At 64.7% G+C, this 57,671-nt stretch carries 51 protein-coding genes (2 of these 51 cut by a window edge); 32 read left to right on the top strand and 19 right to left on the bottom strand.

Features of this window, described 5'->3' with window-relative positions; genetic code table 11:
* The 3 genes from AC1DW2_RS19505 to AC1DW2_RS19495 all read right to left on the bottom strand — a co-directional run.
* Positions 1–901, bottom strand: partial view of an ABC transporter substrate-binding protein gene (locus AC1DW2_RS19505; protein WP_477006975.1) — the 5' portion only. The gene continues 326 nt to the left of window position 1, outside the view; only the first 901 of its 1,227 coding nucleotides appear in the window; its start codon is at positions 899–901; its stop codon lies beyond the left edge, outside the window.
* Between the two features lie 273 nt (positions 902–1,174).
* Positions 1,175–2,416, bottom strand: coding sequence for an ABC transporter substrate-binding protein (locus tag AC1DW2_RS19500; RefSeq protein WP_085404062.1), 1,242 nt, complete (start codon positions 2,414–2,416; stop codon positions 1,175–1,177).
* A gap of 147 nt (positions 2,417–2,563) precedes the next feature.
* A complete protein-coding gene (locus AC1DW2_RS19495; RefSeq protein WP_187388035.1) occupies positions 2,564–2,920 on the bottom strand; it encodes a DUF1304 domain-containing protein in 357 nt (118 codons plus the stop codon).
* A 97-nt stretch (positions 2,921–3,017) separates the two neighbouring features.
* Between AC1DW2_RS19495 and AC1DW2_RS19490 the strand changes: the two genes are divergently transcribed.
* Positions 3,018–3,548 (top strand): methylated-DNA--[protein]-cysteine S-methyltransferase, encoded by a 531-nt coding sequence (locus AC1DW2_RS19490; protein WP_085404061.1) that lies wholly within the window; start codon positions 3,018–3,020, stop codon positions 3,546–3,548.
* An 8-nt stretch (positions 3,549–3,556) separates the two neighbouring features.
* On the opposite strand, the gene AC1DW2_RS19485 is transcribed toward AC1DW2_RS19490, so the two are convergent.
* Complete coding sequence (locus tag AC1DW2_RS19485; RefSeq protein WP_071909009.1) at positions 3,557–6,346, bottom strand: [protein-PII] uridylyltransferase; 2,790 nt, start codon at positions 6,344–6,346, stop codon at positions 3,557–3,559.
* Positions 6,347–6,534: 188 nt separating this feature from the next.
* Here AC1DW2_RS19485 and AC1DW2_RS19480 point away from each other — a divergent pair, with 188 nt between their 5' ends.
* The 7 genes from AC1DW2_RS19480 to AC1DW2_RS19450 all read left to right on the top strand — a co-directional run bounded on the left by AC1DW2_RS19480 (position 6,535) and on the right by AC1DW2_RS19450 (position 13,842).
* Complete coding sequence (locus AC1DW2_RS19480; protein ID WP_477006974.1) at positions 6,535–7,506, top strand: aliphatic sulfonate ABC transporter substrate-binding protein; 972 nt, start codon at positions 6,535–6,537, stop codon at positions 7,504–7,506.
* 211 nt (positions 7,507–7,717) lie between these two features.
* Entirely contained in the window at positions 7,718–8,563 is an 846-nt protein-coding gene (locus tag AC1DW2_RS19475) for an ABC transporter permease (RefSeq protein ID WP_085404060.1), read from the top strand.
* 4 nt (positions 8,564–8,567) lie between these two features.
* A complete protein-coding gene (locus AC1DW2_RS19470) occupies positions 8,568–9,353 on the top strand; it encodes an ABC transporter ATP-binding protein (RefSeq protein ID WP_477006973.1) in 786 nt (261 codons plus the stop codon).
* Between the two features lie 54 nt (positions 9,354–9,407).
* Positions 9,408–9,917 carry an OsmC family protein gene (locus AC1DW2_RS19465; protein WP_027514578.1) on the top strand — a complete coding sequence of 170 codons (510 nt, stop codon included), beginning with the start codon at positions 9,408–9,410 and terminating at the stop codon, positions 9,915–9,917.
* Positions 9,918–10,094: 177 nt separating this feature from the next.
* Entirely contained in the window at positions 10,095–10,910 is an 816-nt protein-coding gene (locus AC1DW2_RS19460; protein ID WP_063980040.1) for a hypothetical protein, read from the top strand.
* 104 nt (positions 10,911–11,014) lie between these two features.
* On the top strand, positions 11,015–11,728 hold the full coding sequence (locus AC1DW2_RS19455) for a hypothetical protein (protein ID WP_063980039.1): 714 nt from the start codon (positions 11,015–11,017) through the stop codon (positions 11,726–11,728).
* A 437-nt stretch (positions 11,729–12,165) separates the two neighbouring features.
* Complete coding sequence (locus AC1DW2_RS19450) at positions 12,166–13,842, top strand: methyl-accepting chemotaxis protein (protein ID WP_477006972.1); 1,677 nt, start codon at positions 12,166–12,168, stop codon at positions 13,840–13,842.
* Positions 13,843–13,965: 123 nt separating this feature from the next.
* Here the strand turns inward: AC1DW2_RS19450 and mutS are convergent, their stop codons facing one another.
* Positions 13,966–16,704, bottom strand: a complete 2,739-nt coding sequence (gene mutS / locus AC1DW2_RS19445; RefSeq protein ID WP_477006971.1) for a DNA mismatch repair protein MutS — start codon at positions 16,702–16,704, stop codon at positions 13,966–13,968.
* A gap of 216 nt (positions 16,705–16,920) precedes the next feature.
* Between mutS and pcaF the strand changes: the two genes are divergently transcribed.
* The 6 genes from pcaF (at position 16,921) to AC1DW2_RS19415 (ending at position 23,626) form a co-directional block, all read left to right on the top strand.
* Positions 16,921–18,129 (top strand): 3-oxoadipyl-CoA thiolase, encoded by a 1,209-nt coding sequence (gene pcaF / locus AC1DW2_RS19440; protein WP_477006970.1) that lies wholly within the window; start codon positions 16,921–16,923, stop codon positions 18,127–18,129.
* Positions 18,130–18,228: 99 nt separating this feature from the next.
* A complete protein-coding gene (locus tag AC1DW2_RS19435) occupies positions 18,229–19,122 on the top strand; it encodes a dioxygenase family protein (RefSeq protein WP_477006969.1) in 894 nt (297 codons plus the stop codon).
* A 118-nt stretch (positions 19,123–19,240) separates the two neighbouring features.
* Positions 19,241–19,942, top strand: a complete 702-nt coding sequence (gene pcaH, locus AC1DW2_RS19430) for a protocatechuate 3,4-dioxygenase subunit beta (protein WP_208083641.1) — start codon at positions 19,241–19,243, stop codon at positions 19,940–19,942.
* On the top strand, positions 19,943–20,533 hold the full coding sequence (pcaG, locus tag AC1DW2_RS19425; protein WP_477006968.1) for a protocatechuate 3,4-dioxygenase subunit alpha: 591 nt from the start codon (positions 19,943–19,945) through the stop codon (positions 20,531–20,533).
* 264 nt (positions 20,534–20,797) lie between these two features.
* Positions 20,798–22,489: a methyl-accepting chemotaxis protein gene (locus AC1DW2_RS19420; RefSeq protein WP_477006967.1), complete on the top strand. Its 1,692-nt coding sequence runs from the start codon at positions 20,798–20,800 to the stop codon at positions 22,487–22,489.
* Between the two features lie 48 nt (positions 22,490–22,537).
* Positions 22,538–23,626, top strand: a complete 1,089-nt coding sequence (locus AC1DW2_RS19415) for a phosphotransferase (RefSeq protein ID WP_477006978.1) — start codon at positions 22,538–22,540, stop codon at positions 23,624–23,626.
* 132 nt (positions 23,627–23,758) lie between these two features.
* Here AC1DW2_RS19415 and AC1DW2_RS19410 read toward each other — a convergent pair whose 3' ends face one another.
* The 3 genes from AC1DW2_RS19410 to AC1DW2_RS19400 are packed head-to-tail and all read right to left on the bottom strand — an operon-like array spanning position 23,759 to position 26,970.
* Positions 23,759–25,315, bottom strand: coding sequence for an MDR family MFS transporter (locus AC1DW2_RS19410; RefSeq protein ID WP_477006966.1), 1,557 nt, complete (start codon positions 25,313–25,315; stop codon positions 23,759–23,761).
* Between the two features lie 4 nt (positions 25,316–25,319).
* Positions 25,320–26,495, bottom strand: coding sequence for an HlyD family secretion protein (locus AC1DW2_RS19405; protein ID WP_477006965.1), 1,176 nt, complete (start codon positions 26,493–26,495; stop codon positions 25,320–25,322).
* Positions 26,488–26,970: a MarR family winged helix-turn-helix transcriptional regulator gene (locus tag AC1DW2_RS19400; protein ID WP_014491125.1), complete on the bottom strand. Its 483-nt coding sequence runs from the start codon at positions 26,968–26,970 to the stop codon at positions 26,488–26,490. Before AC1DW2_RS19400 ends, AC1DW2_RS19405 begins: the two co-directional genes overlap by 8 nt.
* A gap of 155 nt (positions 26,971–27,125) precedes the next feature.
* On the opposite strand from AC1DW2_RS19400, the gene AC1DW2_RS19395 reads away from it, so the two are divergent.
* From AC1DW2_RS19395 to AC1DW2_RS19365, 7 genes are all read left to right on the top strand, one after another.
* Positions 27,126–27,620, top strand: coding sequence for a Fur family transcriptional regulator (locus tag AC1DW2_RS19395; protein ID WP_038943833.1), 495 nt, complete (start codon positions 27,126–27,128; stop codon positions 27,618–27,620).
* Between the two features lie 34 nt (positions 27,621–27,654).
* Positions 27,655–28,608, top strand: a complete 954-nt coding sequence (locus tag AC1DW2_RS19390; RefSeq protein WP_477006964.1) for a DMT family transporter — start codon at positions 27,655–27,657, stop codon at positions 28,606–28,608.
* Between the two features lie 12 nt (positions 28,609–28,620).
* Positions 28,621–29,904: a flavodoxin-dependent (E)-4-hydroxy-3-methylbut-2-enyl-diphosphate synthase gene (ispG, locus tag AC1DW2_RS19385; RefSeq protein WP_063980029.1), complete on the top strand. Its 1,284-nt coding sequence runs from the start codon at positions 28,621–28,623 to the stop codon at positions 29,902–29,904.
* A 193-nt stretch (positions 29,905–30,097) separates the two neighbouring features.
* Positions 30,098–30,994: a TauD/TfdA dioxygenase family protein gene (locus AC1DW2_RS19380; protein ID WP_477006963.1), complete on the top strand. Its 897-nt coding sequence runs from the start codon at positions 30,098–30,100 to the stop codon at positions 30,992–30,994.
* Between the two features lie 77 nt (positions 30,995–31,071).
* On the top strand, positions 31,072–33,762 hold the full coding sequence (locus AC1DW2_RS19375; protein WP_477006962.1) for an SUMF1/EgtB/PvdO family nonheme iron enzyme: 2,691 nt from the start codon (positions 31,072–31,074) through the stop codon (positions 33,760–33,762).
* Between the two features lie 81 nt (positions 33,763–33,843).
* Complete coding sequence (locus tag AC1DW2_RS19370) at positions 33,844–34,275, top strand: hypothetical protein (RefSeq protein WP_477006961.1); 432 nt, start codon at positions 33,844–33,846, stop codon at positions 34,273–34,275.
* Positions 34,276–34,578: 303 nt separating this feature from the next.
* The gene (locus tag AC1DW2_RS19365) at positions 34,579–35,394 is read left to right on the top strand and encodes an N-acetylmuramoyl-L-alanine amidase (RefSeq protein ID WP_477006960.1); all 816 of its coding nucleotides are present in this window, start codon (positions 34,579–34,581) and stop codon (positions 35,392–35,394) included.
* Positions 35,395–35,440: 46 nt separating this feature from the next.
* On the opposite strand, the gene AC1DW2_RS19360 is transcribed toward AC1DW2_RS19365, so the two are convergent.
* The 3 genes from AC1DW2_RS19360 to AC1DW2_RS19350 form a co-directional block, all read right to left on the bottom strand.
* Positions 35,441–37,051 (bottom strand): Na+/H+ antiporter, encoded by a 1,611-nt coding sequence (locus AC1DW2_RS19360; RefSeq protein WP_094184376.1) that lies wholly within the window; start codon positions 37,049–37,051, stop codon positions 35,441–35,443.
* Positions 37,052–37,097: 46 nt separating this feature from the next.
* Positions 37,098–37,967, bottom strand: a complete 870-nt coding sequence (gene bla / locus AC1DW2_RS19355) for a class A beta-lactamase (RefSeq protein WP_477006959.1) — start codon at positions 37,965–37,967, stop codon at positions 37,098–37,100.
* 145 nt (positions 37,968–38,112) lie between these two features.
* Positions 38,113–38,487 carry a nuclear transport factor 2 family protein gene (locus AC1DW2_RS19350; RefSeq protein ID WP_007598116.1) on the bottom strand — a complete coding sequence of 125 codons (375 nt, stop codon included), beginning with the start codon at positions 38,485–38,487 and terminating at the stop codon, positions 38,113–38,115.
* A 94-nt stretch (positions 38,488–38,581) separates the two neighbouring features.
* Between AC1DW2_RS19350 and AC1DW2_RS19345 the strand changes: the two genes are divergently transcribed.
* Positions 38,582–39,007, top strand: a complete 426-nt coding sequence (locus tag AC1DW2_RS19345) for a GFA family protein (RefSeq protein WP_477006958.1) — start codon at positions 38,582–38,584, stop codon at positions 39,005–39,007.
* A gap of 176 nt (positions 39,008–39,183) precedes the next feature.
* Positions 39,184–41,016: a caspase family protein gene (locus AC1DW2_RS19340; RefSeq protein ID WP_477006957.1), complete on the top strand. Its 1,833-nt coding sequence runs from the start codon at positions 39,184–39,186 to the stop codon at positions 41,014–41,016.
* Positions 41,017–41,061: 45 nt separating this feature from the next.
* Here AC1DW2_RS19340 and AC1DW2_RS19335 read toward each other — a convergent pair whose 3' ends face one another.
* Both AC1DW2_RS19335 and AC1DW2_RS19330 read right to left on the bottom strand, forming a co-directional pair.
* The gene (locus tag AC1DW2_RS19335; RefSeq protein ID WP_477006956.1) at positions 41,062–41,748 is read right to left on the bottom strand and encodes a DUF1345 domain-containing protein; all 687 of its coding nucleotides are present in this window, start codon (positions 41,746–41,748) and stop codon (positions 41,062–41,064) included.
* Between the two features lie 214 nt (positions 41,749–41,962).
* Positions 41,963–42,886 (bottom strand): polyprenyl synthetase family protein, encoded by a 924-nt coding sequence (locus tag AC1DW2_RS19330; protein WP_063980019.1) that lies wholly within the window; start codon positions 42,884–42,886, stop codon positions 41,963–41,965.
* 161 nt (positions 42,887–43,047) lie between these two features.
* Between AC1DW2_RS19330 and mtgA the strand changes: the two genes are divergently transcribed.
* The 3 genes from mtgA to AC1DW2_RS19315 all read left to right on the top strand — a co-directional run bounded on the left by mtgA (position 43,048) and on the right by AC1DW2_RS19315 (position 44,853).
* The gene (mtgA, locus tag AC1DW2_RS19325) at positions 43,048–43,722 is read left to right on the top strand and encodes a monofunctional biosynthetic peptidoglycan transglycosylase (protein WP_477006955.1); all 675 of its coding nucleotides are present in this window, start codon (positions 43,048–43,050) and stop codon (positions 43,720–43,722) included.
* Between the two features lie 169 nt (positions 43,723–43,891).
* A complete protein-coding gene (gene rpmF / locus AC1DW2_RS19320) occupies positions 43,892–44,074 on the top strand; it encodes a 50S ribosomal protein L32 (RefSeq protein ID WP_028149139.1) in 183 nt (60 codons plus the stop codon).
* 143 nt (positions 44,075–44,217) lie between these two features.
* Positions 44,218–44,853 (top strand): hypothetical protein, encoded by a 636-nt coding sequence (locus AC1DW2_RS19315; RefSeq protein WP_071917057.1) that lies wholly within the window; start codon positions 44,218–44,220, stop codon positions 44,851–44,853.
* Between the two features lie 92 nt (positions 44,854–44,945).
* On the opposite strand, the gene AC1DW2_RS19310 is transcribed toward AC1DW2_RS19315, so the two are convergent.
* A complete protein-coding gene (locus AC1DW2_RS19310) occupies positions 44,946–45,206 on the bottom strand; it encodes a hypothetical protein (RefSeq protein ID WP_071909032.1) in 261 nt (86 codons plus the stop codon).
* Positions 45,207–45,427: 221 nt separating this feature from the next.
* On the opposite strand from AC1DW2_RS19310, the gene AC1DW2_RS19305 reads away from it, so the two are divergent.
* Entirely contained in the window at positions 45,428–47,122 is a 1,695-nt protein-coding gene (locus AC1DW2_RS19305; RefSeq protein ID WP_477006954.1) for an EAL domain-containing protein, read from the top strand.
* A 185-nt stretch (positions 47,123–47,307) separates the two neighbouring features.
* On the opposite strand, the gene AC1DW2_RS19300 is transcribed toward AC1DW2_RS19305, so the two are convergent.
* A complete protein-coding gene (locus AC1DW2_RS19300; protein ID WP_477006953.1) occupies positions 47,308–47,676 on the bottom strand; it encodes an antibiotic biosynthesis monooxygenase family protein in 369 nt (122 codons plus the stop codon).
* Positions 47,677–47,773: 97 nt separating this feature from the next.
* On the opposite strand from AC1DW2_RS19300, the gene AC1DW2_RS19295 reads away from it, so the two are divergent.
* Positions 47,774–48,244: a MarR family winged helix-turn-helix transcriptional regulator gene (locus tag AC1DW2_RS19295; protein WP_063980015.1), complete on the top strand. Its 471-nt coding sequence runs from the start codon at positions 47,774–47,776 to the stop codon at positions 48,242–48,244.
* A 126-nt stretch (positions 48,245–48,370) separates the two neighbouring features.
* A complete protein-coding gene (locus AC1DW2_RS19290; RefSeq protein ID WP_063980014.1) occupies positions 48,371–48,670 on the top strand; it encodes a hypothetical protein in 300 nt (99 codons plus the stop codon).
* A 32-nt stretch (positions 48,671–48,702) separates the two neighbouring features.
* Here the strand turns inward: AC1DW2_RS19290 and AC1DW2_RS19285 are convergent, their stop codons facing one another.
* The 4 genes from AC1DW2_RS19285 to AC1DW2_RS19270 form a co-directional block, all read right to left on the bottom strand.
* Positions 48,703–51,570, bottom strand: coding sequence for a PAS-domain containing protein (locus tag AC1DW2_RS19285; RefSeq protein ID WP_477006952.1), 2,868 nt, complete (start codon positions 51,568–51,570; stop codon positions 48,703–48,705).
* A 361-nt stretch (positions 51,571–51,931) separates the two neighbouring features.
* Entirely contained in the window at positions 51,932–52,807 is an 876-nt protein-coding gene (locus tag AC1DW2_RS19280; RefSeq protein WP_063980012.1) for a hypothetical protein, read from the bottom strand.
* Positions 52,808–52,901: 94 nt separating this feature from the next.
* On the bottom strand, positions 52,902–53,882 hold the full coding sequence (locus tag AC1DW2_RS19275) for an amino acid--[acyl-carrier-protein] ligase (protein ID WP_063980011.1): 981 nt from the start codon (positions 53,880–53,882) through the stop codon (positions 52,902–52,904).
* Between the two features lie 65 nt (positions 53,883–53,947).
* Complete coding sequence (locus AC1DW2_RS19270; protein WP_231143714.1) at positions 53,948–55,165, bottom strand: acyl-CoA dehydrogenase family protein; 1,218 nt, start codon at positions 55,163–55,165, stop codon at positions 53,948–53,950.
* Between the two features lie 358 nt (positions 55,166–55,523).
* On the opposite strand from AC1DW2_RS19270, the gene AC1DW2_RS19265 reads away from it, so the two are divergent.
* The 3 genes from AC1DW2_RS19265 to mtnA all read left to right on the top strand — a co-directional run.
* Positions 55,524–55,796 carry a phosphopantetheine-binding protein gene (locus tag AC1DW2_RS19265; protein ID WP_063980009.1) on the top strand — a complete coding sequence of 91 codons (273 nt, stop codon included), beginning with the start codon at positions 55,524–55,526 and terminating at the stop codon, positions 55,794–55,796.
* A 279-nt stretch (positions 55,797–56,075) separates the two neighbouring features.
* The gene (locus AC1DW2_RS19260; protein ID WP_063980008.1) at positions 56,076–56,951 is read left to right on the top strand and encodes an S-methyl-5'-thioadenosine phosphorylase; all 876 of its coding nucleotides are present in this window, start codon (positions 56,076–56,078) and stop codon (positions 56,949–56,951) included.
* Positions 56,952–56,969: 18 nt separating this feature from the next.
* Positions 56,970–57,671: the 5' portion of an S-methyl-5-thioribose-1-phosphate isomerase gene (gene mtnA / locus AC1DW2_RS19255; protein WP_063980007.1), read on the top strand. 408 nt of this gene lie beyond the right edge of the window; the window shows 702 of its 1,110 coding nt (coding positions 1–702); it begins with the start codon at positions 56,970–56,972; its stop codon lies off the right edge, out of view.

Raw genomic sequence — 57,671 nt, 5'->3', positions numbered from 1 at the left:
CATCGTCCTTCCAGGTCGGATCGAGCGGTTCCTTGCCGTAGTTGACGCTGATCAAGCCCTTGGCGGCATCGAGGCCGGCCGGCTTCAGCACCGCGCCGACCGAGGTGGCGTTGATGTCGACGATCTGCACCGGATGCCAGCGCATCTCGGCGATCTTCTTGATCGCTTGTGCGGCSTGCTTCGGCGTGGTGGCGCTGAAGAACAGATCGGCGCCGGCGTCCTTGATCTTGAGGACCTGCGAATCGACGGTCGGATCGGAGACTTCATAGGAGGCTTCGGTCACGATCATCTTGGCGGCCTTGTCGCCGAGGCCGGCCTTGATGCCGTTCAGATAGTCCTTGCCGAGGTCGTCGTTCTGATAGAGCACGCCGATCTTGGCGTTGGGATGCTCCTTCAGAATGTACTGGCCGTAGATGCGGCCTTCGACGAAGTAGTTGGGATTGAAGCCCATGGTCCACGGAAAGTTCTTCGGATCGGTGAACCTTGAGGCGCCGGTCGCCGCGAACAGCTGCGGCACCTTCTTGGAATTGAGATATTTCTGGACGGCCGCGTTCACCGGCGTGCCGATGATCTGGAAGGTCAGCAGCACCTCGTCGCTCTCGACGAGCTTGCGGATCTGCTCCACGGCCTTCGGCGGCGAATAGGCGTCGTCATACTGGATCAGATTGATCTTGCGACCATTGATGCCGCCCTGGTCGTTGATCATCTTGAAATAGGCGGCCTGGGTCTTGCCGATCGACGAATAGGCCGACGCAGGTCCCGAGAACGGCATGGTCTGTCCGACCTTGATCTCGGTGTCGCTGGCGCCCGGATCATATTTTTTCTGGGCACTGGCCGTGGTGACCGACAGCGCCAGGGTCAGCGCCGTTGCCGCGGCCAGATGCAGCATTCCATTCCTCATTCGCAATTTCCTCAGTTTGTTATTGCCGATGATCTGCCCGGATGCTCTTGCGCACAGGACGTCACCGCTGAGGGTGATTGTGGATGAGGCGTTGCTGCAACGCAAGGTGGGTGGAGACGCGCAGTTCGTAGGGTGGGTTAGCCTTGTGGCTGCGCGAAGCGCAGTCCGCCAGGCGTAACCCACCACTTCTGCTGCCGCGGATGTCGAAGAGGTGGATTACGCCGAGCAGATGCGCTTTGCGCATCTGCAGGGCTAATCCACTCTACGCAGTTACTAACCCGCCGGGCCGTTGTCCTCGATGATCGGGCCGAACAGCTCCCAACGCTCGCCGTTGAACTTCATCATCTGCATCTGCTTGTTGACGCGATAGTCGTTCGGTCCGGTGTTGATCTTGATGCCGGGCAGCGCGAAGCTCGGGGTGAAGTCCTTGATGTTGGCGACCTGCTTCATCACGTTCTCACGCGAAAGGTCGTCGCCGCACTGTTTCAGCACCTGCGTCAGCAACTCGGCGACCGAATAAGCGTAGGTGTTGACCGTGTTGAGCTTGTCGCCTTCGGGGAAATACTTGTCCATGAAGGCGAAGAAGGCCTTCACGCCCGGATCGTCCTTCCACTGCGGATCACTCGGCTCCTTGCCGTATTGGGTCGAGATGATGCCCTTGGAGATGTCGAGGCCGGCCGGCTTCAGCGTCGCCGAGATCGGGCTCGCATTGATGTCGAGGATGTGCACCGGCGTCCAGCCGAGCTCGGCCACCTTCTTGATGGCCTGCGCCGCGAATTTCGGCGTCGAGGCATCGTAGAAAAGATCTGCGCCGAGCGACTTCAGCTTGACCACCTGCGAGTCGACGGTCGGGTCGGTGACCTCGTAGGACACCTCGCCGACGATCATCTTGGCTGCCTTGTCGCCGAGGCCGCTCTTGAGGCCGGCGAGATAGTCGCGGCCCATGTCGTCGTTCTGGTAGAGCACGCCGATCTTGGCATTGGGGTGATTGGCGAGAATGTACTTGGCGTAGATGCGTCCCTCGGACACGTAGTTGGGATTGTAGGCGATGGTCCAGGGATAGTTCTGCGGATCGTTGAAGCGTGCGGCGCCGGTGGAGGCCAGCAGCTGCGGGATCTTCTTGCCGTTGAGATATTTTTGCACGGCGGCGTTCGCGGCCGTGCCGATGATCTGGAAGGTGAACAGCACCTCGTCGCCTTCGACGAGCTTGCGCACCTGCTCGACCGTCTTCGGCGGCGAATAGGCATCGTCATACTGGATCAGATTGATCTTGCGGCCGTTGATGCCGCCCTGATCGTTGATCATCTTGAAGTAGGCGGCCTGGGTCTTGCCGATATTGGCGTAGACGGAATAGGCGCCGGAGAACGGCACGGTCTGGCCGATCTTGATCTCGGTGTCGCTCGCGCCGGTGTCATATTTCTTCTGGGCGAGGGCTTGATTGAAGGGGGCTTGGCTGGCGGAGAACGTGAAGGCGAGCGCCGCCGTGGCAGCTATGAAGGCTCTGCGATTGTTCATCTTGGTTGTTCCTCCTGACGGAATTTCCGGTCGACGGTCTTTTCCCGTTGATTGCAACGGTCGCCATCGCTGCCGGAGAGTGTGGAGGAAGGTCCGGCGCCGCGCAAGGATCGCGACGCTGCGCCGTAGCGTCTCAGGTCACGAGCATCAGGTCAGAAACAGCGCAACCAGCGCGATCGCCGCCGGCAGCGCCTGCACGAGCAGGATGCGGGTGCTGACGGTCGCCGCGCCGTAGGCGCCGGCCACGATCACGCAGAGCAGGAAGAATGCCTTGATCTGGAATGCGAAGGCCGGGTTGCCGTGGACGAGGCCCCAGATCAGGCCGGCGGCGAGGAAGCCGTTATAGAGCCCTTGGTTGGCCGCCAGCACCTTCGTGATCTCGGCCTTTTCAGGCGTATTGCGGAATGTCTTCAAGCCAAGCGGCTTGTCCCAGAGAAACATCTCCAGGATCAGGAAGTAGGCGTGCAGTGCGGCGACCAGCGCCACCAGGACATTGGTGATCAGAATCAAGTTGAGCCCCCCAAAGCGTCAGCTTTCGGGTGGACGTTAGCACGGCCGGCATGGCAAGTGCGATGGCGTGTTTCGATGGCCTGGTGTCGCAATGCCCGCTCGATCAACCAAACCGCCTGAACGATTCGGCCTCGATCGCCTGACGACGCCGATCGGGATCGCGCTGCTCGTCACCGATGCCGAGGGCGCCTTGCGTGCGCTCGACTGGGAAGACTACGAGCACCGCATGCGCGAGCTGTTGCGCCTGCAATACGGCGCCGTGGATCTGAGCGATCTGCCTGCGCCGACGGAGATGCGGACGGCGCTGTCGGGTTATTTCGAAGGCGATCTCGGCCAGCTCTCGGGCGTCGCATGGCGCATCGCCGGCACGCCTTTCCAGCAAAGGGTCTGGACCGCGCTCGCGCAAATTCCTGCCGGTACCACGATGAGCTATGGCGCGATGGCCGCAAGGATCGATATGCCCAAAGCCATTCGTGCCGTCGGCCATGCCAACGGCTCAAACCCGATCAGCGTGGTGCTGCCCTGTCACCGCCTGATCGGCGCGGATGGCTCGCTGGTGAAATATGGCGGCGGGCTCGAGCGGAAGCGCTGGCTGCTGCGGCATGAGGGGGTAGAGATTTAGCTCTCTCCTCACGCCGCCGGCTGCACCGCCTTGTCGCCGGCCATCACGTGGGTCAGCGCGCTCTTGATTGCGGACTGGCGCGTCGGCGCGTTGATCTGCGCGCCCAGGAGGTCGGTGACGTAGAACACGTCGCGGGCGCGCTCGCCGAAGGTCGCGACATGGGCCGAGGCGATGTTGAGGTTGAGCTTCGAGATCGCGGTGGTCAGCTCGTAGAGCAGGCCGGGGCGGTCGAGGCCGGACATCTCGATCACCGTGTAGCGGTCGGACCATTGGTTGTTGATGGTCACTTCCGGCTCGATCGTGAAAGGCCGCGCCTTGCTGCGCACGGTGCGCCGCGCCACCACTTCGGGCAGCCGCAGCTTGCCTTCCAGCACGTCCTCGATCATCTCGCCGATGCGCGTGGCGCGCCGGCCCTCGTCCTCGTCGCGGTCGTATTCCCTGGAGATCGAGATCGTGTCGAGCGCGCGGCCGTCGGTCGTGGTGTAGATCTGCGCGTCGACGATGTTGGCGCCGGCCGAGGCGCAGGCGCCGGCGATGATCGAGAGCAGCCAGGGATGGTCGGCGGCGAAGATCGTCAGCTCGGTGACGCCGCGCACCTCGTCGAAGCCGACATTGATCGCGAGCTTGTGGCCGGCCTGTTCGCTGGAGCGGACGAAGCGGGCATGGCGGATCTTTCGCGGCAGCTCGACCTTGAGCCAATAGGCGGGATAGTGCCGGCCGATATAGGCATCGAGCTCGTCCGCCGGCCATTCGGCGAAGGCCATGCGGAATTCGGCGTAGGCGGCCGTCAGGCGCTTGCCGCGGTCGACTTCCGAGAAGCCGCCGGTCAGCACCGGTTCGGTTTCATAGTAGAGCGAGCGCAGCAGCTGCGCCTTCCAGCCGTTCCACACGCCCGGGCCGACGCCGCGGATGTCGGCGGTGGTCAGGATCGTGAGCAGTTTCATCTGCTCGACCGATTGTACCACGGCAGCAAAGTTCTCGATGGTCTTGCGGTCGGAGAGATCGCGCGACTGCGCGACCGTGGACATCGTCAGATGCTCCTCGATCAGCCAGGCCACGAGCTCGGTGTCGGCCGCGCTGAAGCCGAGCCGCGGGCACAGCCGGCGCGCCACCTTGGCGCCCGCGATCGAGTGATCCTCCGGCCGTCCCTTGGCGATGTCGTGCAGCAGCGTCGTGATGTAGATCACCGCACGGTGCTCGGGCCGGATCTTGCGGAAGAGATCGCTGGCGAGCGTGAACTCCTCGATGCCGCCGCGCTCGATGTCCTGCAGGAAGCCGACGCACCGGATCAGATGCTCGTCGACGGTGTAGTGATGATACATGTTGAACTGCATCATCGAGACGATCTTGCCGAAGGCGCGGATGAAATGGCCGAGCACGCCGGTCTCGTTCATCCGACGCAGCACGATCTCGGCGTTGTCGGAGGTCAGGATCTCCATGAACAACCGGTTGGCTTCCGGGTTCTCGCGCAGCTGCGCGTTGATCAGTCCGAGCGAGCGCGTCACGTCGCGCATCGCGTCCGGATGGAATGCGAGGTTGTTCTTCTGCGCCAGGCGGAAGATCCGGATCAAATTGACCGGATCGTGCTTGAACACGTCGGGCGCGGCGACGTTGATGCGGTTGTTGTCGACGAGGAAGTCGTCGCTGTCGGGGACGCGGCGCTTCGCGGGGGCGGGGCGCAGCCGCGCCATCATCCGGCTCAGCACCGGCGCGGGCTTGGCCTGCTGGTCCTCGAGCTTGGCGCAGAGGATGGCGGTGAGGTTGCCCACTTCCTTGGCGACCAGGAAGTAGTGCTTCATGAAGCGCTCGACGTCCTGCATGCCGGGATGCGAGGTGTAGCCGAGCCGGACCGCGATCTCGCGCTGGAGATCGAAGGAGAGGCGCTCCTCCGCACGGCCGGAGTAGAAGTGCAGATTGCAGCGCACCGACCAGAGGAAGTCGGCGCAGCGGCGGAAGGTGCGGTATTCCTGCGCGTCGAACACGCCGCGCTCGACCAGCTCGTCGGTATCACGGACGCGGTAGACGTATTTGGCGATCCAGAACAGCGTGTGCAGGTCGCGCAAGGCGCCCTTGCCGTCCTTGACGTTGGGCTCGACCAGGTAGCGCGACTGGCCGCCGCGGCGGTGGCGCTCCTCGCGCTCGGCGAGCTTTGCGGTGACGAATTCGGACGCCGTGCCCTGCACCACGTCCTTGTCGAAGCGCGCGACCAGTTCGTCATAGAGCGGCTGGTCGCCGGTCAGAAAGCGCGTTTCCAGGATCGCGGTGCGGATGGTCATGTCGCCGCGCGCCTGCCGGATCGATTCGTCGACCGAGCGCGTGGCGTGCCCGACCTTCAGTCCCATGTCCCAGAGACAGTAGAGAATGGCCTCAGCCACCTGTTCACCCCAGGCGGTCTGCTTGTAGGGCAGGATGAACAGGAGATCGATGTCGGATTCCGGCGCCATCAGGCCGCGGCCATAGCCGCCGGTTGCGACCACCGCCATGCGCTCAGCGCCGCTCGGGATCGGCGAGCGGTAGAGATGCCGGGTCGCGGCCGAATACAGGATGCGGATGATTTCGTCCTGCACGTGGCACAGCCGCTCGGCGCAGCGCCTTCCGTGACGGTCCTTCAGCAGGATCGCCTGCGCCGCGGCGCGCGCCGCGATCAGCTCGGCCTTGAGCAATTGCGCCATGGCCGTGCGGAACGTGTCCTCACGTCCCTGATGCTTCTCGGCGAGCGCATCGACCGCGGCGGTGATCCGCGCGGTGTCGAAGCGATCGTCCACCTCGGCCTTGTGCTCAGTCGCGACGCTGTCCATGTCTCACCGGATATAAGAGGTGACAGGCGCTGTCACCCGCCATTCTCTGGCAATAGTCGTTCCATGCTGGAAAAGGCCGGCCTCGGGCAAAATCGTTCTCGGCCGAGGGGCTTTCGGGATAGCGATTTTCTCGTTGACCTCTAGAAATAACTCATTGAAAAACAATGAAGTTTTTGAGGAGGCTGGGCATGACCGGGATTACACGACGCATTCTGTTGGCGGGGGCTGTTGCGCTCGCCATGACCCCTGCGGCACGGGCGGCGGATCCGCTCAAGGAAATCCGCATCGACTGGGCGACCTACAATCCGGTGTCGATGGTCCTGAAGCAGAAGGGGCTGCTGGAAAAGGAATTCGCCAAGGACGGTGTCAGCATCATTTGGGTGCAGTCGGCCGGCTCCAACAAGGCGCTCGAATTCCTCAACGCCGGCTCGATCGATTTCGGCTCGACCGCGGGCTCGGCGGCGCTGGTGGCGAAGATCAACGGGAACCCCATCAAGTCGATCTACGTCTATTCGCGTCCCGAATGGACGGCGCTGGTGACATCAAAGGATTCCAAGATCGCGAGCGTTGCTGATCTCAAGGGCAAGCGCGTCGCGGTGACGCGCGGCACCGATCCGCACATCTTCCTGGTGCGCGCGCTGCTCGGTGCAGGCCTCACCGAAAAGGACATCACGCCGGTGCTGCTCCAGCACGCCGACGGCAAGACCGCGCTGATCCGCGGCGATGTCGATGCCTGGGCCAGCCTCGATCCGATGATGGCGCAGGCCGAGGTCGAGGAAGGTGCAAAACTGTTCTATCGCAAGGCGGATGCCAACACCTGGGGCATCCTCAATGTGCGCGAGCAGTTCTTGAAGGACTATCCTGACGCCGCCCGCCGCGTGCTCGCGGTGTATGAAGAGGCCCGCAAATATTCACTGGCGAATTACGACGACCTGAAGAAGACCTTCATCGCCGTGACCAAGCTGCCGGACGCCGTCGTCGACAAGCAGCTCAAGGAGCGCACCGAGCTCACCCACAGCCGCATCGGCGCACCCCAGCGCGAGTCGATCCTCGCCGCCGGCCTCGCGCTCCAGCAGGCCGGCGTCGTCGACGCCAAGGTCGATGTGAAGGCGACGCTGGATGCCCTGATCGACGACCAGGTCCCGCTGCCGACGAATTGATCGTCTTACCCTCCCCTGGAGGGGGAGGGTCGATCGCGCGAAGCGCGAGCGGGGTCGGGTGACGGTCTCTCCACGGAAGCGGTGTCCGTGTGGAGAGATCACCCCACCCCGCTGTGCATTTCGCTTCGCTGCATGCCCAGCGACCCTCCCCCTCCAGGGGAGGGTAAGAGGTGCCCTTGCAATATCGCACCAGACGCGCTTCCTACCGGCCATGATCTCCGACGCGCCAGTGCTGCAACAGACATCGGAACCCGCCGAGAGCGCCGCCGCGCCCTCGCGGCTGTCGCGTTATGCGCGGCCGTTGCTTGGAATCCTGCTGCCGCTCATCCTCGCACTCGGCTGGGAGCTGGTGGTGTGGTCCGGCTGGTCCAACGGCCGTCTGGTGCCGCCCCCCTCGCGCGTCTTTGCGACCATCACCGAGCTCGCCCGGTCCGGAGAGCTGGTCCGCCACATCGCCGCGACGCTGTGGCGGGTCGGCCTCGGCTTCGCTTTCGGCGTGATCGCGGGCACTGTGCTCGGCGCCATCTCCGGCTATTGGTCGCTGGCGCGGCGGCTGCTCGATCCGACCGTGCAGGCGCTGCGTGCGATCCCTTCACTCGCCTGGGTGCCGTTGTTCATTCTCTGGCTCGGCATCTTCGAGACCTCCAAGATCGCGCTGATCGCGGTCGGCGTGTTCTTCCCGGTCTATCTCGGCGTGATGGGCGCGATCCTTTCCGTCGATCGCAAGATCGTCGAGGTCGGTCGCACCTTCCGCCTCTCCGGGTTCGCCATGATCCGCCGCATCCTGCTGCCCGCGGTGCTGCCGGCCTATGTGGTGTCCTTGCGTGTCGGCCTTGGTCTGGGCTGGATGTTCGTGGTGGCGGCCGAGCTGATCGGCGCTTCCGAAGGCCTTGGCTATCTCCTGCTCGACGGCCAGCAGCTCGGCAAGCCCGCGCAGATTTTGGCCGCGATCGTCATCTTCGCCATTCTCGGCAAGCTCACCGACTGGCTGATCGAGGTCGGGGCCGCGCCGTTCCTGCGCTGGCAGGACGCCTTCGGGCGCGCGAAGGGAGCGTAACGCGATGCTGGCGCTCGACCGGGTCAGCAAGACCTATCCCAACGGCGTGCAGGCGCTGGCGCGTTTTTCCGCCGAGATCAAACAGGGCGAGATCGTCGCCATCATCGGCGGCTCCGGCTGCGGCAAGTCCACGCTGCTGCGCGCCATCGCCGGCCTCGATCGCGCGAGCGCAGGCACGGTGACGCTCGACAGCGAGGCGATCAGTTCGCCGCACGCCAAGATCGGCATCATCTTCCAGGAGCCGCGGCTTTTGCCCTGGCTCAGCGTCGCCGACAATATCGGCTTCGGCCTTGCCGACCTGCCCGCGACTGAGCGGCGCGAGAAGGTGGCGCGCGCGCTCGCCCGCGTCGGGCTCACTGATAAGGCGCAGGCCTGGCCGCGCGAGCTCTCGGGCGGGCAGGCGCAGCGCGTCGCGATCGCGCGTGCGCTGGTGCCGCAGCCGGAAGTGCTGCTGCTCGACGAGCCGTTCTCGGCGCTCGACGCCTTCACCCGCAGGGATCTCCAGGATCATCTGCTCGACCTCTGGGCCGACACCCGGCCGACCTTGATCCTCGTCACACATGACGTCGACGAGGCCGTGGTGCTGGCTGATCGCGTTTTGGTGATGCGGCCGCGGCCGGGCCGGCTGTTCGACCAGATCGAGATCAATCTGGGCCGTCCGCGCGACCGCAACTCGCCGCTGTTCGAGAATTTCAAGCGAAGTGTGCTGACGTCACTCGACCGTTCGCTTGACCGCAACGTGCCCGACCGTGACGCAACCCAGGGTCCCGGTCAGGCCATGTGGTGGTGACATTTTCTCTCTGAGCCGGTACATCGAGGGACGATTTTTCCGGGAGAGAACAAGATGGACGCCGCAGCACTGCGCCAGATGCAGGCCCCGATCAAGGAACGCTACAAGACCGATCCCAAGACCGCGATGATCACGCTGAAGGCCAAGGGCTCGACCGACAGCGAAGGCATCGCCTGCAAGGTCGAGACCGGCCGCGCCATCGCGATGGCGGGCCTGCATCCCGCCACCGGCGGCTCCGGCCTCGAGCTTTGCTCCGGCGACATGCTGCTGGAAGCCTTGGTCGCATGTGCCGGCGTCACGCTGAAATCGGTCGCGACCGCCATCGAGGTCCCGCTGAAGACCGGCAACGTCTATGCCGAGGGCGATCTCGATTTCCGCGGCACGCTTGGCGTCGACAAGGAGACCCCGGTCGGCTTCGCCGAGATCCGCCTGCGCTTCGAGGTCGACACCGACGCGCCGCAGGACAAGCTCGATCTGCTGCTCAAACTCACCGAGCGCTATTGCGTGGTCTACCAGACCATCAAGAACGGCCCGAAGGTTTCGGTGTCGATGCAGCGGATGTGACTTCCTGACCCTCCCCTTGAGGGGGAGGGTCGATCGCGCGTAGCGCGAGCGGGGTGGGGTGATCTCTCCACTCGGGCACCGTATCCGTCGAGAGACTGTCACCCCACCCCGTCTCTGATTTCGCTACGCTCCGTACGAGCCGACCCTCCCCCGCTAGGGCAGGGTAAGAAGCAAAAAATGCCCCCCGAGCTCCACTTCATCATCTTCCTCGTCCTGCGCATGGCGATCGCCGCGGCGTTCGTCGTGTCCGCGTCGTTCATTGCCGAGCGCACCGGTCCGGTGATCGGCGGACTGGTGGCGACCTTGCCGATCTCGGCCGGTCCTTCCTACGTCTTCCTCGCGCTCGACCATGACGCCGCCTTCATCGCGCAAGGCGCGCTATCGAGCCTTCCGGTCAACGCCGCGACGATCGTCCTTGGGCTCACCTATGTCGTGCTGGCGCAGCGGAACAATCTGCTGGTGAGCGCCGGCAGCGCGGTCGCGGTGTGGATCGTGCTGGCCTCCATCATCCGCCTGTTCGACTGGACCCTGACCGCCGGGCTCGCCGTCAACCTGGTCGCCTTCGGCATCTGCATTCCGCTGCTCGCACGATACCGCCATGTGAAGATGCCGCTGGTGACGCGTCGCTGGTACGACATTCCATTCCGCGCCTCGCTGGTCGCGACGCTGGTTGCGATCGTGGTCTCGACCTCGGGCTGGGTCGGCCCGCGGGTGAGCGGCGTCATCGCGCTCTACCCGATTGTGTTCACCAGCATGATGGTGATCCTGCATCCGCGCATCGGCGGCCCGCCGACCGCCGCCGTGCTCGCCAACTCCGCCTGGGGCCTGCTCGGTTTCGGTCTGGCTATTGCGGTGCTGCACGTCGCCGTCACGCAGTTCGGCTCGGCGATCGGCTTGAGTTGCGCACTCGCCACCTGCATCGGCTGGAACCTGACGCTGTGGTGGATGGGACGACGGAAGAGGCCGATGCATCAGCCGCGCCGCGCTTCGTAAGGCGAGATACGCTACGCTTGGGACCTCAACCCTGCGTCAGGATAGTTAGTTACCCGGGCTGGCAGACCCGCTAAACTGGCAACAGAGCAAGATCGGGGCGTGCGGTGGAGGGATTGTACAAGGTCGAATACGATATCAACGACGGCTCCGGCCGCAGCGTGCTGTACGCCCATGCCGGGAAAATGCTTGGCGGCAACACGGCCTTCGCGCACTTCGGCACCTACGAGATTGTGGACGGCGAAATCGTCGCCAGGCTCCGGACGAAGCGCCACAGCCGGTCGCCGCAGCACAGGTCGCTGGTCAGTTCCGACGCCGTCACAATCAGCATTCGCGGTCGACCGCAGGGCAAGCTCTACCGCTTCGAGGGAGAAGTGGTCGAGGACGCCTCGGTGTTTCGCGCCGTGATGACGCCGCTCGGCGACGATGACGTTCCCCCGCCCGGTGCGGTCGGCGAGGGCGGCATCGTCAGCGGACTCTATTCGATCGACATCCGGATGCTGGATGGAATTACCGGTGGCCATACCGGCGTGATGTTGCTGCGCGACGGCCGCATCCTCGGCGGCGATGCTTTCTTCTATTATCTCGGCGCCTATTCTTCGGCGAACGGTCGCTGGAAAGGTGAATTCGTCAATCAGGAACACACGCTGGCAAAGAGCGAGCATCCCTTGTTCGGTGGCTATGAGGTGGGCATCGGCTTCTCCGGCCACTGCGATGACAAGGGCGCCGACATGGAAGCGATCGCGCTCGCCGGCAAGCGCAGCATCCGCCTCGCCGCCACCTTGAAGCTGATCGAGCCGTTTGCCAGGGTGGGCCGCTGACGGCCGCCGGAAGGCGTTGCGTTAATGGGTCAGCATCCTGGACGGTACGCGCGGAAAAGCGCGCGCGGGGCCGCGATCCGTTCATGTCGCGACGTCGCTAAGTATCGATTCGATCGTTGCTAATTCGCGTTTCGGCCGTTTCTTCCGCCGGCCATTTTCGGTTCCATCACTCCGTATTTCTTCGGAGATGGGCTGCCCGATTCCGATAGGTGCATTAATCTAAATTTGGTGCATTCCCCGTAAAGCTACTCGTCGGTTGTCGTTTCCGCGTTTGGGCGGACATGGGCATCAAGGCGGGTTCTCTGTACGCGTGAACGGACCCACATAGTTCACAGCTAGTCATATTCCAACGCTCGGTCTGTCCGAGGGCGTCCGCTCGCCTGTCTTCGAGGCGCGTTGCGCTGCGGCACCATGCGATCCATTCTGGAGATGTTTTGATGTTTGGTCGTAATCCCCATGGAAATGCCCAGGCACAGCTCGACGCCATCGGCCGTTCGCAGGCGACGATCGAATTTGCACTGGATGGCACCATCCTCACCGCGAACGAGAATTTCCTGAAGGCCCTGGGCTATGGGCTGGAGGAGATCAAGGGAAAGCATCACTCCATGTTCGTGCCCGCCGATCAGCGAGGCGGCGCGGCGTACAAGGCGTTCTGGTCCGCGTTGAAGAGCGGCGAGTTCCAGGCCGCGGAGTTCAAGCGGATTGCAAAGGGCGGTCGCGAGATCTGGATCGAGGCGTCGTATAATCCCGTGCTTGACGGCGACGGCAAGCCAGTCAAGGTCGTGAAGATCGCGACCGATATCACCGCGAAGAAGATCAATGCCATGACGGAAGCCTCCAAGGTGTCCGCCATCGGCCGCGCCCAGGCCGTCATCGAGTTCAAGCTCGACGGCACTATCGTGACTGCGAACCAGAATTTCTGCCAGGCGCTCGGCTATTCGCTGGCCGAGATCGAGGGCAAGCATCACAGCCTGTTCGTAGCCCCCGCTGAGCGCGACAGCGCGGCCTATCGCGAATTCTGGGCCAGGCTCAACCGCGGTGAATACCAGGCGGGCGAATACAAGCGTATCGGCAAGGGCGGCCGCGAGGTCTGGATCCTCGCCTCTTATAACCCGCTGCTCGACGAGAACGGCAAGCCGTTCGGCGTTGCCAAATTTGCGACCGACGTCACCGCGGAGAAGCTGAAGAACGCCGACCTCGCTGGTCAGATATCGGCGATCGACAAGGCGCAGGCCGTGATCGAATTCAACATGGACGGCACGATCATCACCGCCAATGCCAATTTTCTCGGCACGCTCGGCTATTCGCTGGCCGAGATCAAGGGCAAGCATCACAGCATGTTCGTCGAGCCGTCGGAGCGCGACGGCGCTGTCTATCGCGAGTTCTGGGCAACGCTCAATCGCGGCCAGTACCAGGCGGCTGAATACAAGCGCATCGGCAAGGGCGGCAAGGAGGTCTACATCCAGGCCTCCTACAACCCGATCCTCGATCTCAACGGCAAGCCGTTCAAGGTCGTGAAATACGCCACTGACACCACGCGGCAGGTGCTGGTCCGCATGGGCAATGAGCGCGTCCGCGGCATGATGGAATCGGTCGCCGCAGGCTCGGAGGAGCTGAACGCGTCGGTGCGCGAGATCTCCGAAGCGATGACCAAGTCCCGCGAGACCGCGATGAGCGCGGTGGAGCAGGTTGCCTCTGCCGACGCGCAGGCGCAGCGGCTGACCGAAGCGGCGAAGGCGATGAGCGGCATCATCGAGATGATCAACAGCATTACCAGCCAGATCAACCTGCTCGCGCTCAACGCCACGATCGAATCGGCGCGCGCCGGCGAGGCTGGCCGCGGCTTCGCGGTGGTCGCTTCCGAGGTGAAGAGCCTCGCCAATCAGGCGAGACAGGCGACCGACAAGATCGGCCAGGAGATCGGCAGCCTCAACGGCATCTCCGGGGACGTCGTCAGCGCGCTCGGCTCGATCAAGCAGGCCATCAACAACGTCAGCGAATACGTCACCTCGACAGCCGCCGCCGTCGAGGAGCAGAGCACGGTCACGAACGAGATGTCGACCAGCATGCAGCGCGCCGCCGCGGAAGCTGCTGCGATGGCGGCAAGGGCGTAAGCCAAGCGCGCAGAAGTCGTAGGGTGGGCAAAGGCGCGCTCTTCGCGCGCCGTGCCCACCATCTTTCCGCGAATTGGTCGTTGAATGGTGGGCACGCTGCGCTTTGCCCACCCTACGGCACCGTCACTGCTTCGGCAGCTTGGCCTTCAACGCATAGAGCGCATCCAGCGCCTCGCGCGGGGACATCTCGTCCGGGTGGAGGGCCTTCACGGCGTCCATCAATAGCTCGGCCTCGGTCGGCGGTGCGGCTTCGGCGGCGGCGCGCGAGGGCACCGCGAACAGCGGCAGATCGTCGGCGAGGGCGCGGGCGGTCTGGCCGCGGTCTTGGGCCTCGAGTTTTGCCAGCACCGATTTGGCGCGCGTGATCACCGCCGGCGGCAGGCCGGCGAGCTTGGCGACCTGGATGCCGTAGGAGCGGTCGGCCGAGCCCGGCAGCACCTCGTGCAGGAACACGACATTGCCCTGCCATTCCTTCACCCGCACCGTCGCGTTGAACATCCGCGGCAGTTTTGCCGAGAGCGCCGTCAGCTCGTGATAATGCGTCGCGAACAGCGTGCGGCAGCGGTTGCTCTCGTGCAGATGCTCGATCGCGGCCCAGGCGATGGAGAGGCCGTCGAACGTCGCGGTGCCGCGGCCGATCTCGTCGAGGATCACGAGCGCGCGCTCGCCGGCCTGGTTCAGGATCGCTGCGGTCTCGACCATCTCCACCATGAAGGTGGAGCGGCCGCGCGCGAGGTCGTCGGCGGCGCCGACGCGCGAGAACAGGCGGTCGATGATGCCGATCCGCGCGCGCGTGGCCGGCACGAAGCTGCCGATCTGCGCCAGCAGCGCGATCAGCGCGTTCTGGCGCAGGAAAGTCGATTTACCGGCCATGTTGGGACCAGTGAGCAGCCAGAGCTGGCCGGATTTTTGCGCCGGTGTTGGCGAGAGATCGCAGGCATTGGCAATGAACGGCTCGCCATTGCGCTTGAGCGCCTGTTCCACGACGGGATGGCGGCCGGCTTCGATCGCGAAGCCGAGGGAGCCATCCACGTCCGGCCGCACATAATTGTCGTCGACCGCGAGCTTGGCCAGCGAGGTCGCGACGTCGAGCAGCGCGAAGGCGTGGGCGGCGGCGCGCAGATCGTCGCTGATATCAAGCGCCTTTGCGGACAGCCGCTCGAAGATCTCGAGCTCGAGCCCGAGCGCGCGGTCGCCGGCATTGGCGATCTTGGCCTCGATCTCGCCGAGCTCCGAGGTGGTGAAGCGCACCTGTCCGGCCAGCGTCTGGCGATGGATGAAGGTCGCATTCAGCGGCGCCGACATCAGCTTGTCGCCGTGCTGCGCGGTGACCTCGACGAAATAGCCGAGCACGTTGTTGTGCCGGATCTTGAGGCCCTTCACGCCGGTATGATCGGCGTAGCGCGCCTGCATCGAGGCCACCACCAGGCGCGAGGCGTCGCGCAGGCTTCGCGTTTCGTCGAGCGCGGGCTCGTAGCCTTGGCGTACGAAGCCGCCGTCGCGCTTGATCAGCGGCAGCTGCTCGTCGAGGGCGCGGGCAAACTCGGATGCGAGCTCGCGCGACGGACGCTGCAAGGCCGCCATCACCACGGCGATCTCCTGCGGCGGCTGGTCGAGCTCGGAAAGCCGCATCAGCACCTGGTCGGCGGCGATGATGCCGTCGCGCAGGCCGGCGAGGTCGCGCGGTCCGCCGCGGCCGACCGAGAGGCGGGCCAGCGCCCGCGACATGTCGGGCGCGCCGCGCAGGATGCTGCGGATGTCTTCACGCGCAGCGGAGTCCGCAACGAAGGCGCTCACGGCATCGAGCCGCCGCGCGATTGCGGGCGCGTCCGTCAGCGGCGCGGCCAGCCGCTGCGCCAGCAGGCGCGAGCCGGCCGAGGTCACCGTGCAGTCTATGGCGTCGAGCAGCGAGCCGCGGCGTTCGCCCGCGAGCGTTCGCGTCAGTTCGAGATTGGCGCGGGTGGCCGGATCGATCGCCATGGTCGCGCCCGAGGCCTCGCGCGCGGGTGGCGACAACGGCGGATGCTTGCCGACCTGGGTGCGGTCGACATAGGTGACGGCGGCGGCTGCGGCGGTCGCTTCGAGCCGCGTGAGCTGCGCGAGCCCGTCCATGGTCGCGACGGCGAAATAATCGCACAGCCGCTTCTCGGCGGTGGCGCCATCGAAGACGTCGCGGGTCAGCGGCGTCACCGCCGGCAGCTCGCGCAAGGTCTGTCCAAGCTCGCTGTCATTGTAGAGCGCGTCGGTGACGATCGCCTCGTTCGGATTGATGCGTGCCAGCGTCGCGGCGAGCTCGCCGCTAGAGCATTCCATCACCGTGAATTCGGCGGTCGAGATGTCGATCCAGGCGAGCCCAAAGCGGTCGCCGCCACCGGAGGCGCGGGCGCGCGCGATCGCCAGCAGATAATTGTTGGCGCGCGCGTCTAACAGCGTGTCCTCGGTCAGCGTGCCCGGCGTGACCAACCGCACCACGCCACGGCGCACCACGCTCTTGTTGCCGCGCGCTTTGGCGGCGGCGGGATCCTCGGTCTGCTCGCACACGGCGACCCGGTGGCCGGCGCTGATCAGGCGATGCAGATAGTCCTCGGAACGCTCGACCGGCACGCCGCACATCGGGATGTCGGCGCCCTGATGCTTGCCGCGCTTGGTCAAGACGATGCCGAGCGTCTTCGAGGCGATCTCGGCGTCCTCGAAGAACAGCTCGTAGAAGTCGCCCATCCGGTAGAACAGCAGCAGGCCCTGATGAGCCGCCTTGATTTCAAGGTACTGTTCCATCATCGGCGTGACGCGCGCGATGGCTTCCGCCGGCGGCGTGGGCGCTTCGTCAGGGGGCGGCACAGGTATCGGCTGTTGCATTGTCATGGGCGGCGCAACCTACAAAATTTCGCCTCCTGCTCCTACCGGTTTGGCCGGCGAGGGGAGGTTTTCCACGTTGTCCGCACCACGGCATGCGTTGGCAGAGTGCGCCCCCCTCGGAACAAGCAAGAAACCGTCAATTGACCTGCCGCGGGCGCCCTCCTAAAACTCCGCGGACATTGAAGAATTTGGGCCGGACCGCGGCATTCAGGGAGAACAACGATGCGTGATGTCTTTATCTGCGATGCCGTGCGGACCCCGATCGGCCGTTTCGGCGGCTCGCTCGCCAAGGTGCGCGCCGACGACCTCGCGGCGGCCCCGATCAAGGCGCTGATGGCCAAGCATCCCAATCTCGATTGGGCACAGGTCGATGAAGTCTTCTTCGGCTGCGCCAACCAGGCCGGCGAGGACAACCGCAACGTCGCGCGCATGGCGCTGCTGCTTGCGGGCCTGCCGGATTCGGTTCCCGGCCAGACCCTGAACCGGCTCTGTGCCTCCGGACTGGACGCGGTCGGCGCGGCCGGCCGCGCTATCCGTTCCGGCGAGATCGAGCTTGCGATCGCGGGCGGCGTCGAATCCATGACCCGCGCACCATTCGTGATGGGCAAGGCGCAGGAAGCCTTCTCGCGCTCCGCCGAAATCTTCGACACCACCATCGGCTGGCGTTTCATCAATCCGCTGTTGAAGGCGCAGTATGGCGTCGACGCCATGCCGCAGACCGGCGAGAACGTCGCCGAGGAATTCCAGGTCTCGCGCGCCGACCAGGATGCCTTCGCCATCCGCTCGCAGCAGCGCGCGGGCGCGGCGATCGCGGCGGGCTATTTCGCCGAGGAAATCACGCCGATCACCATCCCCGGCGGCAAGGCCGGCCCGATTACGGTCGACAAGGACGAGCATCCGCGCCCCGAGACGACGCTGGAAGGCTTGGCAAAATTGAAGCCGATCGTGCGCAATCCCGGCACCGTGACCGCCGGCAACGCCTCCGGCGTCAATGACGGCGCGGCCGCGATGATCCTGGCCTCTGAAGCCGCCGTGAAGAAGCATGGCCTCACGCCGCGCGCCCGCATCCTCGGCCTCGCCTCGGCCGGCGTGCCGCCGCGCATCATGGGCATCGGCCCGGTGCCGGCGACCCGCAAGCTGATGGAGCGCCTCGGCAAGAAGATCAGCGATTTCGACCTGATCGAGCTCAACGAGGCCTTCGCCTCGCAAGGCATCGCCTGCATGCGCCAGCTCGGCGTTGCCGACGATGCCGATTTCGTCAATCCGCACGGCGGCGCCATCGCGCTCGGCCATCCCCTCGGCATGAGCGGCGCGCGCCTCGCGCTCACCGCCGTCCACGGCATGGAAAAGCGCGGCGGCAAGCTGGCGCTGGCCACGATGTGCGTCGGCGTCGGCCAGGGTGTTGCCGTCGCGATCGAGAAGCTGAACTGAGCTTTCTCCTCTCCCTCTCCCCGCTTGCGGGGAGAGGCGAAGATTCCGGGCTCGTTCGTTTCACTCGCGCCCGGAATGACGGGTAATCCGGAGACGAGCATGATCATCGAGCGCGAGCAGGACGTCACGGCCGCTGCACTGGCGGTGATGGAGCGGACGTCCGATCCGCGGCTGCGCCAGATCATGGTCTCCCTGGTCAAGCATCTGCACGCCTTCGTCCGCGATGTCCGCCTGACCGAGAAGGAATTCCGGGACGCGACCGCGATCGTGGCCGAGCTCGGCAAGCTCACGACCGACACGCACAACGAAGTCGTGCTGATGGCGGGCTCGCTCGGCGTCTCGCCGCTGGTGTGCCTGCTCAACAACGGCGATCAGGGCAATACCGAAACCGATCAGTCGCTGCTCGGCCCGTTCTGGCGGCTGAACTCGCCGCGGGTCGAGAATGGCGGCTCGATCGTCCGCTCGGAGACGCCCGGCGCGCCGCTGTTCGTCAGCGGCCGCGTCGTCGACAAAGACGGCCGTCCCGTCACGGGTGCGGAGGTCGATGTCTGGCACGCCTCGCCGGTCGGTCTCTACGAGAACCAGGACCCTGATCAGGCCGACATGAACCTGCGCGGCAAGTTCACGACCGACCAGGACGGACGCTTCGCCTTCCGCTCGGTGATGATGGTCGGCTACCCCATTCCAACCGACGGCGTGGTCGGCCGCCTCCTGGAGGCGCAGAGCCGGCATCCCTATCGGCCCGCGCATCTGCACGCCCTGATCTTCAAGCCCGGATTCAAGGTGCTGATCTCGCAGGTCTACGACCCCGCCGACCCGCATATCGACAGCGACGTGCAGTTCGGGGTGACGCAGGCACTGATCGGCAAGTTCCAGCGCCACGACACGCCGCATCCGACCGCACGAGACGTCCCGACCCCCTGGTATTCGCTCGACCACACCTACCGGCTGGAGGCCGGTGAGGCCGTGCTGCCGCGTCCGCCGATCAAATAGCGTGGTCCTGGCGGCGCAGGACACCTGCCAAACCCGCTTCCCTAGATTAGTTATGTTCTATAATGATCGGGGGAAGCGTTGACCGGCCGGAGCAAAATGGCCGGGGAGGAGTTCGCCAATGACATTCATCTATCCCGTCGACAGCAACAAGGCGCATCCGCTGCCGCTGTCGCCCGAATACAAGAGCTCGATCAAGCGCGCGCCGAACAAGCCCTTGATCCCGATGCGGCACACGCTGTCGGAATTGACCGGCCCGGTCTACGGCCACGAGACCGTGCGCGAGGGCGATGCCGATCTCACCACCCAGCATACCGGCGAGCCGATCGGTGAGCGCATCATCGTGCATGGCCATGTGCGCGACGAGGACGGCCGCGGCGTGCCGAACTCGCTGGTCGAGATCTGGCAGGCCAATTCCTGCGGCCGCTACGTCCACGTCCGCGACCAGCACCCGGCGCCGCTCGATCCGAACTTCACCGGCGCGGGCCGCACCGTGAGCGATGCCGATGGCTACTACCGTTTCGTGACCATCAAGCCTGGCGCCTATCCCTGGGGCAATCACCACAACGCCTGGCGTCCCGCGCATATCCATCTGTCGGTGTTCGGCCATTCGTTCGTCACGCGCCTCGTGACGCAGATGTATTTCCCTGCTGACCCGCTGTTCCCGTTCGACCCGATCTTCAACTCGGTGCCGGACGAGAAGGCGCGGGCGCGGATGGTGTCGTCATTCGACCTCGAGAACACGCAGCCCGAATGGGCGCTGTGCTACCGCTTTGACATCGTGCTGCGCGGCAAGAACGCCACGCCAATGGAGAACACTTAAGTGCAGGACAACGGTATTACCCCATCGCAGACCGTCGGTCCGTTCTTCAAATACGGCCTGACGCCGACCGGCGAATACGCCTGGAACGACGCGTTCACCAACTCGACGCTGACGCCCGACGTCACCGGCGATCGCCTCCGCATCGAAGGCCGCGTGTTCGACGGCGACGGCGTCGTGGTGCCCGACGTCATGCTGGAGATCTGGCAGGCGGATGCGCAGGGCCGCTTCGCCGACCCCCAGGACAAGCGCGCGTTGCCCAATGCCAGCTTCCGCGGCTTTGCCCGCTGCGGCACCGACAAGGACGGCAATTACTCCTTCGACACCATCAAGCCGGGCGCGGTGCCCGATCCCGACGGCAAGCCACAGGCGCCGCACATCGTGCTTGCGGTGTTCGGCCGCGGCATGCTGCGGCATCTCTACACCCGTATCTATTTCAGCGACGAGGCCGGCAATGCCGCCGATCCCGTGCTGGGACTGGTGCCGGCCGATCGCCGCGCGACGCTGATCGCGACGCGCGAGGCGGGGAAGGCGGTCTATCGGCTCGACCTGCGGCTTCAGGGCGACGACGAGACGGTCTTCTTCGACATGTGAGGCAGCAACGCGTGGCGGCGATATCGACAGCCGCCGCGCGTTTCTCATCCAGCGCAACTGAGCTGGTTGCTGCGTTTCATCGGGCCTGAGACGTTTCTGTTCGTGCCCCGAGTCGGTCTCGCTGACTCAAAAACGACCGACTGACGTCCTCTTTTCGTAATTTTCCGGTGCCCGCGGGATACAATTTCCGCGCGAAGCAATCCCGTGTTTACCGCAGTTGTTTAGGGTCCGTTCGGATTTCGACCTGCGCCATTGGATTGTTCCATGAAAATTCGTCTCTCGCTTTCTTCTGCGGTCATTGCATTCGGGATCGTGCTCGCCATCGGCTTTACTGCCGTCGTCTCGACCAGCCTTTACGCCCTGCGCGAGCTCAAGGTCGGCGGTCCGCTTTATTCCGACATCAAGCTCGGCAACGACCTCATCGCGGACATCCTGCCGCCGCCCGAATATGTGATCGAAGCCTATCTCGAGGCCACGCTCGCTATGCGCGAGCCGGACCAGCTGTCGGCCCATGGCGAACGCCTGGTCCAGCTCCGCAAGGATTACGATGAGCGCAAGGCATTCTGGACCACCTCCAGCCTCTCCACCGATCTGAAGACGGCGCTGGTGTCGAAATCCGACGCCGAGGTGCAGAAGTTCTGGAAGCTTTTGTCCGACCAGCTCCTGCCGGCCCTCAAAGCCAAGGACGTGGCCGGCGCCGAACGCGCCTATGCGCAGCTCAAGGACGCCTATACCGCGCACCGCGCCGTCATCGACAGCATCGTCGAGAGCGCCAACAAGCAGAATGCCGACATGGAGAAGCTGGCGGCCGAGCGCGACAGCTCGATCCTCTACATTCTCCTCGGCGTCTCCGCAGCCGTCCTGGCCTTCATTGCCGCCGGCCTGCTCGGCGTCGCGTTTGGCGTGGTGCGCCCGATCGTGCGCATGACGGACACGATGCAGAAGCTCGCGACCGGCGACCTCGCCGCCGACATCCCCTTCGCGCACCGCCAGGACGAGGTCGGCTCGATGGCGGGGGCGCTCCAGGTGTTCAAGCAGGGGGCGATCGAGAATTCGCGGCTGCGCGAGGAGCAGTTGCGGAAGGAGCAGGAGGCCGCGACGGCCAAGCGCGGTGCCCTGCACCAGATGGCCGAGACCGTCGAGCGCGAGACCGGCCGCTCGGTCGATTCCGCGAGCGTGGCGAGCCAGGGTGTCGAACGGGCCGCCTCCAGCCTGTCCGAGATCGCCCGGTCGCTGTCTGCGGAGTCGCAGGCGGTGGCCTCGGCGTCCACCCAGGCGCTGGGCAGCTCGCAGACCGTCTCGGCCGCGGCCGAAGAACTGAGCGCCTCGATCCGGGACATCGCAACGCAGGTGGCGCGGACCAGCACTGTCACGAAATCGGCGGTCGCGGGCCGCGAGCAGGCGCGTTCGACCATCCAGGCGCTGGCGGGCGCGGTGAAGAAGATTGCGGAGGTCTCCGACCTCATTGGCGGCATCGCCGGCCAGACCAACCTCCTGGCGCTCAATGCCACGATCGAGGCCGCGCGGGCCGGCGAAGCCGGCCGCGGCTTTGCGGTGGTTGCGGCCGAAGTGAAATCGCTGTCCGACCAGACCGCCAAATCCACCGAAGAGATCGGGCGCCTGATCGCCGAGGTGCAGGCCTCGACGCAGGCCGCAGTCGATGCCGTCGAGACGATGGGAGGCCACATCGTCGAGATCGACGGCGTGGCGACGTCGGTCGCGGCGGCGATGGAAGAGCAGGACTCCGCGACGCGGGAGATCGCGCGGTCGATTTCCGAATCGGCATCCGCTGCGAAGGAGGTCTCGGCCAAGATCGCCAATGTCAGCCGCGACGCCGCCTCGGTGGACGAGCGCGCCACGGAGGTGAGGCAGGCGATCGCGGGCATGGCGGCCAACCTGGAATCGCTGCGGTCGGTCGTCGTCCGGACCGTGCGCGACTCGACCGCAGCGGCTTGAGCCGGGCGCCGGGTCTGCGGCTGGTGCGTGGGGTTGTGATCGTGCAGTATTGCGCGGGACAGGGGCATCGTGGTCATGACACCTCCACAACTGCCGGCGGTCGTTGAGCCCGCCCAACTGACGGCTGCGCTGCGCAGGGGTGGCGTGCTGGACGCTGGCGCCGTGCGCGAGGTGAAGGTGCTGCATCAGCGTGACACCGTCGTGTCACACATCGTCCGCCTCGGCCTGCGCTATGTCGGGGAATCCGCCGGTGCGCCGCAATCGCTGATCCTGAAGACCGCCAATTCCGCGTTTGCGCAGACGCTCGCCAATGCCGGCCGGCACGAGGTGGCGTACTACACGCAGCCTGCGCCGAAGATGCCGCTGGGATTGGTGCCGCGCTGCTTCGACGCGCATTTCGACGAAGAAAGCCTCGCCTGGCACCTGCTGCTCGAGGATCTCACCGACAGCCACGAGGTCGCAACGCAATGGCCGCTGCCGCCGTCACGCGAGCAGGCGATCGCGATCGTCACGACGCTGGCGCGCTGGCATGCGGCCTGGTGGGACCATCCCGATCTCGGCGAGACCGTCGGCAGCTGGGCGAGCACCGCAGACAGCACGCAGCACATGGAGGCGTTCGCGGGTCATTACGACCGCTTTGCCGATTTGCTCGGTGACCGTCTCAGCGAGGAGCGACGCCTCATCTACCGTCGCCTCATCGATCAGTCGGCCCGGCTATCCGAGCGCTATCATTCGCGCCGTCATCTCAGCATCACCCATGGTGATGCCCATAGCTGGAATTTCCTGCTGCCCCGCACCGGTGTCGCCGATACCGCGCGCATCTTCGACTTCGACCTATGGGGCATCGACGTCCCGACCAACGATCTCGCCTACATGATGGCGATGCAATGGTACCCGGAGCGACGGCAGGCGCTCGAACGCTCGCTGCTCAATTTCTATCATGACACGCTGATCGAAAGCGGCATCACGGGCTACACGCGAGGTGCGCTCGATCGCGACTACCGTTGGTCCGTGCTCTGGCACATCACCAAGCCGGTCTGGCAGTGGAGCATCAACATCCCGCCGTTGATCTGGTGGAATAATCTGGAGCGGGTGATGATGGCGGTGGACGATTTGGGCTGCGAGGAGTTGTTGTAGAAGCTCGTGCCACCTGTTCGCTGTCGTTGCCCGGCTTGACCGGGCGACCCAGTATTCCAGAGACGGTTGTGGGATTCGGAGAAGCTGCGGCGTACTGAATGCCCCGGTCAAGCCGGGGCATGACACCTGTGGTTACTCCATCACCGCATGTTCCGGCCCCGCGGCCTGCTTGCGCAGCGTGGCCTTGGTCGAGCCGATCAGCAAGGCGAGCGGGATGGTGCAGAGGATGAAGATCATCACCAGCATATAGTCGTGTGCGAACGCGATGATCTGCGCCTGCACGCTGACCATCCTGTCGGCCATGGCGCGGCCGGCGTCGGTGGAGAGATTGATCATGCCGCTGACGCTGGGCATCTGGAGCGCGTGGTTGAACGGGTTGACGTACTCGGACAGGATCGCGTAGGTCCGCCGCGTTCCCTGCGTCAGCTCGGCGATGACGACGGAGATGCCGACCGAGCTCGCGACGTTGCGCATCAGGGTCAGCATCGCGGTGCCGTCGGTCCGCAGCTCGTTCGACAGGGTCAGGAACGCCACCGTCGAGAGCGGCACGAAGACGAGGCCGAAGCCGAAGCCCTGGATGACGCTGACGGTAACGATCTCCGGCACCTGGGTCAGGTCGGTCCACCCGGTCATCTGGAACAGCGAGCCCGCGGTCAGCGTCAGGCCGGTGATGATCAGCGTGCGTGCCTCGAAATAACGCATCATGCGGCCAACCAGCATCATCGCGAAGAAGGTACCGAAGCCGCGGCTCGCCAGCAGCAGGCCGGCGGTGATGATGGGATAGCCGATCACGTTCTGCATGTAGGGCGAGGCCAGCGCCATGGTCGAGAACAGCACGAGCCCCATCACGACCATGAACATGCAGCCGGTGACGAAGTTGCGATCCTTGAACAGCGCGAAGCGGATGAACGGCGTCGACGTCGTGAAGGAGTGCGCGAGGAAGAAGTAGAAGGCGACGGCCGACACAATGAATTCTGCGATGATCTCGCCGGATTCGAGCCAGCCCAATTGCTCGCCGCGGTCAAGCGCGAGCTGAAGCGAGCCGATCGCGATCGCCAGCGCGGCAAAGCCGAACCAGTCGAATTTGAGGCTGATATCCTTCCGGGTCTCGTCCATGAAGACGATCAGGCCGAGCACGGTGATGGCGCCGAACGGCAAATTGACGAAGAACACCCAGTGCCAGGAATAGGTCTCGGTCAGCCAGGCGCCGAGCGAGGGGCCCATGATCGGGCCCATCATCACGCCCATGCCCCAGATCGACATCGCCTTGGCGCGTTCCTGGAGCGTGTAATAATCGAGCATGACCGATTGCGACAGCGGCACCAGGGCCGCGCCGAACACGCCTTGCAGCAGACGGAACAGCACCATCTGGTTGATGTCCTGCGCCAGCCCGCACAGCACGGATGCGAAGGTGAAGCCGGCGGCGCAGATGATGAAGATGCGCTTGCGGCCGAAGCGGTTGGCGATCCAGCCCACCGGCGCCGTCATGATCGCGGCGGCGACGATGTAGGAGGTCAAGACCCAGTTGATCTGGTCCTGCGAGGCCGACAGTGAGCCCTGCATGTAGGGCAAGGCGACGTTGGCGATGGTGGTGTCCAGCGCCTGCATGATGGTCGCGGTCATGGCGCAGATCGTCACCATGTTCCTGCGCAGGCCGGGGACCATCAGGCTGGCATTGGGGCCGGACATCGGATCAGTCCTTGTCCTGGTCTTTGTCCTGGTTCGCCGTCGCCGACAATCCGAACAGGCCGGCGAGCGAGCGCTTGTGGCCGGTGTCGATGGTGGCATAGACGCTCATGCCGGCCTTCAGCTTTCGCACGTATTTGTCGGTCTCGTCGAAATAGATCCTGACAGGCACGCGCTGCACCACCTTGACGAAATTGCCCGTGGCGTTCTGCGGCGGCAGGATCGCGAATTGCGCGCCGGTGCCGGGCGAAAGCGAGCCGATCTTGCCCTTGAAGACGTGGTTCGTGAACGCGTCGACCTCGAGCGTCACAGGCTGTCCCTCGGTGACGTGGGTGAGGTCGCTCTCCTTCGGATTGGCGTCGACCCAGGGGTGAGCGACGTCGATGATGGAGAACACTGGCGTGCCGGCGGTGACGTAGCGGCCGAGCTGAATCTGCTCGACCTGCGTCGCAACGCCGCCCATCGATGCCCGCACCACGGCGTGGTCGAGATTGCGCTCGGCATTGTCGAGCTTGGACTTGGCCTGCGCGTAAGGCGGGAATTTCTCCAGCGGCAGGTCGGTGTCGCCGAGCAGCTGCGTCTTGGCCGTCGAGATCTGCTGCTTGACGTATTGCGCGATCGAACCTGATGTGACCAGCGCGTTCGCGGAGTTGTCGAGGTCGAGTTGCGAGCCGTAGCTGTTCTTTACCAGCGCCTGCTTGCGCTCGACGTCGCGCTGCTTCAGGTCGACGCCCTGTTGCGCAAGGTTGAGCATGTCGCCGTAGATCTTGATGTTGGCGCGGAGGTTGTCATAAGTCGACTGCGCCTGCATCAGCTGCGCCCTGGCCTCGTCCACCGCGAGGCGGAACGGCACGGGATCGATCTCGAACAGCTCGTCGCCTTGCTTGACGATCTGGCCTTCCCTCACGACGACCTTCTGGATCTTGCCGGAGATGTCGGGCGTCACCAGGACCTTCTGCGCGCCGACATAGGCATCGTCAGTGCCGACGTAGCGGCCGCCGTTCAGATAGAAGGTGAGGCCGCCGACGGCGACGACGAGCGGCAGCACGACCAGGAGCAGGAAGCGGCGATAGCGGCGCAGGCCCGCCACCAGGCGGCGGCGCGGATCGGTGCCGGCTTTCTTGGTGGGCTTGCCGCTGTCGCTCTTCTGCTCGGGCTGGAACTTGAGGACTTGATCAGCCATAGCGCTGCTCCTTACGCGCTTGTTCCGCGCCGGATGTCTGGATCGCGTTACGCACGTTTTCCTTGATGGATTCGAGTTGGGTGAGGAGACGGTGGGCGTCCGCCGGGCTGATGCCGTCGAGTGCGTTCGCCGTGAGTTCCGATTTCAGGCCGCTCATCTTGCCGAGCAGCGCACGGCCGGCCTTCTTGAGATAGAGGCGCTTGACGCGGCGGTCCGAGGCATCGCTGCGGCGCTCGATCCAGTCGCTGTCGCAGAGCTTGTCGATCAGGCGCGTCAGCGTGATCGGCTGCATCTCCAGCAACTCGGCGAGTTCCGACTGCTTCATGCCCTCGCTGCGCTCGACCTTGGCCAGGACCGCCCATTGCGCGCGGGTGATGCCGAAGCGCGATGCCTCCTTGTCGGCATAGACCCGCAAGAGGCGGTAGAGTTCACCGAGCGTGAACAGGAAGTTCTGGTCGACGGACCCGCGGGTCATAACGTTATCTCCAATGAGCTTGACTATAATAAGCAAGCTTATGATTATTTCGTGGCGGATTAGCGGGACGCTGTCCCGCAGCAAGAGCATGGCTGACAGGCGCATTCCCGGTCGCGCTTTGGGTTCCACGGCCGAAATGCTAGAAGGCAGGCCACATGACCCTCGCAAAGCCGGCATTTCCGACGCCTGACCACGATCACGGCCGCTGCACCGCGGACGCGCTGGCGCACGCCGAGACGGTTTGCGAGGCTCGCGCGCAGAAATTCACGCCGATCCGCCGCCAGGTGCTGGGGGCGCTGCTCTCCAGCCACCGGCCGCTCGGCGCCTATGAGATCATCGACGAGCTCGCCAAGTCGATGCCGCGGCCGGCGCCGATCACGGTTTACCGTGCGCTCGATTTCCTGATGGCCAACGGCCTCGTGCACCGCATCGAAAGCCGCAACGCCTATCTCGCCTGCGCCGCCCACGACCACGACGCGACCTCGGCGGTGGCGTTCCTGATCTGCGAGCGCTGCGGCCTGGTCGGCGAGATCCCGTCGGCGTCCTTCGCCAAGGACCTCAATGCCGCGGCGCGCAGCTCAGGCTTCGCACCAAAACTGTCCGTGGTGGAGATCACGGGCGTCTGCGCCCATTGTCAGAAAGCTGCATAAAGCAACAACGGCGCAAGCCGGTATTCGGGAAGAAATGTCCGCACCACAAGCCATACCGTCCGCCGGTCGCCCCCTCAGTGCCGGCGCCATCGCCCTGATGCTCATGCTGTGCCTGACCTGGGGTTTCAATCAGATCGCAGTGAAGCTGGTGCTGCCGGAGGTGCCGCCGATGCTCCAGGCGATGATCCGCTCGATGGGTGCGTTGCCCGTGCTGTTCATTATCGGCAGCTTGCGCGGCGTCAAATTCTTCGAGCGCGACGGCACGTGGAAGGCCGGCCTGATCGCCGGGCTGATGTTCGGCGTCGAGTTCGTGCTGATCTTCCAGGGCCTGCGCCTGACCTCGGCCTCGCGCGCGGTGGTGTTCCTCTACACGGCGCCGTTCTTCGTCGCGCTCGGGTCCTACCAGGTGCTCGGCGAGCGGCTCGGCGGCACCCAATGGCTGGGGCCGGCTGTGAGCTTTGCCGGAGTTGCGCTCGCGATCGGCGTGCCGCAGCCCAATGTGGATTCGCACATCCTGCTCGGCGACCTCCTGATCGTGGCCGGCGCAGGGCTTTGGGCGGCGACCACACTGGTCGCCAAGGGCACCCGGCTGCGCTTCGCGGCGCCGGAAAAGGCACTCGGCTATCAGGTCGCGACCTCGATCCCGATCCTGGGCACCGCCGCCTGGCTGTTTGGGGAGACCATAACCCAGACCCCGTCGCCGCTGTCGCTCGGCCTGATGGCCTTCCAGGCGATCTGGGTGGTCGGAACCACGTTCACGCTTTGGTTCGCGCTGGTGAAGACCTATTCGGCCAGCAAATTGTCGGCTTTTACCTTCATCACCCCTTTGTTTGGCGTGGTGGGTAGCTATTTCATCATGCACGACACCTTGAGCCTGACATTCGGGGCCGCTGCGATCCTTGTAATTGCTGGGCTTTTTCTGGTTAACCGTCCCAGCTCAACGGCTGCGGCGCCGCGCGATGCATTGCTCAACGTCACCAAAACCTGATATTTGGACCCCATGAACAAGCTCGAAAACCCCATTGATTCCGACATCGCGGGCCCGGCGCCCCGGCACCGGACCACCCAGGTCAAGGTCGGCGACGTCGCCGTCGGCGGCGGTGCGCCGATCGTCGTGCAGTCGATGACCAACACCGACACCGCCGACATCGACGGCACCATCGCCCAGGTCGCAGCGCTTGCGCGCGCCGGCTCCGAAATGGTCCGCATCACCGTGGACCGCGAGGAGGCCGCTGCTGCCGTTCCGCATATCCGCGACGGCCTGGCCAAGCGTGGCATCACCACGCCGCTGATCGGCGACTTCCACTATATCGGCCACAAGCTGCTCGCGGCCTATCCGGCCTGCGCCGAGGCGCTCGCGAAATATCGCATCAATCCCGGCAATGTCGGCTTCAAGGACAAGCGCGACACCCAGTTCGCCGACATCATCGAGATCGCGAACAAGAACGGCAAGCCGGTCCGCATCGGCGCCAATTGGGGTTCGCTCGACCAGGAGCTGCTGACCAAGCTGATGGACGAGAACGCCGCGTCCGCCAATCCGCGCGATGTGCGCGCGGTGACGCGCGAGGCGATGGTGCAGTCGGCGCTGCTCTCGGCCGCACGCGCCGAAGAGCTCGGCATGCCCAAGGATCGCATCATCCTGTCCGCAAAGGTCTCGGCGGTGCAGGATCTCATCGCGGTCTATCAGGATCTCGCGGCGCGTTCCGATTACGCCATCCATCTCGGTCTCACCGAGGCCGGCATGGGCACCAAGGGCATCGTGGCCTCGTCGGCCGCGCTCGGCATCCTGCTTCAGCAGGGCATCGGCGACACCATCCGCATCTCGCTGACGCCGGAGCCCGGCGGCGACCGCACCCGCGAAGTGCAGGTCGGCCAGGAATTGCTGCAGACCATGGGCTTCCGCACCTTCGTGCCGCTGGTCGCGGCATGCCCCGGCTGCGGCCGCACCACATCGACCACGTTCCAGGAGCTGGCGAGCTCGATCCAGGCGTTCATCCGCGACGAGATGCCGGGCTGGAAGACGAAATATCCGGGCGTCGAAGAGCTCAACGTCGCGGTGATGGGCTGCATCGTCAACGGCCCCGGCGAATCCAAGCACGCCAATATCGGCATCTCGCTGCCGGGCACCGGCGAAGCGCCGGCCGCGCCCGTCTTCGTCGACGGCAAGAAATTCCGCACGCTGCGCGGCCCGACCATCTCCGCCGACTTCAAGGCGCTGGTGATCGACTATATCGACCAGCGCTACGGCCAGGGCGCCAAGGTGCCGGTGACCGCGGCGGAGTAAGCGTCTCCCAAACATTGGAATCGTAAGGCGGGTTTGCCAAAAGCAACCCGCCTTATTTTTTGCGCGACCGTAGCCTGGATGGAGCGCAGCGAAATCCGGGGCATTGCCCACCGTGGAACGACCCGTTCCCGGATTGCGCTTCGCTCCATCCGGGCTACGATGTCTTCCAATCAAAATGATCGGGAGACATGCCATGAGCTCACTCGCCGGCAAGCAAGGTCCGCGCTACCGCCACACGGCCGAAGACGGCGCGGCCTACGAGACCATCGCGGTCGAAAAGCTCACCCCCATCATCGGCGCGGAAATATCCGGCGTCGATATCGGCAGCCTCGTCGATGGCGATGCCCGCTCCAACCGGCAGATGGACGAGATCCACCGCGCGCTTGCCGAAAACCTCGTCATCTTCTTCCGCGATCAAGACATCACGCCAAAACAGCATCTCGCGTTCGGCCGCAAGTTCGGCGAGCTGCATTTCCACCCCGCCGCGCCGCACGAGGACGAAGATCCGGCGCTGATGAAGATCTACGCCGACAAGAACTCGCCGCGAGCGAACGGCGAGGGCTGGCATTCGGACGTGTCCTGCGATCTCGAGCCGCCGATGGGCTCGATCCTCTACATCAAGCAGTGCCCGCCGCGCGGCGGCGACACGCTGTTCGCCAACATGTACGCCGCATATGAGGCGCTGTCGGACCGGATGAAGGCGTATCTCGACGGGCTGACCGCGCTGCATGACGGCGAGCCGATCTATCGCGGGCTTTACGCCAATTACGGCGTCGCCGATCGTCCGTCCTATCCGAGCGCCGAGCATCCGGTGGTGCGCACGCACCCGGTGACGGGGAGGAAGGCGCTCTACGTCAACCGCGGCTTCACCCGCCACATCAACGGCATCCCGCGCGACGAGAGCGATGCGATGCTCGCCTATCTCTACCAGCACGCCGAGAACCCGCTGTTCCAGTGCCGCTTCCGCTGGACCGAGAATGCCATCGCCTTCTGGGACAACCGCTGCACCCAGCACCGCGCGATGTGGGACTACTGGCCGCACACGCGCTCGGGCACGCGCGTGACGGTGAAGGGGGAAAGGCCGATTTAAACGGCCACCGTCGCCAATCGCTCAGTGACCTGAATCACGGACTTGGGATCGCCCCCGTCGAATGATGTGGGCTCGCGGTGCTGCTTGCAGGGGCTACAACCAGCGATATACTCGCAAAGGGCGATTTGGGGGGAATTATGCGCTGGGTGGCGGCTACCATTCTTGCGCTCGTTTTTTACGGGTTCGCGGGTCAGGCGCTGGCCGAGAAGCGCGTCGCTCTGGTGATTGGCAATTCGTCGTACCGGAATGTCCCGAGCCTTCCGAATCCCCGGAATGACGCCGCCGAGATTGCCTCCCTGTTCAGATCTGCAGGATTCTCCGCGGTCGATGCTCGCCGTGATCTTGGTATTTCAGACATGCGGCGCGCGATCAGCGATTTCGCCGAGATGGCAAGCGATGCCGACGTGGCCGTCGTCTATTTCGCCGGCCATGGCATCGAGGTCGATGGTGCAAACTACGTCATCCCCGTCGACGCGAAGTTGTCCCGCGATTTCGACATTGAGGATGAAGCCATTTCCCTCGATCGCATTCTGAAATCAATCGAGCCCACCAGGCGGCTTCGCCTCGTCATCCTGGATGCGTGCCGGGACAACCCGTTCTTGAAGACAATGAAGCGAACCATAGCGTCCCGATCGATCGGTCGCGGGTTGGCCAAGGTCGAGCCCGCGATATCCGATACGCTGATTGCATTCGCGGCCAAGGCCGGATCGGTTGCGCTGGACGGCGATGCCAAAAACAGTCCTTTCACGGCCGCGCTGCTGCACAACATCGCCGCTCCCGGCTTGGACTTGAGGATTGCATTCGGCCGAGTTCGCGACGAAGTGCTGAAGGTCACCAATCGTCACCAGGAGCCGTTCGTCTACGGATCATTGGGCGGCTCTGTCATCTCGATCGTCGATGCACCGAAACTGCCGCCACCGCCAACGACGGATGACATCGTCTGGAACGCCGTGAAGGATTCGACCTATCCGGCCGTGTTCGAGGAGTTCATCGCAAAGTTTCCGACGACGCCACATCTGAAGGCGGCGGAATCACGGCGTGATGAGCTCAAGCAGGCGCAAGCTGCGGCTGCCGCGCGCATACCCCCGCCGCCGACCGCCGACGAAATCGTCTGGGCGGCGATCAGGGATTCGAACTATCCCGCGATCTTCGATGATTTCCTCAGCAAGTTTCCAGCCAGCAAGCATCGAGGCGAGGCGCAATCGCGCGCCGACGAGCTGCAAAAGCAGATTGCCGCCGCTGCCGCCCGCGTTCCACCGCCTCCGACCGCCGACGAGGTCGTCTGGGATGCCATCAAAGGCTCGACGTATCCGGCAATCTTCGATGATTTCGCCAGCAAATTTCCGGCAAGCCCGCATCTGGCGGACGCCAAGGCGCGCAGGGACGAACTGAAAAAGCAGATTGCCGCCACGCAAGCTCCGCCACCTCCCGCCGCCGAGGACATCGTCTGGGCCGCGATCAAGGGATCGCGCGATCCCGCGATCTTCGATGAGTTCGTGAGTAAATATGCGGCGAGCCCGCACATCGCGGCCGCACGACAGCGCGGGGATGACTTGAGGAAGGAGATCGCTGCTGCTCAAGCGCCGCCACCTCCGCCTGCAGATGAGATCGTCTGGAACGCGATCAAGGAGTCGCACGACCCCGCGATCTTCGAGGAATATTCCGCCAAATATTCGAACAGTTCGCACGTCTCCGCCGCACTGTCGCGTCGTGACGAGCTGAAGAAGGAACGCGCGGCGGCAGCGGCACCTCCTCCGCCCCCGCTCGCAACCGATGAGATCGTCTGGAACGCGATAAAGGACGGCCGGTCGCCGGCCATGTTCGAAGAATTTCTGAGCAAATTTCCCGAAAGCTCGCGGTCGGCAGAGGTTCGCGAGCGGCTCAAGGCGTTACAGGCGGTGCAGGTGGCCTCCACCAACGCCACGCTTCCGGCTCCTGACACGACCCAGCAGCGCGAAGGATTGACGGCGCTCGGCATCAAGGTGTTGTCCGATTCGGAAGAGGCGACTCTGAAGCAGAGGGCCAGCTTCAAGGAATGTGAAAAGTGTCCGGAGATGGTCGTGGTCCCGCCGGGCGTCTTCATGATGGGGGCGTCGGAGAGTGCATCGAAGCGCACCACGGAATCGTCTCGCCACAAGGTGACGTTCGCCCATTCATTCGCGGTTGGCCGTTACGCTGTCACGTTTGCGGAATGGGACGCCTGCGTCGCCGATGGGGGATGCAATGGGTACAAGCCCTGGGACAACGGTTGGGGCCGCGGGAGACGACCGGCGATCAACATTTCCTGGTCGGATGCCAAGAGCTATGCAGCCTGGTTGTCGGCCCGCACCGGCAAGACGTACCGCCTCCTGAGCGAAGCCGAGCGGGAATATGTGACGCGCGCGGGAACGACGTCATCGTTCTGGTGGGGAGTCTCCGTGTCTCGGGGCCAGGCCAACTACGATGACAGGGCCAGCCAGGACAAGAATGCAAAGGGTGCCTCCGGGCAAAAGACGGCTCCTGTCGATTCCTTCCTGCCGAATCCGTGGGGCCTCTATCAGGTGCACGGCAATATCTGGGAATGGGCCGAGGATTGCGTCAACGACACTTATGAGGACGCGCCTGTGGACGGGAGTCCTTGGCTGAAAGGCCGATGCGAGCAGCGTGTCCTCAGGGGAGGCTCCTGGGTCAGCAAGGCGGATGCAGTCGAAGCGGGGAGCCGATATGGCGTGCAGTCCGAAGGACGCGTGAGCAACGTTGGATTTCGAGTCGCGAGAACCTTGAGATAGCCGGGCACGAGTGCATCGGCCTCGCCAGCCGGAACAATCCCATACAATAACTCTAAGATTTTTTCATTGGAGACTTATGAAATGACAACCTACCCGGTACGCCTACCGTCGGCCCTCTTGATCAAAATCACCGCGGGGCTCGTCCTGTTCTTCGGAATCCTCTGTGGCGCACATGCGGGCGGGGGGAACACGTCGCTCGTCGTGAAATCGGGCGAGGCAAAGGAAATCTGCAAATGCGGCGGACACTGGCGCGTCGACAGCAGTGGCAAGGTCTGGCCCGTCAGCATTGAAGTCGTGACTCCGCCGAGGAGCGGTGCCGTGACGACGCGAGCGAGCACCGGGCAACGCAAATTGAGAAGCGGAGAGGCCAAGACCGTGCGGCTGACCAGCGTGGTGTACCAATCCAAGAAGGGTTATGTCGGTGAAGACTCCTTCACGTATCGGCGCGTGACGGCGGACCCTACCGACCCGGATAATGGCAAGGTATACACAGTCGCCGTCACCGTCAGGTAATTGCGATGGGGGCGGATAGGAGCCCTAAGATCTGCCCCCTTCGGCCTGCGATAAAGGCGGCGATTACGCTGCGCCAACCCACTTCACGAAGCCGTGCTTGCGTTGACGTCTTCCCGCGTCCGCGCCAATCTTCCCGAAAATCAAATCGGGAGGATCCGCCATGCTCCGCGCCGAGGACAACAAGTTCCTGACCGGGTCCGGCTCGGGGACGGGAATGGGCGAGTTGTTGCGATCGTCGTGCAGCGCTTCGGCGACGTCGCCGACTTCGTCGGCAGGCCGAGGATCGCGGCAGCGGAGTAGGACTTGTCGTTAGGGCGGGGCATCGTCGCAATTCTCCTCGTGTCGCTGGTCGCACTGTTGCTTCCGTCGATCGACGCGGGCCGTGCTGCCCCGGCCCGGAAGGTTGCGAAAGCCAGACCTAAGCCTGCGCCCGCACCAGCCAAATGTGAGATGCCGAAATTCCGGATCGTCGTCGACGTCGGGCACACCCCGGACTCCTACGGCGCGTTGAGCGCGCGCAATGATCCGGAGTTCGGCTTCAACTTCCGGCTCGCAAGGCTGGTCACGGCAAAACTCAAATCCGAAGGCTTTACCGCAACCCGGCTGCTCGTCACGGACGGCAAGGCGCGGCCGAGCCTGTTCAAGCGCGTCAGTGCCGCGAATGACGGCCGGGCCGATCTCGTGCTGTCGATCCATCACGATTCGGTGCCGGATAAGCTGCTCGAGACCTGGGAATTCGACGGCGCAAAGAGCTATTTCAGCGACCGCTTCTCGGGTCACTCGCTGTTCGTGTCCGAGCGCAATCCGCACTTCACCAGCAGCCTGAAGCTGGCCCGGATGATCGGCAGGCAGTTGAAGGAGCAGGGGCTGCACTATGCCAGCCAATACACCCTGCCGGTGATGGGCCGCTACCGGCGCCAGCTGCTCGACAAGGATGTCGGCGTCTACCGCTATGACGGGCTCGTCGTGCTGTCGCGAACGAGAGGCGCGGCAGTGCTGCTCGAAGCCGGCTCGATCATCAACCGCGACGAGGAGATGGAGATGAACTCGTCGGAGCGGCAGGAGATGATTGCGGGCGCCGTTGCGGCGGGGGTCGGGGAATTTTGCAAGATGCGATAGTCGGCGCTGCCGTCATTGCTTCGCTTCGCTCGCAATGACTAGAAAGCTACAACGGCACCCCCCGATACTCCCTGTTCGCCAGGCTTGCCTCTTCCAGGTCCAGGTCGCGCTCGATCCGGCGCCGCGTCTCGTCGGTGATCTGGCCGTCGCGCAGGAGGTCGTGGATGAACTTTCGCTCGGCGACGATCAGGTCGCGAGTCAGGGCGGTGCCGGCGGCGGAGACGTCGTGATGGTTGGGGTCGAGTGAATCCGGAAGCTGGTTGACACGAATCTCGTGACGCGCGCGCAGGAGCCGCATCACCTCGTCCGACACATCCTTTTCCTCGGTCATTGCGTCGAGCGACTTCAGCGCCGCCTCGAGCGCCTGGCGGCGTGCCGCGATCTCGGCCTCGTGCTCGGCGACATGCTCGTTGCGGCCGGCCTCGGCTACACCGAGCCAGCGCACCACCGGCGGAAGCGTCAGGCCGACGCCGATCAGCGTCACGAAGATGACTCCGAAGGCGACGAACAGGATCAGGTCGCGATACGGGAAGGCCTCGCCGCCCGGCAACGTGAACGGCAGCGCCAGCGCGGCCGCCAGCGACACCGCGCCGCGCACGCCGGTGAAGGCGAGCACGAACGGCCATTGCCATGGCGGCGATGGGTCGCGCTTGCGCAGGCTCTTGCTCAATATCCGCGGCAGATAGATCGCAGGATACAGCCAGACGAAGCGTGCGATGACGATGACCGCCAGGACCACCGCGGTCGCGATCATGATATCGTCGAGCGGAAACGCCTTCGACTTCTCGTAGAGTGCCCGCATCTGGAAGCCGGTGAGCAGGAACAGCAGGCCCTCGATCAGGTAGATGATGAGATCCCAGAAGAAGATGCCTTGCAGGCGGGTCGACGCCGAGATCAGCAGCGGCCCGTTCCAGCTCACATAGAGGCCGCAGGCCACGGTCGCGATCACGCCGGAGCCGCCGAGATGCTCGGGCAGCCAGTAGGACACGTAGGGCGTGATCAGCGACAGCGTCAGCTCGACCTGCGGATCCCTGGACCATTTGCGGAAGCGAAGGGAGAGCCAGCCAATGCCGATGCCAAAGGCGATCTCGCTGGCGACGATGAGGACAAACTCGCCGGCCGCCAGCGGCAGTGAGAAATGGCCGACCATGATGGCCGCAAGCGCGAAGCGGTAGAGGATCAGGGCGGTCGCGTCGTTGGCGAGCCCTTCGCCCTCGAGGATGACCAGGAGCCGGCGCGGTATGTTCAGGCGGCGCGCAATCGCGAGCGGCGCCACCACGTCGGGCGGCGCGACGATGGCGCCCAGCAGGAAGCCGATGGTCCAGGGCAGGCCGATCACATAATGCGTGGCCGCAGCCACCAGCGCCGCGGTGAAGATCACCGCGCCGACCGCGAGCAGCACGATCGGCCGCAGATTGTTCCTGAACTCGCGCCAGCTCATCGCGACGCTCGCCGAGTAGATCAGCGGCGGCAGCACCATCAGCAGCACCAGTTCCGGCGGCAGTTCCACCGGCGGCATGCCCGGCACGAAGGCGAGGCCGACGCCGGACAGCATCAGGAGAATGGCGGGCGCGATGTTGAAGCGGCGGGCGACCAGCGCGGTGCCGGCCAGCACCGTGAGCAGGATGAGAAAGGTCTGAAATTTCGCTGCGATCATGGCCTGTCTTGGCCCGGAAGCGGCCAAAAGGTCAATGCGTCCCGGCTCACGCCAACCGTTCGGCCACCATGCGTCCGACGCGCGCGAACGCGGCTTCGATCTGCGCGGCGTTGGGCCTGCCGCCCTGGGTATAGGCCGCGATCAGGATTGGTACATCCGCCTTGTTGTCGAGCTTGGGCCAGACGACCGCGATATCGCCCGACGCATCCTTGCCGTTGTTACCGGTCTTGTCGCCGATCTTCCAGCCTGCCGGCAGGCCGCCGCGCAGCCGGTTGGCGCCGGTCTTGCAGCCCACCATCCATTCGGTGAGCTGGGTCCGCGAGGCCGGCGACAGTGCTTCGCCCACCACCAGCCGCTTCAGATTGCCGGCCATCGCCGCCGGCGTCGTGGTGTCCCGGGGATCGCCGGGCGGTGAGCGGTTGAGCTCGGGCTCGTTGTGGTCGAGCCGCGAGGTGGTGTCGCCGAGCGATCGCCAGAAGGCCGTGAGCGCGGCGGGGCCGCCGAGCCGCGCCAAGAGCAGGTTGGCGCAGGTGTTGTCGCTGAGCTCGACGATCGCCTTGCACATGTCGGTGACCGACATCGTGCCGGCGGCGAGATTTTGTTTGGCGACCGGCGCGTAGTCGAGCAGGTCGGCCTTGCCGTAGGGGATCATGGCCGCAAGCTGCTCCTCGCCGCGATCGGCCCGCGCCAGCACGCAGGCCGCGAGCGAAGCCTTGAATGTCGAGCACATGACGAAGCGCTCGTCCGCGCGCCATGCGAGCTTCGCGCCAGTCGCGAGGTTCTCGGCATAGACCCCGATGCGCCCGCCGCTCTCGCGCTCGTAGGATTCGAGCTCCGGCGGTGCGTCTGCGGCGAGTGCAGGGGAGGCGGCCATCCAGGCGAGCGAGGCGAGCAGGGTACGGCGGTCGAGAGGCACAAGGGACTTTCAGACATCGTCATTGCGAGCGCAGCGAAGCAATCCAGAATCTTTCCGCGGAGACAGACTGGATTGCTTCGCTGCGCTCGCAATGACGGAGAATGCGGGGCGAGGGTGCCGGATTTCGGGCAGTGCGAGGGTGCCCTCACTCCCTCAGGTCATACCGGTACGACTTCGACACGATCTGCCAGCCGTCGGCGAGCTTCATCGCCACCAGATAGTCCGTGAAAAAGCGCGGCGGCAGCTGGCACCTGACCTTGATGAAGGCGGTCTTGTCGTCCGAGCGGTCGATGGTGACGATGAAATCCTCGCGCGGCTTGCCTTCGGCCTTGCCGGAGGGGCGCTTGCGGACGCGATCGAGCCAGTCGGGCACGGTCAGCACCTGAAGCTCGCCCTTCTCGACCCAGCGCAAATCGGCGGAGGGATGGAAGATGGCGCCGAGTTTTTCGGCATCGCCCTCGTAAAGTCCGTCGAAATAGGATTGCACGACGGCTTCGACGCTCGAACGGTTCTGGCTCATGGGTCATCCCTTTGAATGATGGCTTGGGGCGAACTTAGTCGTACACATCAAAATGCGCTATGGGTGTCTGCGCCAATTGGGCGAGGACGCTGGAATGACCGGATCAGAAAATTCGAATGCTCGTATCCTCACCGGCGAATGCTATTGCCGTACCGTGCGCTACGAGGTCGCGGACGCGTTCTCTTACGCGCTGAACTGCCACTGTTCGAATTGCCGCCGCACCACCGGCTCCGCCTTCAAGCCGTTCGCCGGGATCGTGCAGGACAAGCTCCGCATCGTCCGTGGCGAGGACCAGCGCCTCATCCATGGCGACGACACAACCCACGACGCGCACTGCGCCCGCTGCGGCTCGTTGCTTTATTCCCGGGTGCGCGAGGGGAAATGGGTCCATGTCGCCATGGGAACCCTGGTTGACGCCCCCTCGATCCGGCCGAGCGCCCACATTTTCGTGGGCTCGAAGGCGCCCTGGCATGAGATCACGGACGAGCTGCCGCAATACCGGGGACACATCGGGGGGTGACTGAGCGCATACTTGGCCTGCGCCAGCGAACCGCTATCGCTCTGGCGAGACTAAAGAGTTCCTTGGCAATTTGCAGGCATCGTCTTCGTGATCTCAATCACAAATGCGACGGCGGATTCTGCTAAGGCAATCCCCAAAGGGCGACCGAATTGCTCCCGATCTCTGGAAGTTCTGTCATGCGTAGCCTGCTCGGACTTTGTCCGCTTTTTCTGGCTCTCTTGTTCGGCGCTGCGCCCGCTCTCGCCGGAAAGCGCGTGGCGCTGGTCCTTGCCAACTCGTCGTATCAGTACGCGCCGTCGCTCGCGAACCCCGTCAATGACGGTGCAGTGATGGCCAAGACGCTGAAGGACGCCGGCTTCGAAATTGTGGAGTCCCGGCATGATCTGTCCGCGTTGGAGACGCGGCGCGTGCTGCGCGATTTTGCCGATGTGACGCGCGATGCCGACATCGCCGTGATCTACTATGCCGGCCACGGCATCGAGGTCGAGGGCTCGAACTATCTGATCCCTGTTGACGCCAAGCTCGAACGCGACACCGATGTCTACGACCAGGGGCTGTCGCTCGACCGCGTTCTGGTCACGGTCGAGCCCGCCAAGCAGCTTCGCCTGGTGATCCTCGACGCCTGCCGCGATAATCCGTTCGGCAAGACCATGAAGCGCACGGTTGTCTCGCGCGGCATCGGCCGTGGCCTGGCCCAGGTCGAGCCGAACAGCCCCAACACGCTGATCGCGTATTCGGCCAAGGCCGGCTTCACGGCGCAGGACGGCGACGGCGCCAACAGCCCGTTTACGGTCGCGCTGTCGAAGCATCTGACGACGCCGGGCCTCGACGTCCGCCGCGCCTTCGGCTTCGTGCGCGACGACGTGCTCAAGTCGACCGGCAACAAGCAGGAGCCGTTCGTCTACGGCTCGCTCGGCGGCGAGGACGTGCCGCTGGTGCCGGTCAAGGTGGTCGCGGCCGCTCCGATGGCGCCGGTGGCGAACCCGCAGGCTGCCGATATCCGCCGCGACTACGAGCTCGCGCTCCAGGTTGGCAACAGGCCGGCCTGGGAGGCATTCCTGGCCCAGCATCCTGACGGCTTCTATGCGAATCTCGCCAAGCTTCAGGTCGAAAAAATCGGTGCCGAGCAGGCCCATGCGGCGGCCACCGAGAAGGCGAAGCAGGCCGAGGCCGAACGCGATCGTCTTGCCGCCCTCGGCGCGCAGAAGGATGCGCAGGCCAAGGCTGCGGCTGATGCGAAAGCCGCCGAGCAGGCGCAGCTCGCCGCGCAGAAGGCCAAGGAGCAGGTGCAGCAGCAGGCGGCCGCGGCCGAGCAGCAGCGCGTCAACCTCGCCGCCGCGGCGCCAGGTGCCGTACCCGCCAGCACGGCGAGCCCCGCCGGCACCAGCGTCGCTTCGCTGACGCCGACGACCGCGCCGGTCGACCTCAGCCGCTTGGTGCAGACCGAGCTCGGCCGCGTCGGCTGCTTCTCCGGGCAGGTCAATGGCAACTGGAATACGACTTCGCGGCGGTCACTGTCGCAGTTCAACCGCTATGCCGGCACCAGGCTCGACGTGAAAGTGGCGAGCACAGATGCGCTCGATACGGTCAAGTCAAAGCCGTCACGCGTCTGCCCGCTGGTCTGCGAGCACGGCTTCAAGGCCGACGGCGACACGTGCACGAAGATCGTTTGCCGTGAGGGCTATGCGATCAACGACGACAATGAGTGCGAGAAGCAGCGCATCGCCAAGCCTGCGACGGTCAAGCCTGCGACGGCCAAGCCCGCAGCCGCCAAGCGCGACGACGGCGATGAGCGTTCCGCACGGCAGCGCCGTCAGGCCGGTGGTGCGGCGGGCGGCTATGGCGCCGCCGCGGGCATTGCGGCTGCCGCGAGCGCCGGCCGCGCCTCGGGTGGCGGGCAGATTTTCTGCAATGGCGGCAGCTGCCGCCCGGTCAACCGCGGCTGTCATCTCGAATATCGCGGCGGCGGTGGCCCCGGCAACGACGCCAATGCCGAGGTGTGCAACTAGGATCGCGCCATCGACGTCGTCGTCTCGGCGCTTGCCGGGACGACGTCAGTTCGAGATCGCGCTTGCCGCGATGTTCACTGTCAGCGCCAGCAGCGCCGTGTTGTAGATGAACGACACGATGCCATGCGCGGTCGCGGTGCGGCGGATGGTCTTGTCGGTGATGCCGACGTCGGAGACCTGCGCGGTCATGCCGATCACGAACGAGAAATAGACGAAGTCCCAATAATCGGCGTGATCTTCCTTATCGCCGCTCGGAAACTGCAATCCGCCCGGCGGGTGCCGGTAGTAATCATGGGCGTAATGCAGCGCGAAGGTCGTGTGCACGGCGGCCCATGACAGCGCGATGGTGGCGATCGCGATGGTCAACTCCCACGCCCCGCGATGCGGCGTGCCGAGCTCAGACATGATCGCTGCGATGCTGGCGAAGGCGCCGATCGCCGTCACCAGCAGGATCACGAAGCGGCCGTCGTCCTGCATTGCGGCACTACGGCGGATGTGCTGCTGGTCGTTGCACAGCATCATCGCGTAGACCAGCACGAGATAAACCGCGATCAACGCATCCCAGCCGAACAGCAGCCGCGTCACCGGCCGGTGCGATCCCGGCAGCAGCAAGCAGACCAGGATGCCGGCAGCGAGCGCGATAAAGGTGCGCGGCCGCGCGTAAATCAGCCGCATCGGCCGCGACATCTTGCGGAAGCGGACGAGGACGGGATCGTCTTTGTCGGTGGCCATGATGGCTCCAGCCCTCTCGCTCAACTCTCGCTGTCGCTGCAGCGGCGGCCTGCTCCCTCGCCCCGCTTGCGGCGAGAGGGTTGGGGTTAAGGGGCGCCTCCGCAAGGACGGTGAGAGCTGGATTCGCGGAGGCTCCCCCTCACCCGATATTCAAGCCGCGCTTGAATATCGACCTCTCCCCGCAAGCGGGGCGAGGTGAAGATCGTGCACTACATCAGTTCTTCCGCTCGGCGACGAAGCGCGCGGCGGCCTGCAGAACGGCGGCGCGGTCGCCGAAGATCGACACGGCGCCGTCGGCCCGCGCGAGCAGGTCGCGCACGCGCTGCTTGGCGCCTTCGATGCCGAGCTGGGTGACGAAGGTGGTCTTGCCGAGCGCGGCATCGGCGCCGGCCGGCTTGCCGAGGGCCGCCGCATCGCCTTCAACGTCGAGCAGATCGTCGGCGATCTGGAAGGCCTCGCCGAGTGCGCGGCCGTAATCGTCGAGCGCCTGATATTCCTTTTGCGAGGCCTGGCCGAGGATCGCGCCCGCGATGCAGCCGTAGCGCAGCAGCGCACCGGTCTTCATCTGCTGAATGCGGGCGACATCGATCGGCTCGTTGCCGCCAAAACGGCCTTCGCCGGCGAGATCGAGAATCTGGCCGCCGACCATGCCGCCGATGCCGGCGCAGCGCGCCAGCGCGCGCGTCAGCAGGAGGCGCACATTGGCGTCGCGGTGGATCTCATCGCGGGTGACGATGTCGAAGGCGAGCGTCAACAGGCCGTCGCCGGCGAGAATCGCGGTCGCATCATCGGTCTTCTTGTGCAGGGTGGGGCGGCCGCGACGCAGGTCCGAATTGTCCATCGCCGGCAGGTCGTCATGGATCAGCGAGTAGCAGTGGATGCATTCGAGCGCGGCGCCCACGAGCAGCGCCGCTTCGCGGGGAACGCCGAATACGGCCGCGCTCTCGACCACCAGGAACGGCCGCAGACGCTTGCCGCCGTTGAGGCTCGAATAGCGCATTGCGTCCATCAGTCGCTTGGGACGGGCGATTTCATCGTGCAGGATGTCGTCCGCCAGCAGGCGTCCAAGCAGGGCTTCGGTGTCATCAGCGGTCTTGTCCAGGCGTTTGGCGAAATCGGACGGGGACGTGCCGGTCATCAAGAAGGGCTCCAGAACTAAAATTCGGCGGGACAATCCTTTATGCGCCCGCCCCAGTCAATCGTTTGGAAGGCCTAAAAACTGCTGGAAAAGGCCCGAATTATCACAGACTTAATGGCGGGATCCGTGGCCGCGTTTCATTTTGCGCCGGAAAGGTCGATTTGCGCATCGTCAAGATCCTGCTGGTAGCGCTCGTGGTCGTGGCTCTCGCGCCCTACGTGATCGCGCCGTTCTACCGCACCGGCCATCCCGTTTCGACGCTGATGGCCTGGCGGTCGCTCAGGGGTGCGCCGATGCATCGGGAGTGGATTGATCTGGCCGCGATGTCGCCCTCACTGCTGCGATCGGTGGTGGCGGCCGAGGACGCCCATTTCTGCAAGCATCATGGCATCGACTGGGGCGCGCTGCGCGAGGCGATCGACGATGCGAAGGAGGACGGCACGCCCTTCCGGGGCGCCTCCACCATCACCCAGCAGGTGGCAAAAAACCTGTTCCTCTGGCAGGGGCGGGATTTTGTCCGCAAGGCGCTGGAATTCCCGCTGGCGCTGTGGATCGATTTTGTCCTGCCCAAGGCGCGAATCCTGGAGATTTACCTCAACATCGCCGAGCTCGGCCCGCAGGGCCAGTTTGGGGTCGAGGCGGCCAGCGCCTATGCCTTTGGCAAATCGGCGGCCAACCTCTCGCCCCGGGAGGCGGCACTTCTGGCCTCGATCCTGCCCAATCCGGTCAAACGGAGCGCCCGGACCCCCGGGCCTGGCGTCCGCCGGCTGGCGGGGACCTATGTAGCGAGGGCGCAGGCGAACTCGCTTTTGACCTGCTGGCGGGAAAATCGCTGATTTTGAGCCCTTTTCGGACGTATTTTCCGGTCCAAAAGCCTAGATTTACGGCCAGCCTTCCTCTATAAGCCCGGCCTTGATCGGCATTCAGCTCGCCTCGGTTTGCGGGTGCTGAGCCGTCCCCTCGCGGACGATGCCCTGACAACACCAATCCCTAGAGGATATTGAAATGGCCGTTCCGAGAAGAAAAACCTCGCCGTCGCGTCGTGGCATGCGCCGCTCGGCAGACGCCATCAAGAAGCCCACCTATGCGGAAGACAAGGACTCCGGCGAGCTCCGTCGTCCGCACCATCTCGACCTCAAGACCGGCATGTACAAGGGCCGTCAGGTCCTGAAGAAGAAAGAGTCCTGAATTTAGGACCTTTCTCCGGGCAGGATCATTTCGCCTGCCTGATTTCGGCCACCCAATGAGATATGACAATGACGGCGGCGGAGCTAATGCTTCGCGGCCGCATTGTCCTGTCCGGATATCTTGATCGAGAAGGCATTTCGCCGATGGTCGGTTTCCCGCTGCTCCTGATCCCGCTCGCGGTCTACAACATCATCGCCTTCCTGATGCCGTCCGTGTCCTTTACGGACGTGCTGTTCAAGGTGCCGATGATCACGGGCGAGACCTGGCCGGTCACGCTTGCCGACGTGATGCTCGCGCTCGGTATCGTGTTGCTGCTGTTAGAGGTGGTCAAAGGCGCGCGGCCCGGCTCGAAATTCCTGATGGATCATCTGCTGTCGCTGATCGTGTTCGGTGCTGCCGCGGCCGAATTCGTGATGTGGCCCAAGTTCGGCAACTCCACCTATTTCCTGCTGGTGCTGCTCGCGATGGCCGATTTCCTCGGCGGTATCGCCCAGCGCACGCGCCGCCGCGTCACCTATGTCGCGGAGACGACAGTGCCGGCGCCGCGCAAGGCCAAGCGCCAGGCCGAAGCGGCAGCGGACGACGCGGCGCCCGAACCCAAGTTCGAGCCGGTGTCTGCGCCGGCGGTGCCACCCGCGCCTTCAGCGCAGTCGGTCGCCGAATCCGTGCTGAAGGATCATCCCGCGCCGAAGCCGGTGAACCCGCCCTCGCCGGAAATTCCCTCGCCGGATTTGCAACCGGGCAACGGCACGCCGCCGTCTCCCGACGCGCCGCGCTGATCGTGAGCTGCTGCCGCAATGGCGGTGCGCTCCCTCTCCCCGCAAGCGGGGCGAGGTGAAGGGCACCACCTCTCTCAGCAAATTCGTCGTGCTTAAGCCACCTGTCGCGTGCGCGCGGTGACGCTTCCGAGCGGGCGCTTGTCGCCATAGGCCATCTGCGCATCCTCGGACGAGGCGCGGCGGAGCCGGCTGGCCTGGGGCAGGTGCTCGGCATTGGCGATGAGTTGGGTGACGAAGCTCGGATCGGGACGGGGCAGCGGCGCCTTGTGGACCCACTGCAACGTCGGCAACAGCGGCACCAGGGCCGTGCCCGTGCCGTTGTCAGCGCATTCCGATCGATCAGTACTTAACATCGCAATCACCGTTGATCCGGCGAGGCCTGTCGCGTTTCGAGACGCTGGCGCCGGTGCGTGTCATGTACTCGCAAGGCCTATGCCGGCCGGGCCGGTTTGGTTCCGCGGGCCTGCGAAACATGGTTTCCAAATTGTTTATGAACTTTGCCTAGAGTCGGAGTCGAATCTGGCCGTATTCTGTGCCGACTCAGGACTCCCTGCTGTCCCGAAACGAGGCGATTTTGACCCCTGCATTGCCGCAAGCCTCCGACATCCTGGCCGCTCTTGGTCAGGCCGTTTTCGCCTGGGACATCGCCAGCGATTCCATCGTGTGGGGTGAGCAGGTCGCCAGCGTCTTTCCCGGCATCCCGCCCGAGCGGCTCGCGACTGGCGCCGAATTCGCCAAGCTGATCGAGCCCGCGCAGACGCTGCGGACCGCCGCGCTGGCGCAGACCTCGCCGGTGCACGGCGCCGACGGCACGCCCTACCGGGTCGAATATGGCGTGCGCATGAGCGCCGCCGATCCCGTGGTCTGGATCGAGGAGACCGGCCGCTGGTTCGCCGGCCCCGATGGCCGCCCGGTGCGCGCGATCGGCTCCATCCGCATCAACAATGAGCGTCACGCCCGGGACGAGGAGCTGACCAAGCTGGCTCGGCTCGATCCGCTGACCGGCGAGCTCAATCGTTCCCACCTGATCGCGGCGCTGGCCGAGGCGATCGAGGAGACGACCCGCTTCCGCTCGACCGCAGCCTTCATGCTGGTTGGCATCGATCATCTCGCCCGCGTCAACGACGCCTTCGGCTTCGATGTCGCGGACGCCGTGATCCTCGACGTGGCCAAGCGCATCCGCGCCCGCCTGCGCGGCGGCGACGTGCTCGGCCGTTTCTCCGGCAACAAGTTCGGCCTGATCCTGAAGAACTGCACCGTCGATGACATGAACGTCGCCGCCGAGCGCTTCCTTGCCGGCATCCGCGACGAGGTGGTGCCGACCAAATCCGGCCCGGTCTCGGTCACGGCGTCGATCGGCGCGGTCAGCGTGCCGCGTTATGCCCGCAGCACCGACGAGGCCGTCAATCGCGCCCATGAGACGCTGGACGCGGCCAAACAACGCCGCGTCGGTTCGTTCGCGGCGTGGCGCCCGGATGCCGCGCGCGACGCACAGCGCCGCGTCAATATCCGCGTCACCGACGAGATCGTCACGGCGCTGAACGAGCGCCGCATTAAGCTCGCCTATGAGCCGGTGGTCGCGGCCGCCTCGCGCGACTGCGCGTTCCACGAATGCCTGGTGCGGATGGACCAGGGCGACGGCCAGGTGCTGCTCGCGCCCGACATCGTGCCGGTTGCCGAACGGCTCGGCCTGATCCGCCTGGTCGATCACCGCGTGCTCGAGCTGGTGGTCGCCGAACTCGCGTCCGCGCCCGACATCTGCCTCAGCCTCAACATCTCGCCCGATACGACGATGGATCCGGACTGGTGGGCGGGAATTGAGTCGCTGATGCTGGCCCACCCCGGCGTCGCCGAGCGGCTGATCGTCGAGATCACCGAGACGGTCGCGATCCAGGACATCGATGACGTGCGCGGCTTCGTTACGCGGCTGAAGAATTTCGGCAGCCGCATCGCCATCGACGATTTCGGCGCCGGCTACACCTCGTTCCGAAACCTGCGCAAGCTCGGCGTCGACATCGTCAAGATCGACGGTGCCTTCGTGCAGAACATCACCCGTTCCGCCGACGATCGCGCCTTCGTGCAGACCCTGATCGACCTCGCCCGCCGCCTCGACATCAAGACGGTCGCCGAGTGGGTGCAGGACGAAGAGGCCGCCGCCATGCTGCGCGACTGGGGCTGCGACTACATCCAGGGCCGCCTGATCGGGCTCGCCTCAGCCGACCGCCCATGGGGCACGCCGCCGGACAGCGCGCTGCCTGCAGCAGGATAGAGCTGCGTCCCTTGCTTCGTCGGATAACGACGAGCTGCGCGGGGCTTTCCGCATGCTCGCTGTCATCGCCCGACTTGATCGGGCGATCCAGTATTCCAGAGACAGTTGTGTTTAAGCCGAGAGGCCGCGGCGTACTGGATGCCCCGGTCAAGCCGGGGCATGACAGCTGAGTGGGAGGCGCGCAGCTACGCGACGCAAATACCGGGCACCGCGACCTTCTGGAACAGATGCGGGCTCGCGACTGCGGATGAGGGGTAGGCGGCAATCTTTGCGCGGAAATCCGGGTGGGTGAAAGCGGCGCGGAAATGCGCGTTGGATTCCCACACCGCGTAATTCAGATAGGTCGGGCTGTCGCCGACGGCGCGGTGAAGCTGGGTGGAGATGAAACCGGGCTGGCGCTTCATGAAGGCGGCGTCGTCCTGCCAAGTCTTGAGGAAGCTCTGCTCATCCTCGGCGTCGAGCGTGAACACGTTCACGAGCACCACGGGGCCGGTTTCGAGCGCGATCTGACGGTCGATCGGGAAGGCAGGGTCGAGGGGACGCATGAGGGGCATGACATTGCTCCGGTCAATTTGGTGTCATAATGTCAATTCGACAGTCCCGGATATAGCTAATCGACATCATGATGTCAATACGGATCAATGGTGCCAAATGAACAAGACCAAACGGACCCCGGCGGGCGAAGCGCTGACCGGCCTCATCCTCGACATGTTCCGCGCCAACAGCCTGCTTCTGACCGCTGGCGACCGGCTGGTGACGTCGCTCGGCCTCACCAGTGCGCGCTGGCAGATCCTGGGGGCGATCGCCGACGCCGAGCGCCCGGAGCCGGTCGCCTGGCTCGCCCGCAATCTCGGCGCCAATCGCCAGAACGTGCAGCGCATCGTCAACGACCTCGCGCGTGATGGTCTCGTTGTCTTCGAGACCAACCCGCATCATCGCCGGGCGCAGCTTGTGGTGCTCACCGACAAGGGCAGGCAGGTCTACGACGCCGCCGGCCGCTTGCAGGTCCCGTGGGTCAACGGCCTTGCGGATGGATTGTCGGTCAGGGATATCGACGTGGCCCATCGCGTCGTGACCGCACTGCGAGCCGGTCTGAAAGACGCCGGTGAAGCGAACGAGTAAGCAAGCGAGGCGCCGGGGGACACGAGGCGTACATCGTGTGAGCCCATTTCGGACTCAAATCCGCCGCCGACTCAATCGATGTATCCAAATGCGGTTGGAGGCATGTCCTGAGTTGGGGAATTTGCCATGAGTGATGAAGATTTAATGCGTCATAAGAGACAGAAGCTGATTTCCACTGCCGAAGATACCGTGCGTGACGAGTCTTTCGAACTCTTGTCGCAGCAGCTCTGCGAAGGCGCTAGCTTTTCGGACGATGAATCCCCGTCGAACGACGTTTTTTTGCTTCTTGAGGAGAATGCGCGGCTTCGTGCACTTGCCATCAGCCTTTCCAGCCTGGTCGGAGACCTCTCCGAACGGGAGTGGAGCAATGCGCTCGCATCGGCCGATCGTGCCACGCTCAATCGCCTGAGGTCGTGTCGGGCGTAACGATAGAGAGAGCGTCGCGGTGAAGCGGAGCGTCACGCCACGCGTCTGACCGCGCTCAGTCGCTCGATCGTGCGTCCGACCTCGGCTGCCGGGCACGGCCTGCCGAAATAGTAGCCCTGGACTGCGGTGCAGCCGCATTCGCGGACGAAGTCGAGCTGCTCGATGGTCTCGACACCTTCCGCCGTGGTCTCGACGCCGAGCACGGAGCCGAGGCTGGCGATGGTGCGAACGATGGCGACGCTCTCCGGGCTCTCGCCGAGCGTGCCGACGAAGGAACGGTCGATCTTGATGCGGTCGAACGGAAACTTGCGCAAATAGCTCAGCGAGGAATAGCCGACGCCGAAATCGTCGAGGCTGACACGCACGCCAAGAGCGCGGAGCTGGTGCAGGATCTCGATCGTCGCCTCGCTGTCGTCGAGCAGCGCGGTCTCGGTGACCTCGAGCTCGAGCCGCTGCGGCGGCAGGCCGGCTTCCGCAAGCGCGCTCGCGACCATCGCCACCAGTCCGCGCGAGCGGAACTGCACCGGCGACAAATTGACCGCGACGGTGACATCGGGCCAGGACGCCGCGGTCGCACAGGCCGTGCGCAGCACCCATTCGCCGATCGGGACGATCAGCCCGTTCTCCTCCGCGAGAGGAATGAATTCGGCCGGCGAGACCAAGCCGCGGGAGGGGTGTTTCCAGCGCAGCAGCGCCTCGAAACCGGTGAGCTCGGTGGTGTCGAGCCGCACCTGCGGCTGGAACACGAGGTGAAATTCGCGTGCCTCAAGCGCGCCACGCAGATCGTGCTCCAGCGCGTGCCGGCCGCGCGCCTGTTCCTCCATCTCGGGCTCGAACAGCTGGTAGGCGCCGCGCCCCTTGGCCTTGGCCTGGTACAGCGCAAGGTCGGCGCATTTCATCAGCTCGTCGGCATCGAGCCCGTGATCGGGCGCGATCGCGATGCCGACGGAAACGCCGACATGGATCGACTGGCTTTCCAGCGGCGGCGGGTGGCCGATGATCTCGACCAGGCGGCGGGCGAGCCGTTCCGCCGATTGCGGCTGCGGTCCGCGCTGGAGAACGGCGAACTCGTCGCCGCCGAGGCGGGCGACGGTGTCATGCTCGCCGACATTCTCCTTCAGCCGTGACGCGACCCAGCGCAGAAGCCGATCGCCGGCGGCGTGGCCGAGGCGGTCGTTGACCGTCTTGAAATTATCGAGGTCGAAGCACAGCACGGCCATCGCTCCGCCGGCGATCGCGACCTGGTTCAGTCCCTCGCCCATTTTCTCGCGGAACAGCGTGCGGTTGGGCAGGTCGGTGAGTGAATCGTGCTGCGCCATGTGCGCCACGCGGGCCTGGGCCTTGTGGCGCTCGGTGACGTCCTCATAGGTGACAACCMAGCCGCCGTGCTCCATCCGCTTGTGATTGAGCTTGATGATGCGGCCGTCGTTCAGGTGACGGTGCAGCGTGTGTTCGCCCTCGCGCAGCCTTTCGACATAGTCGGCATAGATCCTCGCGGCGGTCGTGTTCGGATGGATGCCGAGGTCGCAGCTATGCTCCATGATCTCGCGCATCGAGACGCCGGGCTTCACGACATCGGGCGACAGCCCATACATCTCGATGTAGCGGCGATTGCAGACGATGACGCGCAGGCTCGCATCGAGCATGCACAGGCCCTGGCTCATGTTGTTCAGCGCCGCGTCGAAGCGGCGGTATTGCTCGCTCAGCTCTTCGATCGCGCGCTCGCGGTCGGTGATGTCCTCGTAGGTGGCGACGAAGCCGCCCTCGGGCAGCGCGCAGTAGCGCACCGAGATCACGGTGTCGTTCGACATGCGCCGGCGCATCGGCGAGGAATCGTGGTTCGCGATCCTCGCGCTGGCGGCTTCCAGCAGCTGTTGCGGACTGTATTCGGAAGTGAACGCCCCGTTCACCATCGACCGCTCGATCAGCTCGCCGAGATGCGTGCCAGGCCTGGTTTCCTCCGGCGACAGCCGATAGATCTTGCGGTAGGTGGTGTTGCAGACGCGCAGGCGCATGTCGCTGTCGTAGAAGGCGAGCCCGTGCGCCATGTTCTCCAGCGCCGCATCGAGGATGAAGTTCTGTTGCCGCAGCGCTTCTTCGTACTGCAGCCGCTCGGTGACGTCCTCATGCACCGTCACCCAGCCGCCGTCGGGCAGGAAGCGGGACACCGCCTGCACCATCCGGCCGTCATAGCGCATCACCAGCAGGGTCTTCGCTTTCCTGGCGCGCACGTCCTCCAGGCGCGTGTGGCGGAATTCGTCAATCGGCATGCCCGGCAGGTTGCCGCGCGACATCCAGTGTTCGATCACTGAGCAATGCGAGACGCCCGGCTTCACGATGTCGGGGTCGAGATTGTAGAGGTTCAGAAACCGCTCATTGCAGACGACGACACGGCTGTCGCCATCGTACATGATGAGGCCGTGCGACATGTTGGCGAGCGCGTGCTGGCTGCGCTCCGTCTGCACGCGTAATTCCGCCTCGAGCCGGGCGAGGCGGCTGACGTCATCGCAGATCGTCATCCAGCCGCCGCCGGGAAGCGGCTTCAGCTCGAGCGCCATGACGAGTCCGCTCGCCAGTTGCTGCTCCGTGCGGAACGGCTTCCCGCCTGCGATCTGCGCGATCCGCTTCGTATACAGCGCGTCGAGCTCGTCCTGAGGAAAGTTGCCGCGCGCCGCGCTGTGTGCGAGCACCTCGCGGTAGCTCGTGCCGACATGCACGATGTCGGCCGACATGTCGAACAGCGACAGATAGCTCTGGTTGACCAGCACGATCCGGTTGTCGGCGTCGTAGACGCAGACGCCCTGCTCCATGTGATCGAGCGCAAGCTGGCTCAGCCCGACGAGGGCCTGCGGGCCCTCTGCGTGGCGTGCACGAAGCTCGTTATCGCGGATCGGCGTCATGGGATCGACGGGTCTCGGCCGGCAATAGACTTAACGCAACGTAGTTCAGCCACTGAGCGTAGCGAAGAGGCCGGAAAATTCCCTTAAGCGCAGTAGTTTACGGAGGGTGACTGGGGATGCGTAGAGTGTGTGCCGGCGCGCGAATGCGGAAGTGCCTGCAAGCCAGAGTTGGCCGAGAGCCTGCAACAAATCAGGTGTCGTCCCTGCGAACGCAGGGACCCATGACCCCAGGGCGCAGTTTGGCGAAGACTGATCCGGAATGATCTTCCCGCGGTACCGGCGTCTGGGCTCACAGGTAGATCACGCGGTATGGGTCCCTGCGTTCGCAGGGACGACGGCGGATGTTGGGCCCGACCTTACCCTACGGCCCGTACAGCACGAGTTCCGTGTCCGTGAGGTCGCCGAGCTGCGGCCGGTGCGGGCCCTTGAAATATTTACGACCGCGCCGCTCGGTGTAGATGCCGGCGAGGCCGGGTATCGGGCCATTGGAGTCGATCGCCACCGAGATCTTGCCAAGTCGCAGCAGCAGCCGGCCGATGCGGCCTGCGCAGGCGGCGTATTCGGCGGCGCTGCGGCAATAGATCAGCTTCATCGCCGGCGGTGCGATGAAGCCGCGGCGGATGCGCACCGGCTGCAGGACGAAGGGGAACGTTCCCTTCGGCGTGCGGCAGACCAGGCTGAGGCAATTGTAGCGTGCATGCCGCGTGAGGAGCTGCGTCTCGTCGTCGGTCAGCCCCTCGATCGCCTTGGCGTGCTGCGAGATGACCTCGATCTTGCTCCAGCGCGGAGGGCGCGCGAGTGCAGGCACGGAGAAGAAGATGCCGTGGCAATAGGCACGAAAGCCCTGCGTCTCGATGATCGGCCAGGTCCACGGCGCCGGGCTGATGTTGAGATAGGTGACATCCTTGTGCCGCTGCGCGATCTTGGTCAGCAGCGGGGCGTAGTTGCGGTAGGCCGGATCGACATACCAGCTCGACAAATTGCACTGGATGGCGGCCTCTTCGCCGTGCTTTCGCGCCGTGTAGATCAGCAGCAGCACGCCGACGGGCGCGCCGTCATTGTCGAGCATGTAGCCGAAGCGCGGATAGCCCTCCGGCACGGGCCGGAAGGCCTGTCGGCGCAGCCCCTGAATCCAGTAATTGCGCGAGCGGCCGACGAAGCCGCGCGTCAGCAGGTCCGCGACCGCATCGACGTCGGCCTCGGTGATCTCGCGGCATCGGACCTTGGTGTGGATCACGCTCGTTTTACCCGTGGAAATGGGAGGCCTCGTTCGCTCTATCGTTTCAGCATGATCTTTCGGAAAACCGCCCCGCAGTTTTCCGGATCACGCTCTAGCGCCAGCCTTCACCATGGGCATCGGCCGTGGCTAACGGCTGCATGCCCATGATCTCCCGCACCTTGGCGGGCCAGGCGGCGAGATCGGTGCCGTGGGTGTGGAACATGGCGACGGCCAGGCGGTCCATGCCGAAGGCGACGCAGCCGGTGTGGGCCGGTTCGCCATTGGCGTCCTGGATGCCCCAGGTCGTGCCAAAATGTTCGCGGTGATAGTTGAAGCTCATGCAGGCGGTCGGCTGATCCTCCGAGCGGAGCGGGATCAGGAGCTCGAACTTGAGCTGCTGCTGCTTCTGGCTCACTGCCTTGATCTGACCGACGCGGCCGAAGAAGGGGTCGCTGGCATAGTCGACGCGGAAGGTCAGGCCGAGGTCGCGGGCAATCGCCTGCGCGCGCACCATCCAGCGCTCGCGGAAATCGGCGACGTCGTCGGGGCTGCCGATGCAGACATATTCGCGCATCCGGAACGATTGCAGCCGGTCGAGATGTTTCGACGGCTCGCGGCGGAAGCAGTCGGCGGCGACGTCGAAGCGCAGGCCGCCCTTCGGCAAAGGTCCGCGGCTCGCCGCGATCGGATAGACCGGGTAGCACGCGGCGGGCGACAGCACGAGGTCGGCCGGCGAGAGCGATGAAGTCCAGTCGCCGCCGGCGTCGAAGCGGCTCACCGCCGCGTTGATCTCGCGTTCGGTGCCGTGCAGGCCGCAGACGCAGCCGAGCAGGTTCGGAAAACTCTTGAGATAGCCGGATTTCTCGAGCTGGGCCCGGCTCATCACCGGCGGAAAGCGCATGACCTCGGTGCCGGCCTCGCGATCGCTCGTGATCAGCGCGGCGAGACGCTCGACGACGCCCTCATAGAGCGCGGTGCGGGCGTAGACGCCGTCCGAGCCCATGGGGTGGAACAGCTTGTCGGCGAGATGATCGAGCGGATCTGCGATTTGCGGCGCGGTCTCGGGCGAGTTGGGGAGAACAGCAATGTTCATGTTCGACTTCCTGCTATCTGAAATTGTTCTTTTTGGCCGAAAGGCACGTCAGTCGCGAAGGCTTTCTAGTCCCGAAGGCTTGCCGGAATGCCGCTCATCAGCGTCGACGTGGCGGCGTTGGCGAGAATGCGGTCGTTGTTGATCATGATCGGTGAGGACAGCACGTCGCGCAGGTGGCGGCCCATGGTGAACTCGCCGTCGTTGCGGTAGCCGGAGAGGCCCGCGGTGCGCATCGCATGCATCACGGTCTCGACCGCGAGCTCGGAGGCCTGCACCTTCAACAGCGTGATCGAAGACTGGAAATCGAGCGAGCTCAGCGCGCGCTCGTCATGTTCGGCGCGGGCAAAGGTGTCGACATTGGCTGCGATCAGCGCGCGCAGCTTGGCCAGCGACATCTTCGCGGCCGTGAAATGCGCCGCGGCCGGCGGCATCTGGCCGCCCGAGGTGCGGGCCGCCTTGCGAACGAAAGCCTGCGCACGGGTCACGGCCGCAGCCGCGATGCCGGCCCAGGCCGAGGACCAGCACAGATGCGCGAACGGCGTCATGGTCTGGGCATGGATCTTGTCATAGGATTCCGGGAAGATGCGGTCGGCCGGGCAATCGACCTTCAGCTCGAAGCCGGTCGAGCAGGTGCCGCGCATGCCGAGCGTCTCCCAGCCCTGCGTCTGCTTCAGCGAATAATCGTCCTTGGCGAGCGCCAGCAGAACCTGGTCGGAGGCCGCGGCCTCGGTGGCGCGGCGGGCGATGGTGACGAGGCCGTCGGCCTCCGCACCGTAGGAGATCACGGTGGCGTCGCGCATCAGCGAGACTGCGTCGCCGGCGTGGTCGACTGCCGCGGCGCTAGCGCGGATGTTGCCGCCGTTCTGGCCTTCGGTGGTGGAGGAGGCGAGCAGCCACTGGTCGCGGGCGACCCGGCGCATCATCGTTTCCATCCAGGGGATGCCGTGGCCGTGCCTGATGACACAGGCGACCTTGGTCGTGTGCATCGCATAGATCATCGCGGTCGAGGCGCAGGCGCGCCCGAGCGTGTAGCAGATGTCGGTGACGTCGTAGATCGAAGCGCCAAGGCCGCCGAACTCGACCGGGATCATGACGCCGAGCAGTTTCTGCTCACGCGCGACCTCGAAAGCCTTGTGGGGGAAGCGGGCGTCGCGATCGACCCCGTCCGCGTCGGCCGCCGCCGCAGTGGCGGTCCGGGTGGCGCGTTCGATGAGGGAGGGGCCGTGTTCGAGAAAGCTCGTTTGCGTTTCGTCGACAGTGAGGACTGCTTCACGCACGTTCATACTCGTCCGCCTCCGGTTTGCCGTTCAGGATCGCCGGCATCATTCGCGATGCCGTGCAAGCGATCCTCCGACCATTTTGCTTGTGAGACGAGGCTACGGATTTAATTCAAATTCGTCGATGAAATAGAGGGTAAACAAACCGCAATTCCCAACGAACAGTTAAGTTCGGGTTGTTTGCATCGCCGACAATTCCGTGATCGCGTTAGGGATCTGGAAGAACCCGGAATTCCAGACAATCTGAGTCATCGTTTACTAAGAAAGGCGAAGTAATGGTGGCGCCCATTGTGGGATCGGCCCGTCGCGCCCATCGTAGCCGGCAACCGGTCCGACCGTTGAATAGACAGATGGGAATTTACCGATGCAGGCCTTCGATACCGACGTGCGCGATCGCGTCATCAAGCTGGTGAAGGGCATCCTCGAGCAGAACTCGCTCACCGCGGACATCACGCCACAGGCGAGGCTCGTCGATGCGGGCCTGACCTCGATGGACATGGTCAATCTGATGCTCGGCGTCGAAGCCGAGTTCGACTTCACCATCCCGCAGTCCGAGATCACGCCCGAGAACTTCCAGTCGGTCGAGACGCTGGAGCGGATGGTCGCGAACCAGCTGCAGCTGGCCGCGGCGGCTTAATTAGACGTACCTATCTCTCCCCGGGTCGTCCCTGCGAACGCAGGGACCCATACCGCGGAATCTATCGATCGTTGAGGGTCGCAGTACAGAACGACGAACCCTCGCCAAACTGCGCCCTGTGGCTATGGGTCCCTGCTTTCGCGGGGACGACATCGAGTGTGAGGCGAGCACTCCACGCCCCTCACAGCACCGGCATCGCCCCACCACCCCCGTTTCAAAATCGCCGCAAAACTGGCATAGCTTAACCATGTCGCACATAGCTGACAGGGTGGAGCAGGCATGACGCAGGCGGTATTGGGCATCATTGGTGGCTCCGGCATCTACGATCTGCCGGGTCTCGAGGGTGCGCGCGAAGAAGTGATCAAGAGCCCCTGGGGCGAGCCGTCGGCCCCTCTGCGGCGCGGCTCGATTGCCGGCCTGCCGATCGTGTTCCTTCCGCGGCACGACAAGGGTCACCGGCTGTCGCCCTCCGACATCAACTATCGCGCCAACATCGATGTTCTGAAGCGGGCCGGCGTCACCGACCTGATCTCGCTCTCGGCCTGCGGCTCGTTCAGGGAGGAGCTGCCACCCGGCACCTTCGTTCTCGTCGACCAGTTCGTCGATCGCACCCACAAGCGCGAGAGCTCGTTCTTCGGTCGGGGCTGTGTCGCGCATGTGTCGATGGCGCATCCGGTCTCGCCGCGGCTTCGTATCCATCTTGGGGCGGCAGCCGAAGCCGAGGGCATCGCGTTTGCGCGCGGCGGCACCTATGTCTGCATGGAGGGGCCGCAATTCTCCACCTATGCGGAAAGCATGACCTACAAGACATCGGGCTATTCCGTGATCGGCATGACCAACATGCCCGAGGCAAAGCTCGCGCGTGAGGCCGAGATCTGCTACGCCACGGTCGCGATGGTGACGGATTTCGACTGCTGGCATCCCGACCACGACGCCGTCACCGTCCAGGACATCATCCGCGTGCTGACCTCGAACGCCGACAAGGCGAAGGCGCTGGTGGCGCGGCTCGCGACGGATTTTCCGCGCGAGCACGAGCCGTGCCCGATCGGTTCGGACCGCGCGCTCGACACCGCGTTGATCACGGCGCCCGAGGCGCGCGATCCCGAGCTCTTGAAGAAGCTCGATGCGGTGGCCGGGCGCATCCTGCGGGCGTGATACGAAAGGCAGAATGCCATGAAGGTTGACGGCAAGCATTTTCGCAGCATCTGGCGCGAGCGCGATGGCTGGTCGGTCGGCGCGATCGACCAGCGCCGGCTGCCGCATGAGTTCGTCATCGCTAAGCTGACTTCTTGCGAAGACGCTGCGGTCGCCATTCGCGACATGCTGGTGCGCGGCGCGCCGCTGATCGGTGCAACCGCGGCCTACGGCATGGCGCTCGCCATGCGCGAGGACTCATCAGACGCCGGCCTCAAGCGCGCCTATGACACGCTGGTCGTGGCGCGGCCGACCGCGATCAATCTGAAATGGGCGCTCGACGAGATGCGCACGGCGCTCGCGCCGGTCGATCCGGTTGAACGGGCGGAGGCGGCCTATGCGCGCGCCGACGAGATCGTCGAGCAGGACGTCGAGATCAACCGCGGCATCGCCGGCAACGGCTTGAAGCTGATCGAGGCGATCGTCGCAAAGAAGAAGCCGGGCGAGACCGTCAACGTGCTGACCCATTGCAATGCCGGCTGGCTCGCCACCGTCGACTGGGGCACCGCAACGGCGCCGATCTATCTGGCGCATGAGCGTGGCATCAAGATCCATGTCTGGGTCGACGAGACCCGTCCGCGCAACCAGGGCGCCTCGCTCACGGCCTGGGAGCTCGGCCATCACGGCGTGCCGCACACGGTGATCCCCGACAACACCGGCGGACACCTGATGCAGCACGGC

It is taken from the genome of Bradyrhizobium sp. P3_C3, from assembly GCF_056402655.1.
Note: the sequence above shows the minus strand (reverse complement) of the source record. Positions and strands in the feature narration are given on the sequence as shown.

Coding starts and splice junctions, on each gene's coding strand:
- AC1DW2_RS19500 (WP_085404062.1), bottom strand. CDS start 2,416: ATGAACAATCGCAGAGCCTTCATAGCTGCCACGGCGGCGCTCGCCTTC.
- AC1DW2_RS19490 (WP_085404061.1), top strand. CDS start 3,018: ATGCCCGCTCGATCAACCAAACCGCCTGAACGATTCGGCCTCGATCGC.
- AC1DW2_RS19485 (WP_071909009.1), bottom strand. CDS start 6,346: ATGGACAGCGTCGCGACTGAGCACAAGGCCGAGGTGGACGATCGCTTC.
- AC1DW2_RS19480 (WP_477006974.1), top strand. CDS start 6,535: ATGACCGGGATTACACGACGCATTCTGTTGGCGGGGGCTGTTGCGCTC.
- AC1DW2_RS19475 (WP_085404060.1), top strand. CDS start 7,718: ATGATCTCCGACGCGCCAGTGCTGCAACAGACATCGGAACCCGCCGAG.
- AC1DW2_RS19470 (WP_477006973.1), top strand. CDS start 8,568: ATGCTGGCGCTCGACCGGGTCAGCAAGACCTATCCCAACGGCGTGCAG.
- AC1DW2_RS19465 (WP_027514578.1), top strand. CDS start 9,408: ATGGACGCCGCAGCACTGCGCCAGATGCAGGCCCCGATCAAGGAACGC.
- AC1DW2_RS19460 (WP_063980040.1), top strand. CDS start 10,095: ATGCCCCCCGAGCTCCACTTCATCATCTTCCTCGTCCTGCGCATGGCG.
- AC1DW2_RS19450 (WP_477006972.1), top strand. CDS start 12,166: ATGTTTGGTCGTAATCCCCATGGAAATGCCCAGGCACAGCTCGACGCC.
- mutS (WP_477006971.1), bottom strand. CDS start 16,704: ATGACAATGCAACAGCCGATACCTGTGCCGCCCCCTGACGAAGCGCCC.
- pcaF (WP_477006970.1), top strand. CDS start 16,921: ATGCGTGATGTCTTTATCTGCGATGCCGTGCGGACCCCGATCGGCCGT.
- AC1DW2_RS19435 (WP_477006969.1), top strand. CDS start 18,229: ATGATCATCGAGCGCGAGCAGGACGTCACGGCCGCTGCACTGGCGGTG.
- pcaH (WP_208083641.1), top strand. CDS start 19,241: ATGACATTCATCTATCCCGTCGACAGCAACAAGGCGCATCCGCTGCCG.
- AC1DW2_RS19420 (WP_477006967.1), top strand. CDS start 20,798: ATGAAAATTCGTCTCTCGCTTTCTTCTGCGGTCATTGCATTCGGGATC.
- AC1DW2_RS19410 (WP_477006966.1), bottom strand. CDS start 25,315: ATGTCCGGCCCCAATGCCAGCCTGATGGTCCCCGGCCTGCGCAGGAAC.
- AC1DW2_RS19405 (WP_477006965.1), bottom strand. CDS start 26,495: ATGGCTGATCAAGTCCTCAAGTTCCAGCCCGAGCAGAAGAGCGACAGC.
- AC1DW2_RS19400 (WP_014491125.1), bottom strand. CDS start 26,970: ATGACCCGCGGGTCCGTCGACCAGAACTTCCTGTTCACGCTCGGTGAA.
- AC1DW2_RS19395 (WP_038943833.1), top strand. CDS start 27,126: ATGACCCTCGCAAAGCCGGCATTTCCGACGCCTGACCACGATCACGGC.
- AC1DW2_RS19390 (WP_477006964.1), top strand. CDS start 27,655: ATGTCCGCACCACAAGCCATACCGTCCGCCGGTCGCCCCCTCAGTGCC.
- ispG (WP_063980029.1), top strand. CDS start 28,621: ATGAACAAGCTCGAAAACCCCATTGATTCCGACATCGCGGGCCCGGCG.
- AC1DW2_RS19380 (WP_477006963.1), top strand. CDS start 30,098: ATGAGCTCACTCGCCGGCAAGCAAGGTCCGCGCTACCGCCACACGGCC.
- AC1DW2_RS19370 (WP_477006961.1), top strand. CDS start 33,844: ATGACAACCTACCCGGTACGCCTACCGTCGGCCCTCTTGATCAAAATC.
- AC1DW2_RS19360 (WP_094184376.1), bottom strand. CDS start 37,051: ATGATCGCAGCGAAATTTCAGACCTTTCTCATCCTGCTCACGGTGCTG.
- AC1DW2_RS19350 (WP_007598116.1), bottom strand. CDS start 38,487: ATGAGCCAGAACCGTTCGAGCGTCGAAGCCGTCGTGCAATCCTATTTC.
- AC1DW2_RS19345 (WP_477006958.1), top strand. CDS start 38,582: ATGACCGGATCAGAAAATTCGAATGCTCGTATCCTCACCGGCGAATGC.
- AC1DW2_RS19340 (WP_477006957.1), top strand. CDS start 39,184: ATGCGTAGCCTGCTCGGACTTTGTCCGCTTTTTCTGGCTCTCTTGTTC.
- AC1DW2_RS19335 (WP_477006956.1), bottom strand. CDS start 41,748: ATGGCCACCGACAAAGACGATCCCGTCCTCGTCCGCTTCCGCAAGATG.
- AC1DW2_RS19330 (WP_063980019.1), bottom strand. CDS start 42,886: ATGACCGGCACGTCCCCGTCCGATTTCGCCAAACGCCTGGACAAGACC.
- rpmF (WP_028149139.1), top strand. CDS start 43,892: ATGGCCGTTCCGAGAAGAAAAACCTCGCCGTCGCGTCGTGGCATGCGC.
- AC1DW2_RS19315 (WP_071917057.1), top strand. CDS start 44,218: ATGGTCGGTTTCCCGCTGCTCCTGATCCCGCTCGCGGTCTACAACATC.
- AC1DW2_RS19310 (WP_071909032.1), bottom strand. CDS start 45,206: ATGTTAAGTACTGATCGATCGGAATGCGCTGACAACGGCACGGGCACG.
- AC1DW2_RS19300 (WP_477006953.1), bottom strand. CDS start 47,676: ATGCCCCTCATGCGTCCCCTCGACCCTGCCTTCCCGATCGACCGTCAG.
- AC1DW2_RS19295 (WP_063980015.1), top strand. CDS start 47,774: ATGAACAAGACCAAACGGACCCCGGCGGGCGAAGCGCTGACCGGCCTC.
- AC1DW2_RS19290 (WP_063980014.1), top strand. CDS start 48,371: ATGAGTGATGAAGATTTAATGCGTCATAAGAGACAGAAGCTGATTTCC.
- AC1DW2_RS19275 (WP_063980011.1), bottom strand. CDS start 53,882: ATGAACATTGCTGTTCTCCCCAACTCGCCCGAGACCGCGCCGCAAATC.
- AC1DW2_RS19270 (WP_231143714.1), bottom strand. CDS start 55,165: ATGAACGTGCGTGAAGCAGTCCTCACTGTCGACGAAACGCAAACGAGC.
- AC1DW2_RS19265 (WP_063980009.1), top strand. CDS start 55,524: ATGCAGGCCTTCGATACCGACGTGCGCGATCGCGTCATCAAGCTGGTG.
- AC1DW2_RS19260 (WP_063980008.1), top strand. CDS start 56,076: ATGACGCAGGCGGTATTGGGCATCATTGGTGGCTCCGGCATCTACGAT.